The organism is Octadecabacter dasysiphoniae, assembly GCF_021532615.1.
Lineage (GTDB): Bacteria > Pseudomonadota > Alphaproteobacteria > Rhodobacterales > Rhodobacteraceae > Octadecabacter > Octadecabacter dasysiphoniae.
Map to the genome: position 1 here is coordinate 816,128 of NZ_JAKGAQ010000002.1, position 56,864 is coordinate 872,991.

Consider the following 56,864-nt stretch of genomic DNA (forward strand, 5'->3'; position numbering starts at 1 on the left):
GGGCGGAACGAAATCGCGCAAGATGTCTTTCCAAATTGCGGTGGCACGTGTGTTCGCGTCTTCTGATCCACGTTCCTTCCATGTGCCAATGTTGGACCAGTCCATTCCAACGGGGTCATAGAATGCAGTTTGATAGCGTTCCATCGTGTGGGTCGCGCCAAAGAAATGCCCGCTTGGTTCAACTTCGGCCAAGGCCGTCAGGGCTATCGCGTCATCATCCGCGTCCGTTGCTGTGCACAATTCAGCAAATGTCTGCACCATATCCATATCTGTGATGAGTTTTTCGTAGGATATCGTTAGCCCCCCTTCGAGCCACCCAGCCGAATGAATAATGACAGTCGCCCCAGCTAGAAACGCGCCCCAGCCGGAAATCTCAGTCTCGTGGGCTGCCTGTGCGTCGTTGATGTTTGCGGCCGATCCCGCAGCACAACGCCATGGAAGGCCAAGTTTGCGCGCCAATTGCCCGGCACCAAGCGACGCCTTGACCTGTTCGGGCGTGCCGAACGCTGGCGCGCCCGATTTCATGTCTACATTGCTGGTGAATGTTCCGTAGGTCATCGGCGCGCCAGGATTTGTGATCTGGCCGAGCGTTATTGCCGCCATGGCCTCTGCGTGGCTCAGGGTTAGGGCACCTGCAACCGTGACCGGCGCCATTGCACCCATTAGCGTAAATGGGGTGATGATAGACACCTGCCCAGCACGCGCAAAATCGATAATGCCTTGCGCCATCGGCACATCAAGCTGACGTGGCGAATTGGTGTTGATGATGGTGTAGCAGTAAGCATTTTGTGAAAATTCAGTGTCTGTTACACCTCGAAACGCTTTAAGCATCTCAAAACTCTCTTGCACCTGTGGTGTCCCGCGCGAGAATACAAAGGGAACTTTGTCAGACAGGGTAAGCTGCCCGCGCATCATCGCATAGTGCCGAACATTCATCGGCACGTCCTGCGGTTCAACGAGAGGCGGCAGCATGTGCAACGCGTCGAAATGGTGCGTCAACTTGGTTAGCTCAAGATAGTCGTTCAGTGTTCCTGCGCGTCTACCCCTTTCAAGGTCTGTGGCATGGGGACATCCCGCGCCGGGCTGGAAAATGAGCGATCCCAATGTCAATGTGATGTCGCGTTCCGGCACTCCGCCTTTTAACAAGATCGATTTCGGGGCCATTGCAATGCTGTCCTCGACCAACGCCGCCGGAAGATAAACCATTTCGCCGTCGACACGCGCGCCTGCTGTTTCAAACAAGGATCGTGCTTCGGGGAGGAGCACTTTGATGCCCAGCCGCCCCAACACGTCTAGGGACGCTGCGTGAATGGCGTCAATTCTATCCTCGGTGAAAGCGTTTAGCGGTGGGAACGGGTTGCGAAGATTGCGGTAATCAACCTTACGTTGGGTTTCCTGCGCGCCGCGTGCTTTGCGTCCTTGGCGTTTGCTCATCCTCGCATCGCTTTTCCGGTGGGGTCATACGGGGACGGCGGCAGAACCTTGGCCTGTCTTTCGATGCCGACCACGTGGACGGACAGATCGGTGCCTGGGTCCGCGAATGCCTTGTCGACCATGGCCATCGCGATCGATTGTCCAACGGTGTAGCCAAACGCGCCCGATGTCGTAAAGCCGACGCGCTTACCGTTTGCCCACACGGGTTCGTAGCCAGAGCAATCCGCGTTCGGGCTATCAAGGCCCAGTGTAACAAGGACTTGATCCGCCCCGGCGTCGCGGTCTTTCATCGCGGCCGCGCGGCCGTTGAAATCTGGCTTTTGCCAATCAATCCAACGGTCCATTCCTGTCATCGCCGCCGTGCGGTCTTGGGTGAACTCAGCGGACCAAATTCCAAAGGATTTTTCAATGCGCAACGACAGCATCGCATTGAATCCGATTTCCTTAAGGTCGTGATCTGTGCCTGCCTCAAGAAGCATACGGCGCAACGCGATATGTTCATTTGCATGGCAATGAATTTCATACCCCAACTCGCCGGTAACGGACAATCGACCCACTTTGCAGCCTAATAGACCCAGATCGATGGTGCCGCAGCCCATAAACGACAGATCAAGGTCAGGCTGAATTGCCTGCATTATCTTGGTGGAATTTGGCCCCGAAAGGGAGAATCCGCAGATGTCATCAGACATGTCGCGCAACGCTGTGTCCCGTCCCTTATGGTCCGCAAACCAGCGTTTGTGCCATTCGCGCAGGTAGTATGACCCCATGATCCACCAGGTGCCGTCCCCCCAGTTGAACAGCGTCAGATCACCCTTGAGCTTACCTTGAGGCGACAACATAACCGCCAACCGCGCGCGGCCCGGCTTTGGCAGTTTTGTGGCAAACATTTTGTTCAACCAGTCTTCCGCACCGTCCCCAGATACTTCGAAACGCGAAAATCCAGTGATATCGAGCAATCCGGCGGCCTCGCGTACCGCTTTGCACTCTGCTTCAACGAATTCCGAGGCGTTAGATCGATTAAGTGAGGGGGCTTCTTCAAAGTCCTTGGGCGCGAAGTATAGCGGAGTTTCTAACCCCCAACTTGTTCCCCAACGACACCCCGCATCCGTCATTGCATCATGCGCGGGTGCCATACGCAAAGGCCGGCCTGCGGGCAGTTGTTCATTCGGATAGGTCATTACAAAGCGGCGGGAATAGAATTGGCCCGTCGTTTGTTTGATATACTCTTTGTTGGACTGGTGTTCGCCGTAACGGGCAATGTCCATAGACCAAGCATCAGTCTCTGTATCACCGTGAATCATCCATTCTGCGAGGGTTTTGCCAACGCCGCCGCCCTGAAGGAACCCAGCCATTACACCACACGCGAGCCAGTAATTCGGCACAGATTCCACGGGGCCGACCAGCGGATTACCGTCAGGTGAGAAGGTGAAAGCGCCGTTCACCCATGACGAAATCCCGACATCGTTGAGGCAGGGATAGCGTTCAAACGCGAGCATCAGCTCTTTCTCAATCCGATCAGTGTCCTCTTGCAACAATTCAATGCCGTATTCCCACGGCGCGCCGTCCATCATCCAGTGCTGGTGGTCCGTTTCATAGATACCGACAAGAATGCCCTTTTTGTCCTGTCGCATATAGGTGAACCCCTCAAGGTCCACAGTCATGGGCACTTCGAAATCAATTGCTTCGAGTTCGGGGATCGTTTCTGTCAGAAAATAGTGGTGCGACAACGGGGATACAGGCAGGTCCAGCCCGACCATCCGCCCATTTTGTTTCGCCCATAGGCCACCCGCATTTACGACGTGTTCGGCCGTAATAGTGCCATTTTCTGTCACGACTTCCCATGCCGAACCCTTCCAATTCAGCTCCAGAACGCGGTTGTGTTCGATGATGTCGGCGCCACGTTTCTTTGCGGCACGCGCATAGGCGTGCACGGTGCCTGTTGTATCGACATAGCCTTCGCGGTCTGCCCAAAGCCCGCCGATCACACCCGTTGTGTCCATTATTGGGCAGGCTTTTTTGATTTCCTCGGGGGTCATCAGGTGGCAGTCGTCGATGCCAATTGTTTGAAACGTACGCTGTGCCCCTTGTAGCCATTCCCAGCGGTTCGGATCGCAGGCCACTGTGATACCGCCCGTCATGTGAAGGCCGATATCTATCCCTGATTCAGCCTCTACCTCAGACAGGAGGTCGATTGTATAGGCCTGCAATGCCGCCATGTTAGGGTCTGCATTCAGCGCATGGATACCCCCCGCGGCATGCCAAGATGATCCTGCCGTCAGAACATTGCGTTCAATCAACGCAACGTCCGTCCAGCCGAACTTTGCGAGGTGGTAAAGAACGGATGCACCTACAACACCCCCACCAATGACAACGACGCGATACTGATCTTTCATGGGGTGTCCTTTGGCCAAGCTATCACTGTACGAGACCAGCCGCCCCATAACCTGTCTAGTCTTAAAAGCGACATATGTTGTCGCCACAGTTTCACCCCCACTGCGCTGTTTTGTTGTCACGCCAACGGGTTATTGCCGCCAAGAGTTTTGACTTGCGGGAGAGTTTACGATTCTATCCCCAAAAAAGAGCAGTATATTTGTATTGGAGACGGCGATGCGCCTGTCAGTTGCATTCGAGAACACCAAAGACACGTCCGAGGGCCGCGGTCCCGTTCAGGTGGGGTGGTTCCTCAACGAAAAGAAGGGCGGGATCATTTATGACGCGCCTGAACGTGTGCGTTCGGCAGAAATGAATCGCGAACATGCGAAATCTGCATCCCGCTGCCCTGCGGTCATCAACATGGAAAGCCGCTATTTCATGGTGAAGTGCCCGTTCGACATCCACATCGGGTTCGCGCGCGACAAAGACGGCAAACCGTTGCTGCGCAATCTTGCAGGCACACAATCGAGCATCCGGGCGTCCAAGCTTGGGGATAAACTGCATCTGACATCAGAGGTTGAATGGCGCACCAAGGGTATCCCGACAATCCAGCTGTCTTTGCCCTATGTCTTCATCGCGGACGAGCCTGTTTATATGTCTCAGGTCAGTCCGTTCATGCACTATTCCAAAGATCCGTTGCCCGGTACGATTTTTGGTGGGCGTTTCCCGATCAACGTTTGGCCCCGACCCCTGATGTGGGCATTCGAGTGGCACGAGCCTGAAAAGCCGATCAAAATCAAACGCGGTGATTCGTTGTTCTACGCAGGGTTTGAGACTCAATCACCCGAACGCAGCGTGGTTGTCACTGAAACAGAAGTGACGCCTGAGCTGACCGAATACATGGACATGATTTCGGGGGCAGTGAACTATGTGAACCAGACGTTTAGCCTGTTCGAAGCCGCAGAAGAACGCCGCCCCGAAACCTTGGTGAATCCTGTCGCGCGCAAGCGGCCCAAAGGCTGATTCATGGTCGATAAATCATTGATAGACGTGCGCACTGCGGCAGTGGAGGCGCACAAAGCCGGGCGCTTTGACGATGCGCTTACGGGCTATGCCGAGTATCTGACACAACAACCGACGGATGCTGGAATTTGGACCAACCTCGGCGCGCTTTATAGGGCTTTGGGGCAGCACCAGATGGGGCGTACGGCACAGACGCGCGCCTTTACTTTGGCGCCAGACGAAAAGGGTGTGTTGAACAACTACGCCAATATCCTGTCCGATCTTGGGGATTATGCAATGTCGATTGAACTGCGGGAAAAGTCTCTCGCGCTTGATCCGACCCATTTGATGCATCACGCGATGATAGGCCGATGCTATCGCGGGATGGGCGACTATGATGCTGCAATCGCTTATCTGACCCCGAAGGTAGACGAATTTCCGCAAGAGCCTGAAATCCAGCTGCAACTCGCCTTTGCACAGCTTGGTGCGGGGCATTATGGCGCCGCGTTTCGCAGCTATGACGCACGTTGGTTGACTGAGGAAATGGACAATCCGAACGTCCCGTTTCCAAAGTGGACGGACGGAATGCCGATTGATGGAAAATCGATCCTAATTCTGCCTGAACAGGGGTTCGGCGATATGGTTTTGCTGTCGCGGTTCATTCCGTTGATTGCAGAAAAAGGGGCTAAGGTTCGATTGGTCGCAAAGGGCCCCCTGTTGCGTTTGTTGGACGGTGTTGAAGGCATCGACTGGATCGGGAAAAGCGCCACCAAAGAAGATCCTGTTGATATGTGGATCAGCCTAATGGATTTGCCCAAGCTAGTTTATGGACCGACCGAGGCAGGCAATGTACCGCCCCCAACAGTGTTGAATATTCCCGCCGACAGTGCGGCCCGTGCGAAACGATTGACGGCGAAGCATCGCGATATGTTCAAGGTCGGCGTCGTTTGGTCCGGTTCTGCAACGTACAAAGGCAACACATTCCGATCATTTACGCATCGCGAATTCCTACCCATGGCCAATGTTCCCAATGTGCAGTTGTTCAGTTTGTATAAGGGCCCGTTTCTTGAGGCGTTCCAAAAGGATGGAAGTGCGGCTTTGATGGTCGATACCGCCAGCACAGATCGCGATTTTGCAGATTGCGCGGCAACCATGCGCGAAATGGATTTGATCATAACGTCAGACACAGCCACCGCGCATATCGCGGGATCGTTGGGTGTTCCAACGTGGGTCATGCTGCATTGGGATTCGTTTTGGGTCTATCGCCACAGCGGTGAAACAACCCCGTGGTATCCGTCTATGCGATTGTTCCGACAGCCCAAGCCACAAGATTGGCAAGGCGCATTTGATGCAGCACAGGCTGCTTTGGTAAATGAGGTAGAGGCCCATGGCTGAAAATAAAAATGCGGATTATATTCTGGTGCCTACTGCGCCGGGTGAATTGATCGACAAACTGACCATTCTGCGCCTGAAAGAAGAACGGATCGCTGACCCTGCCAAGGTCGCGAACGTTGTGATTGAAAAAACTGCGTTGATGGAAACAGCTGACGCCCAAGTTCCACCCAGCGCAGAGTTAGATGCGCTTTGGGAAGACTTGTACCAGATCAACGCTGACCTTTGGGTTATCGAAGATGACATTCGTGAGTGCGAAAAGGCGAAGGATTTTGGGGAAGAATTCATCCGACTCGCTAGGGCCGTTTACATCACCAATGATCGGCGTGCGGACGTCAAAAAGAAGATCAACCTTTTGCTGGGATCGGCCTTGGTCGAAGAAAAATCCTATGCGGACCATGGAGTCGAAACATGAGCGAGAACGTAAACGAAGCGCGCCGTCTGCTGCGCAAAGAAGCCAAAAAATTGACTACAGCGTTGAAGGAAAACCGATCGCGGTCGCGCGGCCCGATCGTGCGTCAGCTTCATGAAGTGCAGCAGATGTTGTATCCGCTCTATACCTACACATCACAGGCAGGTCAGGACCATGTTGTCGACCGTTTGATGAAGGGAAAGCGTGGCGGTACATTTGTCGATGTCGGTGGATATGACGGTGTAACAGGGTCGAATACCTATCACCTAGAAGCCACGCGCGGCTGGACCGGGGCCTTGGTTGAACCTGTGCGCGCACAAATAGCCAAGGCGGAAACGATGCGAACGTGCCCCTGTCTTGAAGTCGCAATCGCCCCGCAAAAAGGGGAGGCCGATTTCATCGAAATCACCGAAGGCTACACCCAGATGAGCGGACTGACCGCCAGCTATGACGATAATCTTCTAAAAACCGTGCGAAAAGATAAGCGGCACAAAGAGAACGTTATCAAAGTAAAGACGATGACGTTGTCCGACGTGCTTCATCAGGTCGATATTGTGAATCCTGATTTCATTTCGCTTGATATTGAAGGTGGGGAAATTGCCTGTCTCAAAGGGTTCCCCTTTGCCGATCACGACGTGAAAATCTGGTCAATCGAAAACAACACCGGCACGCCCGAGATTAAACAGATCATGGACGAACAAGGTTACGATTTAATCGAATTTTGCGGACCTGATGAAGTGTATTTTAAGCGTTCGCCCTAACCCCAACACATTTCCATCACAGGTCGCGCCCGCCTTAGCCAGTAGTCCAATGTCCAGATGAGTACTGGAGTGGACATGGCTGACCGATCAAATGCACCGATCATAATTAAGCGCAAGAAAGTCGTCAGTGGTGGCGGGCACCATGGCGGCGCATGGAAGGTTGCCTATGCGGACTTTGTGACCGCAATGATGGCCTTCTTTCTGTTGATGTGGCTGCTGAACGCGACAACGGAACAACAGCGCAAAGGTCTGGCCGATTATTTTTCGCCCACAATTGCCGTTGCGCGTGTGTCGGGTGGTGGTGATGGCATGTTTGGCGGATCAAGCATGATGGAAGACGATACCCTCTCCCAGAATGGTGATGGCGAAGCGGGTGGAATTCCATTTGAAGGCACCGCCGAAGGTCAGGCTGAGGCGCAGGCGCGTGCAGCCGAAGTCGCCATTCTACAAGAGATCGAAGCAACGCTTTTGGGCATCGGTGGTGAAAGCTTTGTCCAGCAAGAGGCCCTGCGCCACGTTGTGACCCGACTAACTGACGAAGGTCTCATCATTGAGGTATTCGCCCGTGAAAATGCGCCGCTGTTTGTGAATGACGGAACGGAACCTGCACCTATTCTGATTGAGTTAACGACAATGTTTGCGCGGGTTTTTGACATCGTTACCAATCCGGTTGCTGTCGAAGGCCACACCAGAAGCGCACCCTTGGTTGTCGCCAACAGACCCGTTTGGGACATCTCTACGGGGCGTGCTGAAACAGTGCGCCTATTGCTTGAAGCGGGCAACCTTGACCCAACACGCATCGCGCGCATCACCGGACATGGTGATCGTGATCTTGCGCGAAACGATGCACTGTCCGTACGCAATAACCGGATCGAGATCACACTCTTGCGGGTTCAGGACTAAGTAAACTATCGCGGATTTTATCTATTAGCGGCCCGTTAAGGCCCGAGCCTGTAGGTCAGTGACAAGCACGTTGAATCTTGTGACAGAAAGGCCAAGCCAATGACAATTTCTTCTTCCCTGAACGCCAGTGTGGCGGGACTCGCCTCCAACGCCAGTCGCCTCGCGACAATCTCGGACAATATCGCGAACTCGTCGACCTACGGGTATAAGCGGGCCGTAACGGATTTCCATTCGATGGTGATCGATAGCGGTGCTGGCAAATACACCGCCGGGGGTGTCCGGGTCACGACAGAGCGGATGATTGATGAACGCGGCCCTCTGGTGGCGACATCGAATTCAACCGACCTCGCCGTGCGTGGGCGGGGGATGTTACCCGTGACAAAGGGTTCGTCTGTCGGAATTGGTGAAGCAACAGATTTTCCGATGCAACTGGCCACGACTGGTTCCTTTCGCGCCGATGCGGACGGGTATCTGACCACACCAAGTGGCTTGGTCCTACTTGGTTGGCCTGCAAACCCTGATGGGTCAATTTCATCATTTCCGCGTGACAGCATCGGTGGTCTTGAACCAATCCGCGTGAATTCGAACCAATTCTCGAGCGACCCAACAACGGCCATTGACCTTACCGTCAATCTACCTGCTACAGCGACCGAGGCTGGCGCTGCTGGCGACACAGAATCTTTGTCTATCGAATATTATGACAACTTGGGTATCGCCGAAAATCTATCGATCAACTTTGTACCTGACGTTCCAGCAACAGGATCGTCAAATACGTGGACGATGTTCATCGAAGACAGCTCAAGTGGTGGCACCGTCGTGGGGCAATATACGCTTCAATTTGATGATTCTCCGGGCCTTGGCGGGCGCCTTTTGTCCGTAACGGATTCAGTTGGTGGTCCTTATGTTGCTGCTGATGGAACACTGTCGGTCACCACGGGAAGCGGTGATATTACCATCGATATTGGTGAGCTGGGTGATCCTGGTGGCATGTCGCAATTGTCTGACGCCTTTGCGCCTGTTTCGATTTCCAAAGACGGATCACCGGTCGGAAACATGACATCGGTGGAAGTTGATGCAAACGGCTTCGTACAGGCATTCTTTGATACGGGTATCTCCCGGACAATCTATCAAATTCCACTTGTGGACGTGCCAAATATAAATGGCCTCGAGACTGAAGATCACCAAAGTTACACAGTCACTCCTGAAAGCGGCGAATTCTATCTTTGGGATGCCAGCGATGGTCCCACGGGCGACATCGTCAGCTTTGCCCGTGAAGAGTCTGCGACTGACGTTGCTGGCGAACTGACCCAATTGATCCAGACGCAACGGGCCTACTCATCGAATGCTAAGGTCATCCAGACTGTAGATGAGATGCTTCAGGAAACCACAAACATCAAACGATAACGCAATGAGGTAGCCGGCCATGAGTATTTCCAACTCCTTATCAAACGCCCTGTCTGGAATGACGGCTGCCTCGCGCATGGCAGAGGTCGTTTCATCAAATGTCTCGAACTCTTTGACGGACGGGTATGGCCGGCGCACCTTAAATCTATCTGCGGCCGTCGTTGGCGGCCGCGGTGCGGGAGTAGAAATTGGATCGGTCAACAGACATGTTGATCGTGGTATCATTGCAGATCGTCGTCTGGCTGATGCAAGCTTGAGCGGTTTCGAAACGCTTGTTTCGACAATGGGCCGCGTAGAAGATGTTGTTGGGAGCGCAGGAGAAATCGGCTCAATTTCGTCGCGAATCGTTGATGTTGAAGCCGCACTGATCGACGCCTCGGTCGACCCGTCTTCAGCTACTCGGTTGTCATCCCTAGGTGATCGGCTGAACGATTTAACATCCAGCTTGAACACCGCGACAAAAAGCATCCAAAATCTAAGGGTAGAAGCCGACGCGTCCATCGCATCGCAGGTCGATACTCTCAACACGTCTTTGGCGCAGGTCGAACAGCTCAATAAAGATGTAACTTCGGCACAGTTAAGCGGCATTGACCCCTCGGGTTTGATTGACCAACGACAGATGGTGATCGACAAAATTGCTGAAATAGTGCCCGTTCGCGAGCTTGACAGGGACGGTGGACAAGTGGCTCTAACCACACCAAGCGGTGAAACCCTACTGGACGGAAAAGCGAAGGTCTTTGGGTTTGTTGCGAACCCCGTCATCACGTCGGACATGACCATTGCGAGCACTGGATTAAGCGGAATAACCCTCGATGGCGCACCGCTCTCTGCGGATGGAATCGGAAAGCTTGGTGGCGGTACTCTTGGTGCTTCATTTCAGGTCCGCGATGTTGAACTCGTCACTGCCCAAGATGGATTGGACGCCGTCGCAGCAGATCTTATCTTGAGGTTTCAAGATACTTCCGTTGATCCAAGTTTGAGTGCTGGCGAACCTGGTCTGCTCATGGATGGTGGCCTTGCATATGACGCAATGAATCTAACCGGCCTTGCGGGTCGTATCGGCGTCAACGCGGCTGTTGATCCGGCGCAAGGCGGAGCACTGACAAATCTGCGCGACGGCATAAATGCGACCACGCCGGGACCATCCGGAAATTCCACACTTTTACAGGCGCTGTCGACGGCTCTTTCCGCGCCAATTGCCAGCGGGGCTGACCCAACTCAGAAAAGCGCAGCAGCACGTGCCGCAGACTTTGAAGCCAGCACTGGCGCACAAAGACTTAATTTTGAAGCTGAGTTAAGTTTTTCGAACGCACGTTGGTCTGGCCTCAAAGAGGCCGAAGCAGCAGGCGGCGTAGATACCGATTATGAAATGCAAATGTTGTTGAGGATCGAACAGGCGTACGCCGCTAATGCTCGCGTTCTGCAAACCATCGACACGCTCATGCAACGCTTGATGGAGATTTAAGAAATGCCGATATCCACCATAGGCGATATTCAACAGCACTTTTTGTCCTCTCGAAACACATCTTCGATGAAATCAGAGCTGAATACCCTCGTTCAAGAGCTTACGACCGGGCAGGCTTCCGATTTGACGTCTCATCTCGGCGTGAGCCAGTCCGAACTTTCGAGTCTTGATCGGCAATTGCAAATGCTTGCTCGATTCAACCAATCAAACACTGAAACCGGGCAACTTCTTTCGACCATGCAAATCGCACTTGATAACATTGAACAACACCGGGCGGACGCGGGCGGTACGCTCCTGATCATCTCGGACTCGAGTACGTTATCGCAAATTTCCGATGCGGGTCGGGTTGCTCTTTCTGGTTTTGAAGCGACGGTGCAGTCTTTAAATATGCGGTCCGCAGGTCGCAGTATGTTTGGCGGCGCTGATCTTGATAGTAATCCGTTGGCACCGCCCGGCGATATGATTGATGCGTTGAAAACCACTGTCGCGGGGCTGACAGATGTGGGTGACATCACGACGGCGATCGACACGTGGTTTGACGTGGCCGGTGGTGGCTTTGATACCATCGGCTACCAAGGTGATGCGGCAGGTTTTGTGCAGCGTCCGATTGATGCTAGCCAAAACGTAGAAATCCAAATTCGTGCAGATGATGACACGTTAAAAGACACTCTCAAAGCACTCGCGCTTGGCGCTTTGGCAGGTGACACAGATCTAGCGCTGTCGACACAATCGCGGCAGACTTTGCAGCAACAGGCGGCGGAAGATCTTTTCTCTGTGGCGGCACCATTGGCGAGCGTCCAGGGGCGGCTTGGATATGCCGAAGGTCAGGTAGAAGAAGCGTCTGTGCGAAATTCTGCGCAAGAAGCATCATTCGGTATTGCAAGAAATACACTGGTATCGGCCGATCCGTTCGAAACAGCAACACGTCTAGAAGCGGTGCAGCTACAGCTTGAGACTCACTACACCTTAATCGCGCGTTTATCGCGCTTATCACTAACGGAGTATTTGCGTTGATTAGAATTTTCGCCGCGCTTTTTCTTATCCTGATCCATTCTGCCGCAACAGCATCACCGATTAGAATCAAAGATCTTGTTGAGTTCGACGGTGTTCGGTCCAACGATCTTGTCGGTTATGGGCTTGTCGTAGGGCTGAACGGGACAGGGGATGGGTTGCGAAATTCTCCGTTTACCGAAGACATCATGAGCAATATCCTCGAACGCCTTGGGGTAAATGTTACGGGAGAACAGTTTCGACCGAACAACGTAGCGGCTGTCCTTGTCACAGCAAGCCTACCGCCTTTCGCACGGACGGGCAGCCCTATTGATGTAACTATCTCGGCGATCGGGGATGCAGACAGCCTTCTGGGCGGCACGCTTATCATGACCCCTCTGAACGCTGCAGATGGAGAGATTTATGCTGTTGCCCAAGGAACGATCATTGCCGGAGGCGTTTCGGCCGAGGGCGACGGCGGTGGGATTGTCCAAGGCGTCCCAACTTCTGGGGTTATACCATCAGGTGCGACCGTTGAACGAGAAGTCGCATTCGCGCTTTCAGAATTAGAGGTAATTCGTCTTGCATTAAGGTCACCCGATTTCACAACAGCCGCCCGGATCGAGACTGCAATTAACCAAAATTATGGTAGGGGCGTCGCTGTCATGCTGGATTCCGGAACAGTTCGCCTCGATATCGCAGCAACTCGGGCAATTTCGCCCGCACACGCGTTGGTACAGGTCGAGAATATTCTGGTCGAACCTGAGTTGCGTGCACGAGTGGTCGTTGATCAAAGGTCGGGTACGATTGTTATGGGGGAAGATGTACGCATTTCGCGTGTTGCTGTTAGCCAGGGAAACCTTACGCTTCGAATCCAAGAAGCCCCTTTGGTCGTACAGCCAAATCCGTTTTCAGCTGGTGAGACGATTGTTGTTCCGAACACCAACGCTCAGATCAATGAAGAACCGGGAATAGGCCTTGCCGAAATCCAAGAGGGAACATCGCTGTCCGAAGTCGTCGCCGGACTGAATGCACTGGGCGTATCCCCGCGTGATATGATTGACATCCTCAAAAGCATCAAAGCCGCCGGCGCTCTTCATGCTGAATTTGTGGTACGCTGAATGTCAAAAGTAACTTCGTACCAAGCTGCCTGCAATTAAGCTCCACCCATCCGCTACGACGAAGAACGCCAATTTGAAAGGTAGTGAGACGATCGCGGGTGGCACCATCATCATCCCCATCGACATTAGAACCGCGGCAACGACGAGGTCGATGACCAGGAACGGTAAAAAGACAAGAAAACCTATCTGAAAAGCCCGCTCGATCTCGCTCAGAAGAAAGGACGGGATCAAGACAGAGAGCGGGGAAGTTTCGATGGGTTGATTGCTTTCCATGCCTGGCCGTAAGCTCGCCAATTCTTCAAACGTTTCCGGAACGATTCTACCGGACATAAATAGGCGGAAAGGTTCCATGATTTTTGTGAAGGCCTGTTCAAGTGGCATCGCTTCATTCAAGAGCGGCTGAACGCCGGCGTCCCAGGCTGCGATGAACACAGGTTCCATGACGAAGTAGGTTAGGAACAGCGCGAGACTGACGATCAGCATATTGGGTGGCGACTGCTGTAAGCCGATTCCCTGTCTCAGGATTGACAAGACAGTTACCATAAATGGAAAACACGTGATCATAATCGCAAGCCCTGGAACGATGCTGAGCAGTGTTATGAGAACCAATAGTTGAATGGATCTGGTCGCTAGAGACCCGTCATTATCCAAGGTTATTGAAACGTCTTGTGCCAATGTCGGGCTTACTGTGAGCACAAGAGCGATGGCGGCATAAAGGAAAAGCCGACCATTAGGCATTTGACGAACTCGTTGAAATTACTTCTGTTAGGCGGACAGCGAGCTGTCCTGTTTCATTTCCTGTGACCTGTTCTAATTGCCCACGGGCAATCAAACGACCACCCACAAAAAGATCAACCGGATCATCAATACGTTTATCCAGCGGCAGAACGGCATTTTCTCCGAGTTCAAGAAGGTCTCGAACTAAAGGACGGGCCCTGCCGACGGACACCGTTACTTCAACAGGTAGGTTTCGAAGCGGATGGGCGGGGCTCGTCGAGATTTCATCAGCCATTTGATTGGGTCCTTTCTAAAGGTTCGAGCCCGTTCAGGGCTGTCTGCAACGCAAGCGTCAACGCATGTATGTCGATCAGGATATGTGTCGTGTCGCTTCTCAGGAGGGCCTGCCCATCAGTAAGAGTGGCATCGCCAATGAAGCTAAAATTGTCGGAATGTGCCGTTAGAACGGTTTGGAGATGGTCAACTGCTTCGGGGTGCACTGCAATCTGGACAGGGCTCGCAGCGACCTGTTTGAAATCACGTGCTAGAACGTCAACGAGATGATCCGCAAAACTGTCTTTTGCGATTTGAGGCAATATTGTTTCCGAAATTTGGGCCAGCAACGGGCGAAGTCTTTCCAGAATCTGTAGCCGGGCCTCTGCAAAGCCAAAGGCCATATCCGATAAAGTCGCGTCGATTCCTTCCGTTGCCCGCGTCAGATTTGCCGTTTCCGTCTGCTCTGCGGATTTGATCCCAGCCGCAAATCCCTTTTTGAATTCTATGGATTCCTTAGGGGGAACTGCCGGACTGTCTTCGAAGCTTTCAAGACTTACGCGAGACAACGTCATTTGGATGGCTCCGGCGAGTCTGGTTCATCGATCCAGCTTTGTAAAACCTGAATGGCTTCGTCGCGCCGATCATCGATTAGACCGCGCAATCGTTCCACTGGATCATCTTGCAAGGCCTTGCCGTCGGCCGGCCCTGCTGAAGGCGGCGGTGCAATCGCAGACGCGCTGGCAACCCCATCGATTACAGGCCCACTGGTATCAGACATCGAATTGGCGGCAGCACCGCCGCTATTGTCCAGCAATGGGGGTGACACGCGGTTCGCTGTTAGGATTGGACGAACGACAAACAGACCCAAGATCAAGGCCACCAGTGCAAGAACGCCGGTTTGGACCAACTTCATAATATCAAGAGGCGCGGCGGGTGTTTGCCCGTTTCCTGCTTCTGTTCCCAGCGTTGGTAATGCTTCAAACGCCATCGATCGTATCGTGATCTCGTCCCCACGTTCGGTGTCCAGCCCGACCGCAGACGCAACCAACATTCGTAAATCTTCCAATTCTTCCGCTGGTCGGGGGGTCATGATGGGATCACCGGCTTCATCAACTCCGGGCACGCTGTTGACTAAAACGGCCACGCTAATTCTGCTGATTGCACCAGGAGAACGTAGGATTTCGCGCTGTGTCTCCGAAACTTCGTAGTTCGTAACAGCGCGACTTTCGCTGTTTTCGTTTGATGCTGCCCCAGCGTTTCCCGCACCGTCACCTTCCGGCAGGTTAGAGGCGATGGTTACGTCACCGGACAAACTATCCTGCGATGATGTGGTGCTTTCCTGAATTTCCGTGCTGATTGCAACGCGCGTATCAGGATCGAAAGACCGCTCAATAATGGATTCTGTTTCAGTGACAGTGTCGACGCTCACTTCGACAACCGAATTCCCGGCGCCGACGCGTGCAGCCAGAAGGCGTTCGACGCGATTGCGCAGTTCTGCGACTTTTTCCTGCGCATCCGGGGCTATTGCGTTGTCTTGTGTTCCAGAAATCAAACCGCCAACACCATCAATTACTGCAACATCGTTTGGTGCAAGGCCGGGAACCGCGGACGCCACGAGAAACCGCAACGCATCTGCCTGATCGGAATTCAAAGATCCGTTCACTGATGTGACTGTAACAGCGGCAGTCGGTGCCTGTTCGCGACGGAAAGGCTGTGCTGACGTCGCTGAAATATGAACACGTGCGGCACGAATATGGGGGCTCGCGAGAACCGTGCGGGCAAGCTCTCCTTCTTTGGCACGCCAATAGGCAGCGTCAAACATCTGCGACGTGGTGCCAAAGCCAGACAAGTTGTCGAGCAACTCATACCCTTGGGAACTGTTTGCAGGCAGTCCTTCTGCGGCCAAAGTCATGCGCAGGCGATCACGATCCGCTGTTGGCACAAAAATTGATCCGCCACGTACGTCATATAAAATGCCGCGCTGATCCAGGGCTGTCACGACGTCGCCTGCTGTTGCGTTGTCGAGACCTGCATAAAGCAGCGACAAATCACTGGACGTTGTGGTACGCGCCATCGTCAGGACCGCGGCAAACACCGCGAGCGATGCCCCGATGGCAATGATTCTGCGTCTCGTATCGAGATTAGACCAAGCTGTATTCATGCTTCCCAAGCGGGTTTCTCCCCTTCATGGCGTTCTGCCGTTGTTCCTCAATAGACCCGTCAGGCTTAACAATCGGTTAGTGCCTTTGAATGTATTGATCAGTCAGACAACAAGGACTGCCCAAATGGCTGAAACAGATGAAAACGTTGATAAGACAGGCGAAGACCCCCCCAAAAAGGGATCGAAGCTGCCACTGATTCTTGGTGTGGTGATGGCTGTTCTTGGCGGCGGTGGTGGATTTATGGCCGTTCAGATGGGTCTCATCGGCGGATCTCATGAAGAAGCACATGAGGAAGCCGTCGAAGAGGCAGAAGAACTTCCGGCTTTGGCGTTCGTCCCGATGGAAACACTGGTCATCAACCTCCCGGAAAGTGCGACGGCGAAGCATTTGCTGTTTACCGCCCAGCTGGAAGTGGAACCCGCGTATTCCCAAGAGGTCGCCGATCTTATGCCGCGGGTTGTGGATGTCCTGAACGGATATTTGCGTGCCGTTGATATTGCCGAACTTGAAAATCCTACTGCACTTGTACGGTTGCGTGCTCAAATGCTGCGCCGGGTTCAGGTCGTTGTTGGGGATGGTCGGGTCAAAGACATCCTGATTATGGAATTCGTGCTGAACTAGAAGGGGACAGCTATGGCGTTTATTGCCGATATTTTTCTGACCGCGGGGGCGCTGGCTGCCGGGTTTTACTGTTTTATTCTGTCCCGCAGGTTGCGGCGATTTACAGATTTGGAACATGGTGTAGGCGGGGCAATCGCTGTTCTTTCTGTACAAGTTGACGATTTATCCAAAGCCCTAAAGCAGGCAGAGGCAGCATCCCTGCAGTCGTCAACCAATTTGGCATCGCAGTCCCAATCCGCTGAAGTCGTGGCAAAGCGGCTCGAACTTTTGATTGCCTCTTTGCACGATCTGCCTGAACCGGCTGTGCCTGAACGTGCGATTGATCCTTTTTTTGTGCGCCAGCCTTTAGTGGGCGAGGATATGTCTTAGATGTCGTCCCGGCGTAAACCTCGTTATGTATTAATCGTGATCGCGACACTGTTGCTCGTTTCGGGCGCTGTAAGACTGGCCACGGGAATGGGCCCAGCGATTGCCTATGCTGAAGAACAAATGGTTCAGGATGAGGTCATTCCGGTGTCAGAACCTGCGCCGGCTGATGTCTCTCCGCTGCTAGCTGCCTTGCAAGCGAGAGAAGTGCGCGTGGCGGACCGTGAAACAGCAATTGATGACAGGCTGCGCGCGCTCGCCAACGCCGAAGAAGAACTGACGCGGCGGTTGGTAGACGTGGAAGCCGCAGAAGCGTCCTTGATGGCCGCCTTGGCGCTATCTGAAACAGCCAATGATTCTGACATTGCACGACTTACGACAGTTTATGAAAACATGAAGCCGGCGGATGCCGCTGGTCTGTTCGAACAAATGGCACCTGATTTTGCGTCAGGATTTTTAGTTCGAATGAATCCTCAGGCAGCGGCGGCTATTCTCGCAGGGCTGGAACCTCAAACGGCCTATTCGATCAGCGTGATTATCGCGGGTCGCAACGCTAATGCACCGACCGAATAGCGATAAAGACGAAACCTTAACCACTCACGTGCGAAGACCAGTGGTGTACAACTAGGGGCTAGAATCATGATCGGCTTGGTCGGTATCGTCATAATCTTTGTAATGGTTTTCGGGGGCTACACGCTTGCTGGCGGCAAGATGGGGCTCATCCTGAAGGCCCTTCCATTTGAGATGATCATGATTGGCGGGGCAGCTATTGGCGCTTTCGTTATTTCGAACGATATGGCCGGTATCAAACATACCCTGAAGGACATGGGAAAGGTCTTTAAGGGCACCAAATGGAAAGCCGAAGACTATCGCGATTTGCTGTGCCTGCTGTTCGAATTAATTCGTATTGCCCGTGCGAATCCGGTCGGGTTGGAAACACATATCGAAGAACCTGCTGACAGCCCTGTCTTCGGGAAATACCCCAAGATTCTGGCAGACAAAGAGGCTGTTGCCTTGATCTGTGATACATTGCGATCCGCATCGATGAACTACGATGACCCGCATCAGGTCGAAGAAGTTTTGGAAAAGCGCATTGAAGCGAATTTTCACCACAGTATGCATGGCACCCACGCGCTACAGACCGTCGCGGATGGATTGCCTGCTCTCGGAATTGTTGCAGCTGTTTTGGGTGTCATCAAAACCATGAGCTCGATTGATCAACCACCCGAGGTCTTGGGTAAGATGATTGGTGGCGCGCTTGTCGGTACCTTCCTGGGCGTTTTCTTGGCTTATGGTTTGGTTGGCCCGTTTGCCGGAAAGGTCAAAACCGTCGTCGAAGAAGATGCGCACTTCTACCAACTCATAAGAGAAGTATTAGTTGCAAACCTGTATCAACACGCGCCTAATATTTGCATTGAAGTCGGTCGCCAAAATACCCCCGGCCATTGCCGTCCGAGTTTTTCTGACCTTGAAGAAGCCCTCAAAGCAGCCAAGCAGGATGCAGCATGATCCGTTGGTTGGTCCCTATTTGGTTGTTTTCGGGTGCCGCTTTCGCCGAACCGGTCACTATCCGCAGCGGGGAACACGATAGTTTTTCAAGACTGGTTTTGGCGATTGGTGTGGGCTCTCAATGGGAGGTAACACCAACAGATGGCGGGTATTTCTTGAATCTAGACGGGTCTACCGATGGCTTTGATACAAGCACGGTATTTGACAGAATTCCTAGAAACAGACTGGCCGCTGTCGCACAGCGAGATGGTGATTCACTTTTCTTGGAGGTGAATTGCGCATGTTACATCGACTCTTTTTTGTGGCAGCCGGGTCAACTGGTTGTCGATATTATCGAAGGGGTTGATCCAGAGGTCATCGAGGGCGAGCCGAGCATGAATGCGGAATTCGCGACGCCGCCTGATAAACCAACGCAATTACCAAATCTCTTGAGGATCAGGGAGGAATCGCCGCCACAAACGGTCGTGATTCCATCAGCCTTACAAGGTTCACCGCAATCCAGCGAAACTCAAATGACAGAAACGGCTCTGATTGAAGGGCTAGCAAGGGCCGCATCACAAGGTTTCTTGAATCCTGCGATGCAAAATGTCCCGAACGCGTCGTCCTCACCGCCGGCCGTTATTAATGAAGAGCCGGAGGATTTTTTAGAAGCATCGGTACTGGATGGCCAACCAGGGGTTGGAATTTCAACCGCTATGGATCGTGAATTTGCTCTCTTGGGTGACATGCTCGAATCGTCGGTTGGGCAACAATGTCTTCCCGCTGATCTGTTCGAAGTCAGCACGTGGGGTGATGATAGCGCTTTTCACTCTCAGGTTGCTGACCTTGCAGAAGGCTTGGCCGGCGAATTTGGAGAGGAGCCACGAGAGGCACAGGACGCGCTTGCGCGACTTTACATTCACTTTGGCTTCGGTGCTGAAGCGAGGGCTGTTTTGACTTCAGACACCGCGCTCAGTCAATCACGTCAAATTCTGAATGAACTGGCTGGAATCGTTGATCAATATCCTGGAAACTACGCGCTTATCGCAGCCCAAAAAGGATGCTCTACACCGGCTGCTCTCTGGGCGTTCTACGTCGATCCGTCCGCATTGGAAAACGATGAACGCAATCATATTCTCCAACAGTTTTTCGCCTTACCGCAGCCATTGAGGGGGCAATTTGCCCCGAGGTTGGCCCGTAAATTCATAGCCATAAATGATACTGATGCCGCGGCGAAGTTGTTGCGCGCCGCCGAAGATCATGACGCAGAGGTCACGCATGATGTTCAGGCGACCCACGCACTGATCGCTGAGGAAGTAGACGATCCTGAACGCGCGTTGGAGGTTCTCGCACAGGAAGCGGACGACAACGCACGCATCACTCCCGAGTCCCTAATTCGGTTGATCGAACTGGCATTGGAACAAGGGCAAACACCCCAAAGATCTGATCTGGCTCTCGCAGCTGCCATGCGCCAAGAATTTCGAGGAACTCCGGCCGCAAGTGCGTTGGCTATTGCCGAAGCAAATGGTCTCATCGCGCTCGGTGATTACGCAGAAGCCCTGGCAATACTCGGGGATCGAGATGACGATGGTGCGACGAACGTTGTCAACAATGCCTATTCGCAGCTAACACGGGTTGCGACAGCCGCAGTGTTCCTTGAATTTGGATATGGTCTGATTCCGGATGCAGTCACTGCGGATACAAGAAATGCTATGGCACGTCGTATGATTGATACGGGTTTTCCTGAGCGCGCGCTTTCCTTGCTGGACGGGCCGGCTGAACGGGAAGCCGCCGCAGAGCGTCGCTATTTGAGGGCCGAGGCCGGCATAGAAAGTGAAAATCACGCGATTGCAATTGATGGCTTGATGGGCATGAATGATGCTCGCGCCCGTGCATTGCGCGCCCGTGTATATGCTGGCCTTGGAGAACATCGCGCTGCTTTGGAAGCGGTAGATCCGATGTCGGCGAAACCCGGCCAGGAAACATTGCAATTTCGCGCCGGAGCTTGGGAAAGACTTACACTTGAAGAAGACGAAATTTTATCGGGATTTGCAGAAGCAGTGCTGGCGCCAAGTGTAACCGCTCCTGCTGAGACACTTGAAGACCGACGAGCAATTTTGGCCCAATCACAAGAAAGCCGCCGCGCGGTTGAGGGGCTCTTACAACGGTTTGATGGCGTGTCTTCGCAAGATTGATGAGTCTTGGTTACCAATTCGAAAGAGTCTGACGCTAACCGTTGTTAACCAGCAGCAGAAAGCGCAGGCCTTGAATGATACTCATGCTAACACGAAACCCCACTGCGCCTAGACGCGTAACGGGTGTGAATTCGAACCCAACCAAACGAACATCGGTGCGTTGATGGGATCGTTGTCGTTACGCAGTATTTTCCAACCGACGATTATGTTGGCCCTTGCGCTGATGGCGATCATTGTGATGATGATCTTGCCGATGCCGTCTTGGGTCCTTGACGTCGGCCTCGCGGCGTCGTTTGGGCTCGCGATCTTAATTTTCACTGTAACGTTGTTCATCGAACGGCCACTCGATTTTTCCGCATTTCCAACCATTCTCCTGGCGTCTCTCATGCTACGCCTGTCGCTCAACATATCGTCAACAAAGCTCATTATCGGGCAAGGACATACGGGAACTGGCGCGGCAGGCGATGTAATCGAAGGGTTTGCGAATTTCGTGATGGGGGGCAGCGTTTTCCTCGGCCTTGTCGTATTTGGCGTGCTGTTGATCGTGAACTTCATGGTCATTAATAAAGGTGCGACGCGCATGGCCGAGGTGGGCGCGCGGTTTGCGCTTGATGGAATGCCTGGCAAGCAGCTTGCCATTGACAGTGACATGAGCGCGGGGGCAATTGATCACCAAGAAGCCAAGCGCCGGCGTGAAATCGAACAGGCTGAAACGACCTTTTTTGGATCTCTGGATGGTGCATCCAAGTTCGTCAAAGGCGACGCTGTTGCCGGCCTGTTGATCACGGTTCTGAACCTTGTGATGGGCTTGATTATGGGCGCAGCCGTTCATGGCATGCCGCTTGGAATTGCGTTTGAAACCTACGCGATCCTGACAGTGGGTGATGGCTTGGTGAACCAGATCCCGTCCGTCATTATTTCGATTGCGGCAGCCCTCTTACTTGCGCGCGGTGGTGCAAAAGGAGCGACAGATCTGGCGCTGGCGGCCCAGCTCGGCGGTTATCCAGCAGCTTTGGCCACCGTCGCCGTTCTTATGTTTTTGTTCGCATTGGTGCCCGGATTGCCATTTCTGCCCTTCATTGCGGGCGCAGCTGCTTTGGGTGCTGCGGCTTGGTTCGGAATGAAATCGGCTGAACGCAAGGCCGAGGAAACCGCCAAATCAGAGGCTTTGCCAGACACTGTTCCGGCGCGCGAAAGTCTGGGTGATCTGCTTGATCTTGACGACATCCATGTCGAATTCGCGCCTGATCTGGTGGATATGGTTTTAGACCCCGGGGTCGGCCTTGATGTTCGTATTGGCAACATGCGCAATCACGTTGCGACTGAATTTGGCTTGTTGCTGCCAGAAATTCGGCTGACGGATAACGTTACCCTTCCGGATGGCCATTACCGAGTCTTGGTGCACGGGGTAGAACAAGTGCGGGATCGGTTGCAGCCGGGCCGCGTTCTTGCGCTTCTTTCCGGGCCAGAAACACCTGCTCCGGCTGGTACGGACGTGAAGGAACCCGTTTATGGTGCGCCTGCACGTTGGATTCATCCAGATGATCAGGAAACTGCGTCATTGGACGGACTCACAACGGTCCATCCGACAGAGGTTCTCGCGACGCATCTATTGGAAGTGATCAAAAAGAACTTTGCCCGCCTCATGACGTCCAAAGCACTTCGCCGGTTAATGGACGAAATGTGCAGCCTGACGGACTCTGCCAAATCAGACGCAAATCGAAAAATGCTTGATGAACTGGTGCCCGATAAGGTGCCGATGGATATGTTGTTATCAGTCCTTCGTCTTTTGCTCGAGGAACGGGTGTCCATTCGGAACTTGTCGTTGATTATCGAAGCAACGGCTGAGGGGCGTCAATTGTATCCATCGGTCGAAGGTGTTTCAGAGCATGTGCGCCAAAGACTGGGGTTTCAGTTGGTCGCACAGATGCGTCGGCCTGACGGAACGATCCCGCTCGTACAACTTGCGCCGGAATGGGAAGACACATTTGCGACCTATCAGATCGCGTCTGAACGTGGACTGGGCGATGTGGCCTTACCACCGGGCGAGTTTAATCGTCTGGCTAACGCAATATCTGAAAAAATCGCTGCGGCCGGTGAGGCAGGGGCGTACCCCGCAATCGTGACCTCGATGAAGCGGCGTAGATTTTTACGCACAGTGATGACCGCAAAAGGCCTACCCAACCCCGTTTTGTCCTTTGATGAAATAGGTGTGGATGCAAAACCGTCTTTGGTGGGACTTGTGCCCGCATGATTGAAGATCTCGCAGCTTTGTCATCGATCAGCCAAGAGGTTTTGTGGCAAGCATTTGTCGTCTTTATTCGTGTCGGCGCGATCGTTTCGCTCGTCCCTGCTTTCGGAGAACAAACTGTTCCAACCCGTGTAAAGCTCGGCATCGCGGTCGCGTTTACCTTTATAGTGACCCCAGCCGCGCCCGTTGCCCCGATCCAAGCAACCGCACCCGCTGTGGTCGGTTTGATCCTCGCGGAAACTTTGACCGGGCTATTCATGGGGCTGATGGTGCGGTTGTTTATTCTTGCCCTTCAGGTCGCAGGATCGATTGCGGCGCAATCGACATCTCTTTCGCAGTTGTTTGGTGGCGCAGGTATGGATCCGCTGCCAGCAATGGGACATGTCTTAGTTGTTGGCGGCCTTGCTCTTGCAACGCTGATGGGGCTGCACGTCCAAGTCGCTGAATTCATGATAAACAGCTACACGTTGGTGCCCATGGGTGAAGTCATCCCGTCCGAAGTTCTGACACGTGCAGGAATTGCCGAAATCTCCCGTGCATTCGCGCTCGGTTTTACGTTGGCCGCACCTTTTGTGATTGCGTCGTTGATCTATAATATCACACTTGGCGTTATAAATAAGGCCATGCCGCAGCTTATGGTGGCTTTCGTCGGTGCACCCGCCATCACCGCGGGCGGGCTGGTAATCTTAATGTTGGCGGCCCCGCTTATGCTGTCTTTGTGGGTTGAAGCAATGGGACTGTTCATGATGGACCCATTCCGGGGCCCAAGATGAGTGATGAGTCCAATGACGACGATAAGCAATATGAGGCCTCTCAACACAAACTGGATGAGGCCCGTAAAAAAGGCGATTTTCCACGCTCCATCGACCTGAATACTTCTGCGGCCTATGCCGGAATTCTGATCGCCGGTCTTTCCATTGGCGCAACATCTTTGATCAAAGTAGGTTCTGATCTGGCTGGGCTTCTAAGCAAGTCTGATAGTCTGTCTGATGCGGTTTTCGCATCAAGTGGCGCACCTATGATGGCCGGCGTGATGTGGAACCTTGGTGTTGGCTTGGCCCCCTGGTTCGGTATTCCGGCTGTGTTGGTCATCCTTTCGATCATCGCACAGCGTGGGTTTTTGTTTGCGCCATCAAAGCTCGAACCGAAATTGTCGCGGATTTCGCCGATATCGCAGGCGAAGAACAAATTTGGACGCAACGGGTTGTTCGAATTTGGGAAAAGCTTTGCGAAATTGGTTCTCTACAGCACGGTCCTGTTTTTGTTCCTTGCAGGCCGACTACCAGACATCATGAGCGCTATGGCTCTTTCACCAGGGCAAGTGATTGCTACGCTTTTGCAGTTATGCCTGTCGTTGATGTCGATTGTTTTGGTGATCGCGCTTGCTCTCGGCGTTGTGGATTACACGTGGCAACGCGCAGAACACCTTCGTAAGAATCGAATGTCCCGCAAGGAAATGGTCGACGAAAACAAGAATTCTGAGGGCGACCCTGCAATGAAACAACAGCGACGCCAAAAGGGTGTTGCGATTGCGATGAACCAGATGATGGGAAGTGTTCCGGACGCAGATGTCATCGTCGTTAACCCAACACATTATGCGGTTGCTCTGAAATGGGATCGATTGGGTGGGGCTGCCCCTGAATGTGTTGCAAAGGGCGTTGATCTGGTCGCCGCGCAAATCCGCGAAATTGCGCAGGAAAATGCAGTGCCGATCCATTCTGATCCACCGACAGCACGCGCATTGTTTGCGACGGTCGAAATAGGTGAGCAGATTCCAAAAGATCACTACAAAGCCGTGGCTGCCGCTATCAGGTTCGCTGACAAAATTCGCAAGGCGGCGCGCTAGATGGCTCAGTCTTCGGGGGATATGGAACGATTGCTACCACTGCTCGAGATGGCCTATCAGGCCGATCAGTTGAAGATGGCAAAGATATTGGCACGCATCCGCGATCTTCGTGCGCAGCTGGATGCCCTAGAGCGGCCCCAAACATTGCCATCCGAAGATATCACCGCAGCAACATTGGTTGGCGCCGATTTGCTTTGGGAACGTTGGGTGCATGACCGAAAGGTTCTGATCAACCAAGAGCTGGCCCTCGCGCTACGGGATCGTGAAATGGCTAAGGATGGTTTGACCAAAGCACTGTCCAAACGGGAAGCCGCAAAACAGGTGCAAAAGCGCGTGAGTATTGGCGTAAGACAAACGCAAGAACGCCGATCTAGTTGGTGACGTCCTGACGGACAATATCGATAATGAGAACATCAGTAATATGCCCACGCATTGTACGATTTGCTGCGTCTTTCAGTGCTTCGCGCAGCAACCGCATATTTGATGAACTTGTGAACGCGCCGTTGAAACCACCCATATTTGCGTGATCAAACATAACTTGCAAAAAAGCGTCGCGCAGCCGCGGTTCATGGGTGAAAACGGCCTCTTGTCCGCCCACCTCAACTTCGATGCTGAGAGACATTACAATCAATGCGGCCACCCGCTCGTTCATGACGACAGGTACAACAAACTGGTTGTTCATGCGTGCGTATTCACGTTCGTCTAACGAAACGGGCTGCACGTTTTGATCATCTTTATCCATGGCATCGGCGACGGCATGCCCATCCCCACACGGATTTTCTGCCATAGTTTCTTCTTCGGGTGCCGCCGTTAGCATCAGCCCGGCACCCACGCCACCACCGACACCGATCAAAAGCAGAATGAGAGGCAAGACTATTTTTTTCATGTCTAATTCCTAAAACGGAAGGATAATATCGGCGACTTGCTGGCCGATACGGGGTTGCTGCATGTCGGTGATTTGTCCGCGTCCGCCATAAGAAATTCGCGCTGAGGCCAATTTGTCATACGTGATTTCGTTCTGGCGGCTGATGTCGGCAGGACGAACGAAACCAGAAACCAACAGCTCCCGCATCTCGAAATTCACACGGACTTCTTGCGTGCCTTCGATCGACAAGACCCCGTTTGGCATCACACCCACAACCGTCGCGGCAATCCGCAGTTCGAGTTGTTCGTTGCGTCGCACTGATCCGTCCCCGCCAAAGCTACTGGATGAATTGAGATCAACCGCCGCGCTGAGGGATGCGCCCTCTGGTAAGGATTCATCAACGCGCTGGGGAATACCAAAAAGGTTAGGAACAGACATGTTTTCGGACCCACTGCGGGATCGATCTGTGGAGTTTGAAATAGAAGCGCTGTCATCGATTTCGATCACGACGGTCAAGATATCGCCACGCTGCACAGCGCGGCTGTCGCCCAACAATGATCCACGTTCTCCTGTCCAAAGCGATGGCGTTCCTGAACGTGTTGCGGTTGCGTCAAAATCGCTCGCGATCCCGTATGTCAACATCGCCGCAGCTTCAGGAGACGCTTGAGGTGGCGAAAATTCTGGTGGGGCGCCGACTGCCTTCAGGCGACTACATGCTGTGATGCCAACAAGGGCAGAGAGAAACAGAAATGTCGTAATGCGCATATGGTAGCTCCTATTGGGCGACAAAAGCGGTGCCGTTGGCGTCAACGCGCGCGGTGACAGTCGCGCGTGATGTGAGGTTCATGACGCGGATGAAATCTCCGGGTCCGGCACGATCAAGGGCGCGCCCCTCGGTCGAAATGATGATCCCACCACGGCTATAAACCAGTGCAACAATCTGATTTCGTTCAATCACCGATGGCGGTCCGATATCGCCTTGCCGAACGGGTCGGCCCGCATAAAGCGCGACGCGGGTTTCTTGCCCGATGACCATACTGGGGTCTTCCATAGCACCCATAAAATCAACATCGCGCAGCAAAATATCGTCTGGCCCGATAATCGAGCGAGCCGGAATTGTACGCGCCGCAACCAGCGCATCCGCCATGACTGGCCCCGTAAGAAGGCTCAGAATGATGCCAAGACGGATCATCGGATTTGCACCATTGATCCCAACATCTGGTCAGCGGCCGAAATGACTTTCGAGTTCAATTCATATCCGCGCTGGGCCTTGATCAGGTCGGTTATTTCTTGAACGGGGTCGACTGAACTATCTTCAAGATATCCCTGTCGCAGCACGCCCAACCCGTCCTGGCCTGGTGTTGCAACCGCAGACGGGCCCGACGCCGGTGTTTCCAAAAATAGGTTAGATCCGATGGCCTCAAGGCCCTTGGGGTTGGTGAACCCGGACAAGGTGAACTGGCCCAAAAGTTGGGGTTCCACCTGATCGATGAAGTAGGCGTAAACCTCACCCTCGGCATTGATTGAAATTGAACGCGCGTCGCGTGGAATCGTGATGTCAGGCACAACCGGATAGCCGTCTGATGTGACGATCAATCCATCGCCCGTTCTCTTTAGTCCCCCGTCACGGGTGTATGCAGCACGCCCGTCAGGCAGTGTTACTTCGAGGTACCCGTTGCCCTCAATTCCGAGGTCCAGATCTCCACCGGTTGCAGCCAAAGACCCCTGAGACAACATCATCGATACCGACGTTGGGCGAACGCCAAGCCCGAGCTGTACACCTGTCGGAAGCACAGTACCGTCGGACGCATTGATGGTTCCAGGACGGCTAAGTTGTTGATAATGCAGGTCGGCGAATTCCGCGCGACGGGTATTATACCCCGTTGTGCTCATGTTTGCGAGGTTGTTTGAAATGACCTCAACCCGGGTTTGTTGGGCGGCCATGCCGGCAGCTGCAATTCGTAGGGCGCGCATCGTGTGGGCTCCTTGATTGGATTATTTACCGAGCGCGCGAATGGCGCTGCGAATACGTTCGTCTTCTTTGTCGAGAAAGCTTTGGCCGAGTTCGTAGGACCGCTGGACTTCGATCATGCGTGTCACCTGCAAGACAGGATCAACATTGGATTCTTCGATGAACCCCTGAAGCATCCGCCCTTGAAGGCTGGGTTCAAATCCATCATCAGCACGAAATCTAACACCGTCTTCGCGGATCATCCCTTGCGGATTAATCGGGTTAACAAGCCCGACCTGTCCAACCGGTTGCCCGCCAGCACTCACTGTTCCGTCCGGGGCAATCCCAACTGGTCCCGCACCTTGGGGTATGAAAACCGGCGCGCCGCCTGCGTCCAAAACGCGGTAGCCTTCCGGTGTCACAAGATCCCCGTCTTGATTGGGGGTAAACGCACCAGCACGTGTCAGTCTTTCGCCAGCGGGTGTTTCGACTAGAAAGAAACCATCGCCTTCAATCGCAAGGTCAAATGCCCCGCCTGTCTGGGTCAAAGTTCCCTGCAACAAGACAGTGTCACGGGCCGAAGCTGTCGCCATGGATAAAGACGGATCGTTCGGACCCAGAGCCCGGACATGTTCGGCAAAGATGACCCCTTCTGTCCGAAATCCGGTCGTCGACATATTGGCCAGATTATTGGCCACAACGCGCATTTCTTTCATCAAACCAGATTGTCGCGTGAGCGCCGTGTAGGTTGCGTTTTCCATGGTCTATCCTCCGGCGATAATCGGGATGAGGGTGTTTTGAAAATAAGACACCAGAGTTTCCGTCATGAACCCCATGGTGATCCAGAACACACCGACGATTGCGGCCAGTTTGGGCACAAATGTCAGCGTCATTTCCTGAATGGATGTCAGGGCCTGAAACAGCCCGACAACAAGACCTGCAATCAATGCCACCGACAGGATCGGCATCGACACCAGTGTCGCTACCCAAAGCCCCTGCCGCAGAGTGTCATAGAAAAGCGTGTCATCCATTTTAGACAGGCATCCGAAGGATTTCCTGATAGGCTTCTACGACTTTGTCGCGAACCGTAATCGCCGTTTCCACGGCGAGTTCTGTTTGTGCCAGCGCTTGAACCAAAGCATGGGGATCAGCCCCACCCGACATCGCGGACATCGCCGTTTGTTCACTTTGTTTGAGAGTTTCAATAAAACCCGCTGCGGCCTCGCCAAATAAATTTCCGGCTTCGGCGGTCGGGTTCGGTGCTGTCGCGGGGCGGTTTGCCTCATAGGCCTTTGCGACCAGATTTGATGTAATATTCAATTAGGGTTCTCCTTATCTGCGCAATAAATCCATCAAGGACGTCGACATCTGACGAACTTGATCGAATAATTTTAGGTTGGCCTCATAGCTGCGCTGCGCCTCACGAGAGTCGGCGATTTCTACGAGGAGGTTGACGTTTGATCCGTCATAATTGCCGTTCGCATCTGCCAACGGGTGGGCGGGATCATAGATTTGATCAAGTGGTGTGCGATCAAGTCTGACTCGCCCTGTTTCCACCAAACCCGTCTCTTGCCCCGCTTCCATGACGGAAGAAAACGAAATTGTTTTGCGTTGATATCCAGGCGTGTCCGTGTTCGCGATATTTTCGGCCACGTGGCGTAGCCGCGCAGCTTGCGCGCGCATTCCGCTTGCAGTGATGTTCATTGCATCTGAAAAGTCTGCCATTTTATCTCCGCCCAATACTCATCCGCAGGACGTCCAGCGAATGTTTGTAGATGGCCAATGCGCGTGAATGTTCGCGCTGGATTTCAATGGAATTAACCATCTCTTGCTCTAGTGAAACTGAATTGCCATTGGGCGACGCTTCCGCATCCGAAAAATGGGCTTCAGGAGGTGTGGTTATCCCGCCTGATTCCAAATGCCCGCTGCGTGTTGTGCGTATTTCGGATGTCGCGGCGGTATAGGTGTCACGGAAGGAGTCCATCGCACGGGCGCGGTATCCGGGCGTGTCAGCGTTTGCCATGTTGGCTGCTGTTACGGCCTGTCGCGCACCGGCGTGTCGCGCCATCGCAAAAGAAGTCTGGAAGACTTCGAGATTTTTGAACATCGGGGCTTCTCCCTCGCTGGTTTCATTAAGCCTTAAGGATGATTCCCTAAGAATTAGTTGTCGCCAGATGAGTGAGGCCCCATGACCGACGATATTTTTGATCAGATGAGCAGCGCAATCTCGGGCGTTGCGTTGGCACGCCCTGTTGGGCGGATTACGCAGATCGCCGGTGGGATCGTATCAATCGCAGGTTTGTCCGACGCTGCCTGCGTTGGCGATGAGGTCCGGGTGATTGGCGGTACGGCTGGGGGCGAAATTGTGCGTACTTCTGGTGCATCCATCGAAGCATTGATTGACGGAACGACCGAAGGCCTCGGTCTTGGATCGAACGTAGTACTGCTGCCGCGCACGAAATTTGCGCCCCATGCCAGTTGGATCGGTCGCGTCATTGATCCTCACGGTAAGCCATTGGATGGCCGCCCCCTGTTGCCGGGAACTCGGGCCCAACCCGTGTCGGCCGCGCCACCACCGGCCAGTGAGCGTCGCGAACTTGGCCCGCGCCTATCCACCGGATTCGCGGTTTTTGATACGATCCTACCCATAGTGAGAGGGCAGAGAATCGGCCTTTTTGCCGGGTCTGGCGTTGGCAAATCTACACTTCTCTCGTCGCTTGCAAAAAAGGTTGAAGCGGACGTGATTGTTATCGGCCTAGTGGGGGAACGTGGTCGCGAACTGCGAGAATTCGTTGAAAAGTCTTTGGGGCCAGACGGAATGGCGCGAAGCATAATCGTTGCCGCGACATCAGATCGCCCGGCACAAGTGCGTCGTCGATGCCCGCAAGCAGCAACAGCTGTCGCCGAGTATTTTCGCGATCAAGGCCTGCACGTCTTATTGCTCATCGATAGCGTGACACGGTTTGCGGAAGCGCACCGCGAAGTCGCAGTCGCTGCGGGCGAAACCGCAAATCTGCGTGGGCATCCGGCATCAACTCCGGCAGCCATAGCTGGCCTATGTGAACGTGCCGGTCCTGGTACTGAAAACTCCGGTGACATTACTGCAATTTACACGGTTCTGGTCGCTGGTTCGGACATGGAAGAACCCGTCGCAGATATGCTACGCGGTGTTCTGGATGGGCACGTTGTATTAGATCGCAATATCGCAGAACGCGGACGGTATCCCGCGATTGATGTGACGCGATCTGTGTCGCGATCGTTGCCGGAGGCCGCAAATAAGGCTGAAAATGCATTGATCCAGCATGCGCGGCGGCTCTTGGGAACCTATGCACAGTCCGAATTGATGATCCAAGCAGGGCTGTATTCCACTGGATCAGACTCGAAAATCGATGAGGCGATTGCGGCGCACGATGCGTTAGATGCATTTATTTCAGCGGAGGGCACACATGGCGTCGCAGGCGCGTTTCATTTGCTGCAAAAAGCCCTGCAAACCTAGTAGACGCTGTGTCCTTACGTCAAATTTGTTGAAGTAAGCTCAAGGCGATTGATGCCGAGGAGCTGTTGAGCGCGGCATTCGACTCTGACCTCAGCATATATAACCGAATCATCTTTTCTTGGTTTTCAGGAGTCGAAAGATCTGCCAGTTGATCTGTTCCAAATGTTGCTTGGGCGCGCTGCTGAAACTGTTCTAACTGTTGGTCCAAATCGATCGCGGCGAAGCTGGATGAAAAACCAAGCGCAGTCTGAAACATCTCCCGAAGCGGTGCATTTCCCATCATGGCAAACCATTGGCCGGTGTTGGTGCCATTTCCTGCAATAACGTCATCCAGGGCTGGTTCAAGGTTCAGCGCGAGTCGCATTTCATTGTTTTGCTCACCGACGGCCTGCTGAAATTGTTGGGCCTCGTATCGGTCGATGATCTCATCCGTAAAAAAGGAAAAACCTGTGCGTGTGATTTCTTCAGCGCCAAAACCAAACGCCTCACTTAGGTCGGAATAACGACTGTCCGACAGCCTGTTGGCGAGGGCTTCGGAATCAACAGTTCCCTCTTCAAGAATTTTCCGGATGAAAAACTTGTTATCGATGTCGTCATCTAAACCGAAAGCCCCTAATGCGACCGATAAAAGTTCGCGGTTCGCCACCAGATCCTCTGCGGTTTTGATGTCTCCTATGTTGTCTCGAAAGTTGTCGGTTGCCCGGACAACGGTTGCGCTTTCGCTGAAGGCGGCTTTTTGAGAATCAATTGTTCGATCAAGAAACAGCCAGCCCGCATAACCGGATAGTGGAACGATGGGTTGAAATGTCATGACAAACGCGGCTGGGCCGCCAAAAGACGTTCTTCACGTGGCAATAAACTACGCAATCGTTTCAAGCCACGATAGATTTCGCCCTCAACAAAAGCGTCAGTTGCATCTTCAAGGAGTTGCCGACTGTCGTCATCTGTAAGCACTTGGCTAAGCTGTTCGACCCCCCGCAAGAGCTGCATTTTCCCTTCTTGGAGTTCCGCATCGCCAGATAAGATGAGCTGAGCAATATAGCAAACGCGACGGACTGGTGTATTCACTTCGTCGGGACGAATGGCATCTCTTAGCCGTAGGATGTTGGCGTTTGGTGTTAGGATGGACAATCTGGAACGGCGGTCGCCATTTTCGATGACAGCACCGTTTACAAGAACCCGTTCCTTAGGACCAAGTTTAAGTACGAGACCTGACATTAGATTTCCTCCTTCGGGTTCAATCCACGCATCATCGCTGTGTTGATGTCGATCAGGGGCGTAATATCTGCTTCGCCTTTTAATACCTTTCGGGAATGAAAAGCTGTGAACTCTGCCAAATAAAAGATGCGGGCCCGGAGGTCGTCGGAAAGTGCGTTGTCTCCGTCTGCAACTTGTGTCGCCAGATGCGTCCAAACGGCGCGGTTTGCGTGGACGGCCTCGGCAAACTTCGGAAATGCTGCCGGAAGTCGGCTTGCAGTATTGCGTAATTGTGCGGTGATTTCGCTGAACAACTGATGTTCTGTTGAGCGCTCTGACCGAAGGGCGGATGTCTTCGGCGCGTATGCCTGATGAGCAAGATCTATAATATTCACGTCGGGTCCTTTCGGGACGGAAGCCAATGTCACACGACTTTGCCGTGTGGTGAATAGGTACCTGAGGCGCCATGATATGGCGCCTCAGGTCGTTTGACTTACCGGAACAGTGACAGGATCGACTGTGGTGCCTGGTTCGCGATGGACAGCGACTGGACACCCAGCTGCTGCTGAACCTGTAGCGCTTGAAGGCGTGCAGATGTTTCTTCCATATCCGCGTCGACCATTGAACCAATACCCAATTTCAGGCTGTCAGACAGGTTTGAGATGAACGAGGACTGCGTTTCAAGACGACCTTCGACAGAACCGAATGCGGCAGCGGCATCAATTGCGCCAGACAGCATTCCTTCGATAGACGAAAGCGCACCGGCAGCATCAGTTGTTACATCGATGTTCTCAAGGCCGGCCAAAGTACCAGAACCGCGGGACACACCGTACTCGACTTCAATCCCTGCTTCGCTGGTCAGGTTTTCAATCGACAACGTGCCAGCAGTGGTCAGGTCAAATGCGAAGTCGTCTGTCGACAGACCCGCATTCTGCATAGCGTCCTTGATGCCCGTCGCTACGGAGGTGTTTGTATCGCCTTCACGGACACGGTACGTCCCTTCAACATCGCCGATCTTTAGCTGGATGGCGTCACCGACCACGAAACCGTTGATAACCGTATCGTCGACGCCAGCTGTGCTCCCTTTGAGAGCAGCAGCACCAGCCGCGGCACCGGCGGCATCCAGGAATGTGAAGCCGGTGATGTCGACCTCATCCGCACCGCCGTTTTCGGCCAACACGGTAACGCTGGCGCTACCCGTGCCTGTACCCGCAGTGATATCCAAACCAGCCGTCGTTGACAGGTTCTGAGTATCAATGCCGATGGAACTGGCGGTAACGCCACCGGTGCTGTCACGGTCGAGGGACGACAGAACATCAATACCGGCGTTACCGTTCGTGTTGGTGCCTGCATTGGATCCATCGACAAGGTTTTGACCGTTGAACTGGGCCGCACCTACGACGGATTTGATCTGCTCTGTCAGGGCGGAGATGTCAGTCTGCAGTTTGCTGCGATCGACATTTTCTTCCTGCGCGGCAACGATCTTGCCTTTGATATCTGTCAGAAGGTCGGTGATCGTTTCTGATGCGTTGCGCGCAACCGCAACCGTTGATTGGCCAAGGTTCAAGCTGTCAGAAATTGCATTGAAACCTTTAACGTCGCTTTCCATAGTCTTGGAAATCGCCCAAACAGCGGCGTTATCTTTTGCGGAGGAGACATCCTTACCGGTCGAGATCATCGACTGGGTCTTGGACAGATCACCGTTGATGGATTTAAGGGTCTGGAGCGCAACCATTGCGCTGTTGTTCGTCAGAATGCTGGACATATGTATGGTCCCATATTTGAGGGCGCGTTTTGCGCCAAGTTTTCAAGAACCAACCCGCGGGTTGGAAGGAACGTCATTCTGACGGATGCTTGCCTGTTAAAGCGTCAGCGCCACCGAGTCGGGTGCTTGGCCAACATGTCTCAAGGCACCTAACGAGGACTTAACGGGGACGGGTTATATGCCAGGCAATTGGGTACAATTTATTAGAAACGCCGCTCTGTTCCGCGGGTTGGTTGGCTGATCTTTGTTGCGTTACCATGGCTGTCGTAGCTGGATAGCGTCATGCGTGCGTCACGTTGTTTTTTCAAAGTGGTCATCACAGTTGAAACACCTTCTTTAGCGGCCACCAACAAAGCGCTGTTGCGCAAAAGGGCGGCTGACAACAACCGCAGGTTCGCAGCATTTGTCTCGTCAAAGCTGTTCGCAAGGGCTTCTTTTTCGGGCATCAACGCTTCTACGGCTTCAAAATCGCCCTTCAGCAACGCCTCTCGTTCTGCGTCCAAAAGGCGCGCCAATCGATCTGTGACTGTTTTACTCATGCGATTTTGCAACCATCGAATCAAATAGGGCCTGGGCGAGCCCGATGCCGCCTGCTTGCGTCATTTGTTTTGCATGTTCATCACGCAAGAAAGAGGAAAACTGATCCTCACCAGAACCGCCGCCAAATGCCTCCGGTGTTTGGCCGATGCCCGCGGATTTCAACATTTCCGATAAGAATTGCGCCTCAACGGATTGTGCGACGTCCATCAACCTCTCGGCGCGCGCCGGGCTTGGTGGGATCGCAGGGGATGTTGGATTCAAGTCCATATCGTCGACTCCTTTAAAGACAATTGTCGTCACCTTTAGGGGGCAGCGGTAAAGATTGGGTAAGCATCTAGAAGATAAACATCGCCCAACCGAACTGAGTCGGAGAAGCCGATGATTCCTTTTGAAACGCCCCAAGCCGCCCCATTGGGCGCGCAGTCCTTGCTGCCAAAAATCGCGCCGGAAACCTCCGAAGGGTTTGCACAGGCCTGGCAAGAGCACGGCCATAATACAGTGATAGAAGTCATTGTTGAGCCAGCGCCAGAAACGGATCCAGCCACACTGGTTCCTCAGGCGACCGATATGTCGGGGTCTTGGTCAAAAATATCGGGTGAAACCAATAGTATTGTGTCGGAAACGCCCCACGAAAAAGGCGGGATTCTTATCCAACCAAGCCGTCCTGAACCTACGCTCGAACAGACAGAATTGAACTCAAATTCGTCAGTTGCACGGGCACAGTATCATAGTGCTGGCGCGGAATTGTCCCAAGTCTCCCCACACCCGCAGGATGGACGTCCGCCGATGATGCATCAATTGGAGCAGTCGGCAGATATGCGGTTCTTCAGTGGTGATACAGCGAACCCTGCACAAACTGTTAGCCCTACACCAACACATTCGGTGCACCAATCTGCCAACCCTACCGCCACGGAACTACCTTTGGCCGAGGTCAAAAAGTCGCCTGACGCGGTACCGATCCAGCCAGATAATCGGCTATCCGCCACCCCTGCAGAAGGGTCCCGTCATACATCGCAACTCCATGCTTTTCAGCACGCCACGTTAATCGATGCCCACCCAAAGCCGGATTCGGCATTGGTGGTCAATACGGTGGCGCAAGTTGATCCAAAGCAGGTTGAAACAGCGGCAAAGATCGCAGAGCCCGCTGCAAAGACGCTGGTTGCACACCCTCCTAGCGGCCCGACTGACGGGGAATGGGTACGGCCACCGGTATCGCAAAATCGCGTCACTGCCGCCGACGCCACCATGACGAAGCCAGAAGCACCTCTTCCAATTTCGGACGCGGTGCGGCCACATGTCCTCCCGGGAATATCAGATCAAACAGTTCACCCGACGCGTGATAGGCAACCATCTATGCCATACGTGATGCAAGGCCGCACCGCGCCGCCAGACACGCCGCAGCTGGCGCCCGACTTGCGCCAAACGTCGTTATTTACGTTAGATCCTCTCGTGAAGGATGGCTCTACAGATGATCCGGAATTGATGGTGCACAGCACATTGAATGCAGCGTCCGTTGGGCGCGGTGCCGTGGCGCATTCCATGCAATCCCATATGCCCCAAATTGCGCAACAGGTTGCAACGGCCACCATTCAGGCAAAGGCAGGCGTGACCGAAATTGCCCTCAACCCGGAGGAGCTGGGCCGCGTCCGCATGGCGCTCACGACAACCGAAGGCGGGGTGTCCGTGTCTATCACCACAGAGCGACCCGAAACGGCCGAACTGATGCGGCGCAACATAGAAATGTTGGCGCGGGAATTCCGGGATCTCGGATATGAATCCGTATCATTCACGTTTGATGATCCGTCCGAAAAATCGGGGGATCAGCCTCAGGAATCCGCGCAACACACAGCAACCGTGGACGATCCGTCACCTGACGCGCCGTCTCCTGCATCCCTCACAACCGTTGCACTTCGCAACGGCCTTGACCTCAAACTCTGACGGAGCCCTCCTAAATGGATATCGCAGCAACATCCTTGACCAATTCGACGGTCACACCCCAAACCGAAACGTCCGAAGCAGTCATTTCATCTGATTTTGACACCTTTCTTAAAATGTTGACGGTGCAGATGGAAAACCAAGACCCGCTTAACCCAACGGATTCGTCGGAATATGCACAGCAACTGGCGACCTTTTCGGGGGTTGAACAGCAGGTTCTCACCAATGATTTGTTGAACGCGTTAATGGTTCAAATGAACACGACTGGCATGGCGCAGATGGCGGACTGGGTCGGTAAAGAAGCCCGCGCAACGGCCCCCGCATATTTTGACGGCAGCCCTGTGACCCTAGCACCCAACCCTGCGTCCGTCGCCGATAAGGTCGAATTGGTGGTGTTCAATGCGGCAGGCGATGAAGTGCAGCGCATGGAAATTCCGAAATCATCCGACCCGATCGAATGGGCCGGAACGGACATAAACGGAACACCGTTTCCGTCTGGAATCTATCAATTCCAGGTAGAGAGCTCCTCTAACGGAGAGGTGGTCTTGTCCGAAATGTCTGACGTCTACGCAAAAGTCCAAGAAGTGCGCAGCGAAAATGGCGAATCCATTCTGATCCTCGAAGGCGGAATCGCAGTCGTAGCCTCATCCGTCAGCGCACTCCGAGAAGCGTGATTCACCCAAACAAAGCGACTGCGATCGCAACAGCAGAAGCACCAAGTGCACCCAACGACATCCACCCCAGCGCTGGCAGATAACTGCGGCGCGGTGGCGGAGTTTGATCTTCGCCCAACTTAATCAACGCCGCCTCGGCCAGTGCAGGCAAACGTGGCCCGAACCTCGCCAAGACACGCGCAGTTTTGGCAAGGTCTTGCAACGCCGCTTTCGGGCCGATGCTCTCTTTGATGTAATCTTCGACGACGGGCTTGGCCGCATCCCAAATGTTCATGCGGTGATCAAACGTGCGCGCAACGCCTTCGACGACAACCATCGTGCGTTGCAACAAGATCAGTTCGGTGCGTGTTTCCATCCCGAACCTCTCGGTCACTTCGAACAGATAGGACAACAGCCGCGCCATTGAAATCTGTTCGGCGTTCATCCCGAAAATCGGCTCACCGACGGCGCGCAGCGCACGGGCAAATTCATCAACATCGCGGTTGGCCGGCACGTACCCGGCCTCAAAATGGACCTCGGCGACACGTTTGTAGTCACGCCGGATAAACCCAAACAGGATTTCAGCGTAAACGCGCCGCGTGTATTCATCGATGTGGCCCATTATGCCAAAATCATAGGCAATGATGTCACCGTTCGGCGCAATCTTTAGGTTGCCGTGGTGCATGTCTGCATGAAAATATCCGTCGCGCAGTGCGTGGTTCAGGAAAAGCTGCAAGACCCGCCGCGACAGATCGGTCAAATCATGGCCCGCCGCAGCAATTGCTTCGACGTCCGCGGCATTGATACCCTCGGCCCAGTCCAGCGTCATGACGCGGCGCGCAGACAGGCCCCAACGCACTTTGGGCAACGCAAATCCTGCATCATCGACGGTGTTATCTGCAAATTCGGACGCTGATGCGCTTTCAAGGCGTAAATCCAGTTCGCTCAGTACCACGCCTTCAAAATGTTCGATCACATCCATCGGGCGCAATCGCCGCGCAGAGGGGGAGAACGTGTTGAAAATTGACGCCGCCAGATAGAATGCGTCAATGTCCTTTTGGAACGCTTTTTCAATCCCCGGTCGCAGGACTTTGATGGCAACAAATTCACCATCCGACACAAGCCGCGCTTTGTGAACCTGCGCGATTGATGCCGCCGCGACGGGTTCGGAAAAATCAGCAAAGACGGTGTCGATGTCCACGCCCAATTCTTTCTCGACTTCGGCTTTGGCGACTTCGATCGGGAACGGGGGCAATTTATCTTGAAGCACGCGTAACTGCACCGCCAATTCGGTTCCCACGACGTCCGGACGGGTCGATAAAACTTGGCCGAATTTGATATAGGCTGGGCCAAGGGCTTGCAAAGCCCGCGTCACGGGCGGCAATTTAACGTCGCCCTTTAGCCCAAGCCATTGAAACGGCCAAACCAGCCCTCGCACTGCGCCGCGCATCAGGGCTGGCGCTTCGACGGCATCAAGAATGATCTTCATCGCGCCTGTGCGTTCCAGCGTCGCGCCGGTTCGGATTAACCGCCATATGTTGTGTGGGCCGCGCAAGTTACAGTTTCCAACCCGAATGCAGGCAGGCAATGCCAAGACTTAGATTGCGGTATTTCGCATTGTCGAACCCGGCCTTCTTCACCATCTCAAGAAAGGTGTCCTGGTCTGGAAATTTCCGGATCGATTCCACCAAATATTGATAGCTGTCACGATCCCCTGTGATCACTTTACCCATGACAGGAATCGCGTTGAACGAATAAATGTCATACAGTTTTTGAAGCATATCGTTAGGGATATGGCTGAATTCCAACACCATCAAACGCCCGCCAGGTTTTAAAACGCGGTAGGCTTCGTTCAGAGCCTCTTGCGGGCGGGTGACGTTTCGAATGCCAAAGCTGATCGTGTAAACATCGAACGTGTTGTCCTCAAACGGCAGTGCCATCGCATCCCCGACAATCCAGTCCAGCGCATTTTCCAAACGCGCCGCTTCCGCCCGTTTGCGCCCTTCGATCAGCATCGGTTCGGTCAAATCAAGAACCGTTGCATGCCCTGATCCGGCCCGTTTCAAGAAACGGAACGAAACATCGCCGGTCCCGCCAGCCACATCCAAAAGACGTTGGCCCGGGCGCGGAGCGAGCCAATCCATCATCGCGTCTTTCCAGATACGGTGGATTCCAAGGCTCATCGCGTCGTTCATGACGTCATATTTGCTGGCAACGCTGGAAAACACACCGCGCACAAGGCCCGCTTTGTCACCCTCCGGCACCGTTTCAAATCCGAAATGAGTCGTTTGATTGTCAGTCATGTCCAGCACCTTGCACAGTCTAATTCGCAGATATAGCGTCCCACCTTCAGATACAAACGGCCAAATCAGCGCGGGGGTACATGTCGTAGCAATGGGTGATTTTTTCTCCGACAAATGGGACGGGTTGATGGGTTTTTTTGCAATCGTCGCAGACAACCCCGCCTTTTTCGCAATCATGTTCATCATTGGCCTGCCACTGATCTGGTGGAAATGGCGCACGATTGGCAAGTCCACGCAGCATGCCATTGAAAGCCAAACCCACGGATTGCGCACCAGCGCAGACAGCAAACAGGTGGTCCATGAAACGGGCATCGGCACGCGTGATGTGCTTGTTATGCGCCCGCCTCCAACGCCAAAGGGGCTTTACTTTGCGTTGCTTTTCTTCGGGGGCGGTGCGGTGTTTTACTGGCTCGTGGTGTTGCAAACGGATGTTGTCACCTCCGAAGACTGGTGGGTCTTTGCGGGCATGACGGTCTTCACCTTGTGTTCAATTGCCGTGATCGCAGCGAACATGACGCGCATTATCGTCAGTGATCAAACTATCGAAAAACGGCGGCTGCTGCGCAAACGGCAGATGGTGACCGTGGCCGATATTGTCGCCATTGATCCGCTGGCAAAAGAAATCAGTCGCGGTGCAAAGCTGCGAACAACGAACGGTCAAGTCATGAAAATCGGCGCAAATTTCAGCGGCTACAAAGACCTCATCCTGCGGCTGAAAGGTGTGAAACGTGCCTGAACTTCCCGAGGTTGAAACCGTCCGCGCAGGCCTGATCCCGTCGATGCAAGGGCAGGTGATTGAACGCGCTGACGTGAACCGCCCTGATCTGCGCTGGCCATTCCCTGACAACATGTCGGACCGTTTGACAGGGGCGACGGTCACGGCGTTGCGCCGTCGTTCGAAATACATCCTCGCGGATCTTTCCACGGGTGAAACGCTGATCATTCATCTGGGGATGTCGGGCCGCATGACGGTGTCGGGTGACCCGCTCGGCCAGTTTCATCATGACCACCCTGCACCCGCCAAACATGATCACGTTGTGTTTCACATGGCGAATGGGTCGCGGGTCACATTCAATGACGCACGGCGGTTTGGTGCGATGGATTTGGCCAAGACCGATGCGATCGAAGATCACTGGCTGATCAAACCCATCGGCCCCGAACCCTTGGGAAATGCGTTTAACGAAGAATACCTGATCGCTGCACTTTCGGGGAAAAACACACCGATCAAGACCGCGCTGTTGGATCAGCGCATCATCGCGGGCCTTGGCAATATTTACGTCTGCGAAGTCCTGCACCGCGCCCATATTAACCCCAAACGCAAGGCGGGGCAGTTGTCCAAACCGCGCGTGGCCACCATGGTGCCGATCATCCGCGATGTCCTCTCCGAAGCGATTGCAGCGGGTGGATCATCGCTCAAGGATTACCGACAAGCAGATGGTGAGCTCGGGTATTTCCAACACGGTTTTCAGGCTTACGACCAAGAAAACCAACCTTGCAAGACCCCGGATTGCGGCGGGGCAATCGCGCGGATCGTTCAATCTGGCCGTTCCACATTCTATTGCCCCAAATGCCAAAGATAGCTTGCCCTTCAGCGAGGCTTTGGTAACCCTGACCCCTCACAGCAGCTGCGGGAGCATCCCAAATGGCCTATGAAACGATCAATCTGGAAATTTCTGACGGGGTGGCGCTTATCACGCTGAACCGCCCTGATGCGCTTAACGCATTGAATTCTCAGTTGTTGGGGGAACTGGCTACGGCCGTCGAAGACGCGGACGCATCTGAAAAAGTGCGCTGCATCGTGATCACCGGGTCCGACAAAGCCTTTGCTGCGGGCGCGGACATCAAGGAAATGGCCGACAAATCCTTCGTCGATATGTACCGCAATAACTTTTTTTGGGCCGAAACGGACCGCTTTCTGAAAACGCGTAAGCCGATTATCGCCGCTGTTGCGGGCTATGCATTGGGCGGCGGGTGCGAACTGGCGATGATGTGCGACTTTATCATTGCCGCAGACAGCGCAAAATTTGGCCAGCCTGAAATCAACCTTGGCGTCATTGCCGGTATCGGCGGCACCCAGCGCCTGACGCGGTTTGTTGGAAAGTCCAAATCGATGGAAATGCATCTGACGGGCCGCTTCATGGACGCACAAGAGGCCGAACGCTCTGGCCTCGTCAGCCGCGTCGTGCCCGCCAAAAAACTCAAAGACGAGGCGATGTCAGCGGCACACAAGATTGCTGAAAAATCCCTGTTGGCGACAATGGCTGTCAAAGACACCGTCAATCGTGCCTACGAAACCACGATGGCCGAAGGCATCAATTACGAACGCCGCATGTTCCAATCGCTGTTCGCGACCGAAGATCAGACCGAAGGCATGGAATCCTATATCGAAAAACGCGAACCGCAGTTCCGCGACAAATAATTTACGTCACATAATGCAACGTCTGAAACGTCTCGCGCCACGCGCGGGTGCGCGGTGCCATGGCGGACGGATCATTGCTCGATAAGGCTTCGGCGATCAGATCACACAAGCGGTCAGCGTCGTTCACGTCCAGCCCCCATCGCACCAGTTCCGGAGTGCCGATCCGCAGTCCATTCATATCGCCCGCTACGTCCTTAATCGGGAGGCCGATTCCGCAGGCCAAAAATCCGGCTTTGCGCAGATGTTTGGATGCGGCCTGCCCGCCACCATACCCCGCCGCACGGATCGCAAATTGATGGGATGACGTCATGCCCTGCGCAGTTTCAAACACAGGAACGCCACGGGCTTTCAACCCCGCAGCCAATGCTTGCGCGACTTCGACCATCTTGGCGCCGTAAGCCCGCCCATGGTCGCGCCAATCCAGCATTGTAACGGCCAGCGCCGCGGATTTTGCAGCATCAAAGTTCGCCGTCATGCCGGGAAATGCGATGACGTCAAAGGCTTCGGCCATTTCGGCATCGTTCGTCACAATCAAACCACCCGCCGGACCGCCAAGGGACTTATAGGTCGACATCGTCATAAAATGCGCCCCTTCGGCCAGCGGATCGCGCCACGCCTTTCCGGCAATAATTCCGCATTGATGGGCCGCATCAAACATCACCTTCGCGCCCACGGCATCCGCCACGGCACGAATTTCCGCCACGGGGTGTTCGTAAAGGTTCAGGCTTGCGCCAACCGTGATCAGCTTGGGTTTTTCCGCTTTTGCCAGTGTCAGAAGGGCATCAGCATCAATTGTGTACCCATCCGCCAACACCGGCGCGGCGATGATCCGCAGCCCGTACAACCCCGCACAGCCCGCCATATGATGCGTGACATGTCCGCCAACAGACGCAGGCGGCGCGATGATCGTATCGCCAGGTTTGCAGGTCGCCATGAACCCGTAAAGGTTGGCGATAGCGCCGGACGGCACCCGGATTTCTGCAAAATCTGCGTCAAACACTTCGGCACATAAGGCGGCACAGATAACCTCGATTTCTTCAATCGCTTCCAGCCCCATTTCGTATTTGTCGCCCGGATACCCCAGCGACGGACGTGACCCGATACCAGATGCCAACATCGCCTCGGCGCGCGGATTCATCACATTGGTTGCCGGATTAAGATTAAAACACGCGCTTTCATGGATATCGCGATTTTCCACCACAAGCGCATCAAGACGCGCGCGTACATTGCCAGACGATCCGACGTGCGATGCGATGCTGTGCACCCGCGCTTCGCAGTTTTCCGGCACCCAGCCGCGTGTCTTCAATGTCATCGCTTGTCCTCCGTTTGGGCCACCCTGCCGTGCGATGTGGGGCAATGCAAAAGGATGTTTGCAATATGGGGCACCTGCGCCTATACGCAGCGCTGAAATGCGCGTGATGCCCGCTTAGGCTCGAATCGAATCCGGTCCAGTGAACCCGGTGGGAACGTGCGTTAATGAATTTGAACAAACGAACCCGAAAGAGACTGACACATGGCCAATTCACCACAAGCTAAAAAACGCGCCCGCCAGAACGAAGCCCGTTTTCAGGTAAACAAAGCGCGTCGTTCGCGCATCCGCACATTCCTGCGTAAAGCCGAAGAAGCAATCGCATCCGGCGACAAAGACGCAGCCAAGGCAGCTGTTCAGGCATTGCAGCCAGAATTGATGCGCGGCGTAACAAAGGGCGTTTTCCACAAGAACACAGCGGCACGCAAAATGTCCCGCTTGGTGTCTCGCGTCAAAGCGATCGCTTAAATTTTCGGCACCCGCCGATTCTTTTGAAATGTTAACAGAAGGCGATCCATCGGGGTCGCCTTTTGCTTTTACGGTCTCATTTTTGCCACCGCCCCTGACGACTTTCCCTTGAGATTCAAAGGCGCGCGAGATTCGTTTTGAATCCATCCCTGTCAAGGCCATCAACGCTGTTGAAATCGACTCCCACCAAGGTCTAGTTTTGCCAAGCGATTCATTTCGTTCCTGGGGGAACGTGGTACATCAAAGCGGCGCAAACGGTAAGTTTTCCTAGGGAAACTGACACGAGGATTTGCCAAACCGCTGCTTTGACCAATGACATACACGCATGGTGTGGGAGCCATTCGTGATGACAAACGGACCACGCAAACTGCGGTGCCAAATGCTCCATAAGGTGGGACACCTATGGAACAGAGGGTTCAACGCAACAGATCAAAACGGTCCTGCCGCGCAGCATTTGCGGCATGGGAAAGGTTTTGACTGTCAGGACGAGGCGGAGCGCACTTTAAGGGTGGGGCAGCCACCTAGGGCATTGAACGGGATGGACAAGACGCATGGCGAACGTGGAATGGGAACAAGTGAAGGCTGACATGCGCGCTGCGATAGGTGCAGGTAATTTCAAAAGCTGGATCGAACCCCTGTCACTTGTGAACACCACCGAGGGCGTCGCCCGTCTTGCAGCCCCCAATCCGTTTGTCGGCGATTACGTGGGCAAAACCTACGGCGATCAAATCATCTATCACCTTAACCGTCAGGGCATGTCCGTTCAGCGCCTCGCGTTTGAAATTGATGGTGCGGCCAATACAGCCGCCGCAAAACCAGCCGCCAAGAAACCGAAATCCCTGACGGCTGATGCCCAGCCTGACCAGCGGTTCACCTTTGACAGCTTCGTTGTTGGTAAGCCGAACGAACTGGCCCACGCCGCTGCCAAACGTGTGGCCGAAGGCGGCCCAACCACATTCAATCCGCTGTTTCTGTATGGCGGTGTTGGCCTTGGTAAGACCCACCTCATGCACGCCATCGCCCACGAACTTGGTGAAAAGCGCCCTGATCTGAACGTGCTCTATATTTCTGCTGATCAGTTTATCTATCGCTTTATCTCTGCCCTGCGCGATCGCAAGATGATGGACTTCAAACAGCATTTCCGCTCTGTCGATGTGCTGATTGTCGATGACATCCAATTCCTTGAGGGCAAGGAATCCACACAAGAAGAATTCTTTCACACGTTTAACGCGCTGGTCGATCAAAACAAACAGCTGATCATTTCGGCCGATCGCGCCCCCGGTGAAATTCGCGACCTGAGCGAACGTATCAAATCCCGCCTGCAATGCGGTCTTGTCGTTGACCTCCACCCGACGGACTATGAATTGCGCCTCGGCATTCTGCACGCCAAGCAGGAAACCTATGTGAACGTTTATCCAGGCGTCGAAATCGCCACGGGCGTTCTCGAATTCCTCGCGCATCGCATTTCCAGCAACGTGCGTGTTCTCGAAGGCGCGCTGAACCGTCTTTACGCGCTCGCGTCCCTCGTGGGTCGCACGGTTACGGTTGAAATGGCGCAGGATTGCCTGTCCGACATTTTGCGCGCGTCTGATCGCAAACTGACCATCGAAGAAATCCAGCGCAAAGTGTCGGAACACTACGACATTCGCTTGTCTGATATGCTCGGGCCCAAACGCACCCGCAGCCTTGCGCGCCCGCGTCAGGTGGCCATGTGGCTGTGCAAGCAACTGACCAGCCGTTCGTTGCCAGAAATCGGCCGTAAGTTCGGCAAACGTGACCACACCACCATCATGCACGGCGTGCGCAAAATTGATGAATTGCGCCAGTCTGACAGCCAGATTGCTGATGATCTGGAACTGTTGCGCCGCGCACTCGAAGACTGATCACAAAAGCCTTGTGACTGCTCTGAAAACCGCTAGTTTTAGCGTCCCGAACACTTGCGGGCACAACTAGCGGAGACACGGCCATGAAACTCAGCATCGAACGCGCAACACTGCTTAAGGCCGTGGCGCAAGCCCAGTCCGTGGTTGAACGCCGCAACACCATCCCGATCCTCGCCAACGTACTGATTGAGGCGGAAGGATCAGAGGCGACGTTCCGCGCCACAGACCTCGACATCGAAGTCGTCGACAAAGCAGCCGCGATGGTTGAACGGGCAGGGGCCACGACAGTTTCCGCCGTGACGCTTAATGAAATTGTGCGCAAATTGCCTGACGGTGCTTTGGTCACCCTGACAGAGGACGGCGCATCTGGTCGTTTGACGATCGAAGCGGGCCGATCAAACTTCTCATTGGCGACACTGCCCAAAGAAGATTTCCCCGTCATGGCGACGTCTGATTATGCCGCGAACTTCAGCTGCCCTGCGCCTGTGCTGCGCCGCCTGTTCGACAAATCCAAGTTCGCGATTTCCACGGAAGAAACCCGGTACTACCTCAACGGTGTTTACATGCACGTGTCTGAATCCGACGGCGGCAAAGTCCTGCGCTGCGTCGCCACAGACGGCCACCGCCTGGCCCGCATCGACGCCGAATTGCCCGAAGGCGCAGATGGCATGGCTGGCGTGATCGTGCCGCGTAAAACCGTGGGTGAGTTGCGCAAGCTCCTCGATGATGACGATATGAAAATCGCCGTCTCCGTGTCGGAAACCAAAATCCGCTTTGCGACGCCTGACATCACCCTGACATCCAAAGTCATCGACGGTACGTTCCCCGATTACACCCGCGTCATTCCGCAGGGAAACACCCGCAAAATGGAAGTCGATGCATCTGAATTCGCCAAGGCCGTGGATCGCGTGGCAACCGTGTCTTCTGAGCGTTCCCGCGCTGTGAAACTGCAACTCGACGAAGACCGGCTGATCCTGTCCGTCAACGCACCTGACAGCGGTGCCGCGGAAGAAGAACTCGCCGTGGCCTACGGTGACGAACGCCTCGAAATCGGGTTCAACGCGAAATACCTTCTCGAAATCGCATCCCAAGTGGATCGCGAAAACGCGGTGTTCATGTTCAATTCCTCTGGCGACCCGACCCTGATGCGTGAAGGCAACGACACGTCCGCCATCTACGTCGTCATGCCAATGCGCGTGTGAATTGTCTGAAATTGACCAAATGATGAAGGAGGGCCGCAGCTGATGTCGGCCCTTTTTCTGTCTCAACTGACCCTGTCGCATTTCCGGTCCCACAAACGCGCCAAGCTGGATCTGGATGGCCGCCCCGTCGCGATCTTTGGTCCCAACGGTGCGGGCAAAACAAACATCCTTGAGGCCGTGTCGATCCTGTCGCCCGGCCGTGGCCTGCGCCGCGCCTCCTCCGAAGACATGACCCGCCGCCCCGAAGCATTGGGTTGGAAAGTCACGGCGGATCTCACCTCTCTCAATCAACACCACGAGATTGAAGCATGGTCGGAAAATGGCGCGTCCCGTCAAACCAAGATTGACGGCAAAGCGGCGGCGCAGGTCGCGCTGGGCCGTATCGGGCGGGTCCTATGGTTAATCCCCGCAATGGACCGCCTCTGGATCGAGGGCGCAGAAGGGCGCCGCCGTTTCCTCGACCGCGCCACCTTGTCGTTCGAACCCCTGCACGCCGAAGCAGTTTTGACCTACGAAAAGGCCATGCGCGAACGCAACCGCTTGCTCAAAGACATGGTTCGCGATGCCCATTGGTACGCAGCCCTTGAACGTCAGATGGCCGACGCAGGCGCGCAAATTCATCGCAACCGTTCCGATGCTTTGTTGATGCTTGCCAATGCACAGGCCGCAACCCAATCGGGTTTCCCTGCGGCGCTGCTTGATTTGACCCACGCAGATCCCGCCTGCGATGCCCCTGATGACCCAGACGCGCTGCTCGCCGCGTTCTCTGCCAATCGGCACCGCGATATGGCCGCAGGGCGCACGTTGATCGGCCCGCACCGCGCAGATCTTGGCGCGATCTACGAAGCAAAAGATGTCTCAGCCAAGGATTGCTCCACGGGCGAACAAAAGGCGCTGCTGATTTCCCTCATCCTTGCCAATGCCCGCGCGCTCGCGCAGGATTTTGGCGCACCACCCATCCTGCTACTGGACGAGGTCGCGGCCCACCTTGATGCCGCCCGCCGCGCTGCCCTTTACGATGAAATCACAGCATTGGGCGCACAAGCGTTCATGACAGGCACGGAACGCAACCTGTTCGAAGACCTCGGCGCGCGGGCGCAATACGTCGAAGTCAACGATCACGACAGCCAATCAAACGCCAACCTTGTGGAGTAGCCATGCAAGTTGAACGCATCCCTGAATGGGCCCTGACGCAAGCAGACGACACCAACATTGCCACGCTTCTGGAACGCGGATTTCAAGAAGACTTCGGCAACCGCAGCTTTCACCAGCAGCGCCACCATGTTCGTTTTGTCGTGCGCGACAACGGGTCAATCATTGGCCACATGGCACTGTGTTACCGCGCTGTCAGATTGGGCGACACATTGACGACCATCTGCGGTCTGGCAGAGGTCGTCACAGCACCAGAAGCGCGCGGCAAAGGGGTTGCATCAGCCCTTCTGACCGATGCGATCTCCTTCGCCAAATCCACCCCCGCGACTTACTTTTTACTGTTCGGGGATCGTCCGATGTATGCTGGTTTCGGGTTTGAAAACCACCCCAACACCAAGACTTACGTTGTGCTTGATGATGCACGAACAGCCAGCGTTGAAGCGCGTGGAAATCGTGGTGTGATGGTCCTGCCGTTGACCGAAACGCCATGGGACCCAGAGGCCCATCTGGACCTTTTGGGGCACAAATTCTAAGCCCGCGTCGCCCCGCCTGATACAACCACAAAATATGCCCCAATCGCGTGACACCAGCGCGTAAAACCGCTATATTTTGCGGGACATATAATAAAGGGTCCACAATGACCGACGAGCAGCAGAAACCAGAAGAATACGGCGCCGATTCCATCAAAGTTCTCAAAGGCTTGGAGGCTGTTCGCAAGCGCCCCGGCATGTATATCGGGGACACGGATGATGGCTCTGGTTTGCACCATATGGTGTACGAGGTTGTCGACAACGGTATCGATGAGGCTTTGGCCGGTCACGCGGACGCCGTGAACGTCAAAATCCACAGCGACGGGTCTGTTTCTGTCAGCGACAACGGGCGCGGAATTCCGGTTGGTATTCACGAAGAAGAAGGCGTTTCCGCAGCCGAGGTCATCATGACCCAACTGCACGCTGGCGGTAAATTCGACAGCAATTCCTACAAAGTCTCCGGCGGTCTGCACGGCGTCGGCGTGTCCGTTGTGAACGCACTGTCTGATTGGCTGGAATTGCGCATCTGGCGCGACGGCAAAGAACACGTGGCACGGTTTGAGGGCGGCTTTACTACCAAATCGCTTGAGGTGGTCGGTGACTGCGGTGATCGCACCGGCACCGAAGTCCGTTTCATGGCGTCGCTCGAAACATTCTCCAGCCGTGAATATTCGTTCGAAACGCTGGAAAAACGTCTGCGCGAACTTGCTTTCTTGAACTCCGGCGCGCGCATCATTGTCGAAGATGAACGGCCAGCCGAACCCCTGCGCACCGAATTGTTCTATGAGGGCGGCGTGAAGGAATTCGTCAAATACATCGACCGGTCCAAAACCTCGATCCTGCCCGAACCGATCTACGTGATCGGCGAAAAGGACGACATCGGTGTCGAAGTCGCCATGTGGTGGAACGACAGCTACAACGAAATGGTCCTGCCGTTCACCAACAACATTCCCCAACGGGACGGTGGCACGCACATGGCGGGTTTCCGTGGCGCGCTGACCCGCACGATCAACAATTACGCAGCCTCCAGCGGCATCGCGAAAAAGGAAAAGATCAGCTTTACCGGCGATGACGCCCGCGAAGGTCTGACCTGCGTGCTGTCCGTCAAAGTGCCCGATCCGAAATTCTCCAGCCAGACGAAAGACAAACTTGTCAGCTCCGAGGTCCGCCCGGCGGTTGAATCCCTCGTCGGTGAAAAGCTGGCCGAATGGTTCGAAGAAAACCCGCAGATCGCCAAGATCGTTGTCAGTAAAATCCTAGAAGCGGCCCACGCCCGCGAAGCAGCGCGAAAGGCCCGCGATCTGACGCGCCGCAAAACCGCGATGGATGTGAACTTCCTCGCTGGAAAGCTCAAAGACTGCTCTGAAAAAGATCCATCCAAAACCGAAGTCTTCTTGGTGGAGGGTGACTCCGCTGGTGGCTCTGCCCAGACGGGCCGTGACCGCCAAACGCAGGCGATCCTGCCGCTGAAGGGTAAAATCCTGAACGTTGAACGCGCACGGTTTGACAGGATGCTCGGAAGCCAGGAAATCGGCAACCTTGTGATGGCGCTGGGCACGGGCATCGGGCGCGACGAATTCAACATCGAAAAACTGCGCTACCACAAGATCGTCATCATGACGGACGCGGACGTCGATGGCGCGCACATCCGCACGCTGCTTTTGACGTTCTTCTTCCGCCAGATGCCGGAACTGATCGAACGTGGGCACCTCTATATTGCGCAACCGCCGCTCTACAAAGTCAGCCGTGGCAAGTCCGAGGTCTACCTCAAAGATCAAGCCGCGATGGACAATTACCTGACCGAACAAGGCGTCGATGGCGCGGTTTTGCGTCAGGGCAACGGCGAAGAAATCACAGGCGCAGACCTGCGCCGCGTTGTCGATGAGGCAGGACGCCTGAAGCGCGTTCTGGATGCCTTCCCGACCCACTATCCCCGCCATATCCTCGAACAGGCGGCGATTGCTGGCGCGTTTGTGTCCGGCGTCGTTGAAAATGATCTGCAAGGCGTCGCCGACCGCGTGGCAGCGCGCCTCGATCTGATCGCGCTGGAGTGGGAACGTGGCTGGCAAGGCCGCATCACCCAAGACAAAGGCGTGCGCCTGACCCGTATTCTGCGCGGCGTTGAAGAAGTCCGCACTTTGGACGGCCCCATGCTGCGTTCCGGCGAAGCGCGCAAATCCGGCACGTTCACGCAGCACCTGCAAGACGTCTACAACATGCCCGCGACGTTGATCCGCAAAGATCGCGTGCAAAATATCTACGGGCCCCTCGATCTGTTGGCCGCAATCCTCGAAGAAGGCGAACGCGGGCTATCCTTGCAGCGCTACAAGGGCCTCGGAGAGATGAACCCGGACCAATTGTGGGAAACCACGCTTGATCCGGACGCACGCACCTTGCTGCAAGTGAAAGTGGACGACGTGGCAGAAGCCGACGATCTGTTCACCAAACTGATGGGTGACGTCGTTGAACCGCGCCGTGAATTCATCCAGCAAAACGCGCTCAGCGTCGAAAACCTCGATTTCTGATCCAAGTTAGACAAACGTGGTGGCGGGTTTATAAAATCTCCGCCATCACACTCAGGAACCGCGCGACCTCTGCCGGTGAATTGTAGTGGCACATCGACACCCGCACCGCCGCCGTTTGGCCCAGCGGAGTCAGGATATTGCCGCTGTAGTGATCCGCTTTGCGAACATGGGTCCGCACGCCTTCTTTGTTGAGAGCGCTCACGATATCCGCCGCTTGATGGGTATCTGCCCAAAAACAAACCAGCCCTTCACGCGCCGGGTTATCCACACCGCCGACAATATGAACCCCGTCCATTTCGGCCAGCCCTTTCAGGTTGCCTGTGCCGTGCAACATGGCGTCCGTCAGGGTCTTTTCGTGGGCCTTGATCGTGCGGCCTGCGTCCTCGATCCGTCCGCGCCGTGTGTCTGCATCACCGACCTGCGCGCCAAGCCAGTCGAAATAATCAACCACATCATGGAACGTGGCATAGGCGCCCGTGTCACGCGTGCCAAATTCCCAATGTGCCTGCGGACCACCATCCAGCTGTTCGGGCCCCAGATCGGTCAATCGGTCCGACACCCACGCAACGCCGTACCCATGGCGCGAAAACACTTTGTAGGGCGACACAACATACCCGTCCACGTTCGCCGCCTGTAAATCAACCAGCCCGTGCGATGCGTGTTGAATGCCATCCACGATGATAAAACAATCCGGCGCCACCGCCCGAATGGCCGCCGAAATCGCGGCCAAATCCATGCCCATTCCCGTTACGGGTGACGTGTGCAGGATGGTCGCGACCTTGGTGTCTGGCGTCACCACACGGGCGTATGCCTCGGGCGTCACCAAACCCAACGCATCGTCATGGGGCACCAATCGATAGTCGCGGCCCAGTTTGTCAGCCCAATGGGCCATGGCGGACCGCGACGCAGGATGTTCCACCGTAGACCCGAGCAGTATCCCACCCGACGTTCCGGCCACCGCCGTGCGGATCAGACGAAACAACAGCTCCGTTCCGCTTTCACCCACAAAGACCTGCCCGTTGTCCGCGTTAAACCATTCCATCGCGGCCGCCTTGGCGTCCTTGATTATATCCATCAACGCATGCGCCGCTGGATTGTCCCGCCCCTGATTGTCTGGAATGGCCGCAAACCGTGCCGAAGTTTCCACAGTCGAATTCAGCGTCAGCGCCCCGCCCGCATTTTCAAAAAACACACGCGGCCCTTGGAACGGGCAGGCCTCGACGTGGGCAAATTTCCCTCGGATCGTGTGCAGCAATTCGGGCGTAATCATCGGCAAGTCTCCTTTGGTCCGACTTGACCGCAATCGCGCACGAAACACTATCCCAAACTGTCGTGATCTTCTAACGCCGGGCTTATTTCTCGGCGGGTCCGATATGCATTTCCCCACGCGCCTTCGACAGCGCGATTTGCTTTTGGCGTTCGCGGAACCTGTCCTTGTCCGCGTCACTGGTTTCGCCCGCACACTGGTGGCACGACACGCCCATTTCATATTCTGCACGGTCCTGATCCGTGGGCAGCAACGGGCGGCGGCAGGCATAACACAACACGTGCGGCCCTTCTTTCAGCCCGTGCCCAACGGACACACGCGCATCAAAGACGAAACATTCACCGTCCCACGTGCTTTGATCTTCCGGCACGTCTTCTAGGTATTTCAGAATCCCACCCTTGAGGTGATACACGTCTTCAACACCTTGCCCGATCAGGAAATTTGTTGATTTTTCACACCGGATCCCGCCAGTGCAAAACATCGCGATCCGCTTGTTATGAAACCGCTCTTTGTTGGCCTCCCACCATGCGGGGAATTCGCCGAAACTTTTGGTTTCAGGGTCTATTGCACCATCAAACGTGCCAATCGCGACCTCATAGTCATTACGCGTGTCGATCACGGCCACGTCCGGCGATGCGATCAATTCGTTCCAATCCTGCGCCGTTACATAGCGGCCAACGGACGCTGTCGGGTCCACATCGGGCTGTCCCATCGTTACGATTTCACGCTTGATACGAACCTTCATACGGTTGAACGGCGGCACGCTCGCGCGGCTTTCTTTCCATTCGAAATCAGCACAGCCGGGCAGGGCGCGGATATGCGCCAGCACCGCGTCAATTCCTGCGCGCGGCCCAGCAATCGTTCCGTTGATCCCTTCGCGCGCCAACAACAATGTCCCCATGACATCCGCCTTCGCGCAGGCCGCGGCCAATGGCCCCTTCAGCGCGGTAGGGTCGTCGAACGACGTAAAGTGATAGAGAGCAGCAACAGTATACATGCCCGCCCAATACGCCTTTGCGTCGCCCCGCTCAACCCGTAGGATGGCGCAAACCCAACCTGCCGGAGCCGCGCAAATGTCCCACGCCCTTCTTGTCATCGACGTTCAAAACGATTTTTGCCCAGAAGGTGCGCTTGCCGTTGCGGGAGGGGATGAAATTGTCGCTGGAATCAACGCCATCATGCCGGATTTTGATGCCGTGATCCTGACACAAGATTGGCACCCCGCGGGGCATTCATCTTTCGCAACATCCCATGGGGCTGATCCTATGACAGTCACGCAAATGTCCTACGGCCCGCAGGTTTTGTGGCCGGATCATTGCATCATCGGATCAAACGGCGCGAAATTTCATAGCGATCTTAACGTCGATGCGGCCGATATGATCATCCGCAAGGGTTATAACCCCGCCATCGACAGCTATTCAGCCTTCTTTGAAAACGATCATCAAACCCCCACCGGGTTAGAGGGATATTTGCGCACACGCGGGATCGAAACCCTCACGCTTGTCGGTCTTGCCACGGACTTTTGCGTCAATTATTCGGCGGTGGATGCGGCCAAACTGGGGTTCAACGTGACGGTGAAAACCGATCTGTGCCGCGCTATTGATTTTGATGGATCGCTAAAGGCGGCGGTTGATGGAATGAAAACCGCAGGCGTCATAATCGCCGCCTAATTCTGCCACATGATCCTGTTAACCATAGGGCAACAGCACCTAACAGGATCCCGTGATGGCCCGTACCAACCTCAACATCTTTGCGTTCGCAGGCCTGTTCATCATCGGCGGGACCCTTTGGTTTTGGGGCCAGCCCCTGATTTGCAGCTGCGGGGAAATCAAACTTTGGGTGCCTTCTATTTTCGACGGAGGCAATTCCCAGCACATCGCGGATTGGTACACCCTCAGCCATATTCTGCACGGTGTCCTTATCGCGCTTATGGGTCGTTTGCTGTTTCCCAAACTCGGGCTTGAACCCCTGTTTCTAACGGCCATCGTCACCGGAATCGGCTGGGAAGTCATCGAACACACCAACTGGGTTCTCGCGGCCTTTCGCGCAACAACCATCAATGTCGGCTACCTTGGCGATTCCGTTTTGAACGCCGTCAGTGATTATATCTTTATGATGGGCGGATTCTTTGCCGCCTACACTTTGCGCATTCCTGTCGTCATCGCGGGTGTTGTTGCGCTTGAATTAACGGCCGGTCTTTTGGGGCGCGACAACCTGACATTGTCGACGATCCAACTGATTGCCCCGATGGACGCGATCAATGACTGGCAACAGGAACTGAACCCTGTGCCCTTCAACGGCATCACGAACTAGCCCCAAATATCCCCAACCGTATATCCCTGCGGAAACGGGTCAGTCGGGTCGACCATCCATTGGCTGACCCCGTGTATCCATCCGCGCCCCGACAGGCTGGGCACGATGGCATCATAGGGGCCAACCTTGGTCACGCGTTCAACCCGGCCCGTGAAAGTGGTGCCCAATGGTCCGGCGTTCACATAATCTTCTCCGACGCCCAGCAACCCTTTGGCATGCAACACAGCCAGTTTGGCGCAGGTGCCCGTGCCACAGGGCGATCGATCCAACGCGCCGGTCAAAGCCTCGGGGCGGGCAGGGTCAAACGCGCCTGATGATACCGAAATCGCGCCCCGTCCGTGTGTCGCGGGGTCGGTCGGGGGGGCGGTCAGGGCGCCAATTGTCGGTCCTGTCAGATCGGGATTATCAGGATGAACGACAGGATATTGCTGTGCGGCGGCATCGCGCATGGCTTCAATCGCGCGCACCACCGCGCCGCCGTTTTCCGCCGTCGGATCAAGACCAAATTGCGCGGCATCAGCCATCACAAACCACATCCCGCCCCATGCAATATCGACACTAACATGCCCGAAACCGGCCACATCCAGCGGAACACCGATATGTGCGGCAAACGCGGGCACATTCATAAATTCGACGCGTTCTACCTTGCCGTCCTTGCAGGTTGCCTTCACTTCAATCACGCCCGCCGGCGCCTCAAGCCGCAGGGTCGTGACGGGTTCAACCATCGGAACAATCCCGGTTTCCAGCAACACAGTCGTCACGCATATCGCGTTGCTGCCCGACATTGGCGCGTATTCCGTCTGTTCCATAATAATGAACCCCGCATCCGCGGTCGGATCACAGGGCGGCACGATCACATTACAACACAACGCCGGATTGCCGCGCGGTTCACGCAACATCAACAGGCGGATATCGTCGTGATGCCGCTGCATATACTGCATCTTTTCGAACACGGAATTGCCCTTCAGATGCGGCATGCCCCCCGTGATCACACGCCCGCCTTCGCCTTCTGCATGGGCTTCAACAGCCGTAATCATCCGCGCCATTTTCATGATGTATAGGTTTCCATTGCCGCCAATGTATCGCCCAAGGATCGGATGGCACCTGTCTGCAAATATTCCATCGCGCGCAACGATGCGTGGTGCGCATCAATGCCGGATCCGCCGACGCAATCCTCAATCACACGGCAGAAATAATCCGACTGGTGCCCATCAACAAAAGTATAATGCACGCACACGTCTGTCAGCCCGCCAACCATGATCAACGTATCAACGCCAAGCCCCTTCAACAGGATTTCCAGATCGGTCCCAAAGAAGGCAGAATAGCGCCGCTTGCGTACGTGGTAATCATCCGCCCGAACGCCCATTTCGGTCACGGCCAGCGCGGTCTTCGGATTGTCCTCAAGGCAATGCACATCTTCATCGCCGTCCAGTTCGCGGCCAAAATCCACCATAGACGGGTGATGCACCTCTTGAATGAAAATCACCGGAATATCAGCCGCCCGCGCGCCATCAATCGCGTCGCGCGCCAGCAGCATGCGTTCTTTATGTCCTGGCATATTGTCGATGGATCGCACCACACTGTCATCGATAAATGTGCTGGCCTGAATGTCGATTACGATCAGGGCTGGTTTACCTTCTATCAATGCACGGGTCTGTTTTGCTAGATTCGCCATGTCGCTCTCCACTTTACGCCGCCCACGCGCTTTGCTCTAACGGGCGCAACATAATTGGAGCCTACTATGGTCGATATCGCAACCCGCGTCTGGAACCACAAATGGAAGATCGATCCGATCGTCCGCTCCCTTATTGATACCGATTTCTATAAACTGCTGATGTGCCAGTCGGTGTTTCGCAACAAACCGGACACCCAAGTCACATTTTCCCTGATCAACCGCACCAAATCGGTGAAA

At 54.6% G+C, this 56,864-nt stretch carries 61 protein-coding genes (2 of these 61 running past the window's edge); 33 read left to right on the plus strand and 28 right to left on the minus strand.

From position 1 onward, the window contains the following. Both L0664_RS10945 and L0664_RS10950 read right to left on the minus strand, forming a co-directional pair. On the minus strand, positions 1-1,434 hold the 5' portion of the coding sequence (locus tag L0664_RS10945; RefSeq protein WP_235225867.1) for a trimethylamine methyltransferase family protein. It extends 84 nt beyond the left edge of the window; 1,434 of the gene's 1,518 nt are visible here — the first part of the coding sequence; the start codon lies at positions 1,432-1,434; its stop codon lies off the left edge, out of view. Beyond that, positions 1,431-3,827, minus strand: a complete 2,397-nt coding sequence (locus tag L0664_RS10950; RefSeq protein ID WP_235225868.1) for a GcvT family protein — start codon at positions 3,825-3,827, stop codon at positions 1,431-1,433. Before L0664_RS10950 ends, L0664_RS10945 begins: the two co-directional genes overlap by 4 nt. Positions 3,828-4,041: 214 nt before the next feature. Here L0664_RS10950 and L0664_RS10955 point away from each other — a divergent pair, with 214 nt between their 5' ends. From L0664_RS10955 to L0664_RS10995, 9 genes are all read left to right on the plus strand, one after another. Continuing rightward, entirely contained in the window at positions 4,042-4,830 is a 789-nt protein-coding gene (locus tag L0664_RS10955; protein ID WP_235225869.1) for a hypothetical protein, read from the plus strand. A gap of 3 nt (positions 4,831-4,833) precedes the next feature. Beyond that, the gene (locus L0664_RS10960) at positions 4,834-6,204 is read left to right on the plus strand and encodes a tetratricopeptide repeat protein (RefSeq protein WP_235225870.1); all 1,371 of its coding nucleotides are present in this window, start codon (positions 4,834-4,836) and stop codon (positions 6,202-6,204) included. Further along, on the plus strand, positions 6,197-6,616 hold the full coding sequence (locus L0664_RS10965; RefSeq protein WP_235225871.1) for a hypothetical protein: 420 nt from the start codon (positions 6,197-6,199) through the stop codon (positions 6,614-6,616). Before L0664_RS10960 ends, L0664_RS10965 begins: the two co-directional genes overlap by 8 nt. Beyond that, positions 6,613-7,374 (plus strand): FkbM family methyltransferase, encoded by a 762-nt coding sequence (locus L0664_RS10970; RefSeq protein ID WP_235225872.1) that lies wholly within the window; start codon positions 6,613-6,615, stop codon positions 7,372-7,374. The genes L0664_RS10965 and L0664_RS10970 overlap by 4 nt, the downstream gene beginning before the upstream one ends. Before the next feature lie 75 nt (positions 7,375-7,449). Next, positions 7,450-8,277, plus strand: a complete 828-nt coding sequence (locus tag L0664_RS10975) for a flagellar motor protein MotB (RefSeq protein ID WP_235225873.1) — start codon at positions 7,450-7,452, stop codon at positions 8,275-8,277. 99 nt (positions 8,278-8,376) lie between these two features. Beyond that, positions 8,377-9,681 (plus strand): flagellar hook protein FlgE, encoded by a 1,305-nt coding sequence (locus tag L0664_RS10980; RefSeq protein ID WP_235225874.1) that lies wholly within the window; start codon positions 8,377-8,379, stop codon positions 9,679-9,681. Between the two features lie 19 nt (positions 9,682-9,700). Continuing rightward, a complete protein-coding gene (gene flgK, locus L0664_RS10985) occupies positions 9,701-11,146 on the plus strand; it encodes a flagellar hook-associated protein FlgK (protein WP_235225875.1) in 1,446 nt (481 codons plus the stop codon). Between the two features lie 3 nt (positions 11,147-11,149). Beyond that, positions 11,150-12,160, plus strand: coding sequence for a flagellin (locus L0664_RS10990; protein ID WP_235225876.1), 1,011 nt, complete (start codon positions 11,150-11,152; stop codon positions 12,158-12,160). Further along, positions 12,157-13,257 (plus strand): flagellar basal body P-ring protein FlgI, encoded by a 1,101-nt coding sequence (locus L0664_RS10995; protein ID WP_235225878.1) that lies wholly within the window; start codon positions 12,157-12,159, stop codon positions 13,255-13,257. Before L0664_RS10990 ends, L0664_RS10995 begins: the two co-directional genes overlap by 4 nt. Before the next feature lie 3 nt (positions 13,258-13,260). On the opposite strand, the gene fliP is transcribed toward L0664_RS10995, so the two are convergent. Genes fliP through fliF form a run of 4 tightly spaced genes read right to left on the minus strand, consistent with a single transcriptional unit; the run spans position 13,261 to position 16,411 of the window. After that, on the minus strand, positions 13,261-13,995 hold the full coding sequence (gene fliP / locus L0664_RS11000; RefSeq protein WP_235225879.1) for a flagellar type III secretion system pore protein FliP: 735 nt from the start codon (positions 13,993-13,995) through the stop codon (positions 13,261-13,263). Next, positions 13,988-14,269, minus strand: a complete 282-nt coding sequence (locus L0664_RS11005; protein ID WP_235225881.1) for a FliM/FliN family flagellar motor switch protein — start codon at positions 14,267-14,269, stop codon at positions 13,988-13,990. Before L0664_RS11005 ends, fliP begins: the two co-directional genes overlap by 8 nt. Next, complete coding sequence (locus L0664_RS11010; protein WP_235225883.1) at positions 14,262-14,822, minus strand: FliH/SctL family protein; 561 nt, start codon at positions 14,820-14,822, stop codon at positions 14,262-14,264. The genes L0664_RS11005 and L0664_RS11010 overlap by 8 nt, the downstream gene beginning before the upstream one ends. Further along, the gene (gene fliF / locus L0664_RS11015) at positions 14,819-16,411 is read right to left on the minus strand and encodes a flagellar basal-body MS-ring/collar protein FliF (RefSeq protein ID WP_235225884.1); all 1,593 of its coding nucleotides are present in this window, start codon (positions 16,409-16,411) and stop codon (positions 14,819-14,821) included. The genes L0664_RS11010 and fliF overlap by 4 nt, the downstream gene beginning before the upstream one ends. 124 nt (positions 16,412-16,535) lie before the next feature. Between fliF and L0664_RS11020 the strand changes: the two genes are divergently transcribed. The 9 genes from L0664_RS11020 to L0664_RS11060 all read left to right on the plus strand — a co-directional run bounded on the left by L0664_RS11020 (position 16,536) and on the right by L0664_RS11060 (position 25,560). After that, entirely contained in the window at positions 16,536-17,033 is a 498-nt protein-coding gene (locus L0664_RS11020; protein ID WP_235225887.1) for a flagellar basal body-associated FliL family protein, read from the plus strand. 12 nt (positions 17,034-17,045) lie between these two features. Further along, complete coding sequence (locus tag L0664_RS11025; RefSeq protein WP_235225889.1) at positions 17,046-17,402, plus strand: hypothetical protein; 357 nt, start codon at positions 17,046-17,048, stop codon at positions 17,400-17,402. 36 nt (positions 17,403-17,438) lie between these two features. Continuing rightward, entirely contained in the window at positions 17,439-17,972 is a 534-nt protein-coding gene (locus L0664_RS11030) for a MotE family protein (protein ID WP_235225891.1), read from the plus strand. A gap of 66 nt (positions 17,973-18,038) precedes the next feature. After that, entirely contained in the window at positions 18,039-18,908 is an 870-nt protein-coding gene (motA, locus tag L0664_RS11035) for a flagellar motor stator protein MotA (protein ID WP_235225893.1), read from the plus strand. Further along, complete coding sequence (locus L0664_RS11040; RefSeq protein ID WP_235225894.1) at positions 18,905-21,082, plus strand: tetratricopeptide repeat protein; 2,178 nt, start codon at positions 18,905-18,907, stop codon at positions 21,080-21,082. The genes motA and L0664_RS11040 overlap by 4 nt, the downstream gene beginning before the upstream one ends. A 223-nt stretch (positions 21,083-21,305) precedes the next feature. Further along, positions 21,306-23,336 (plus strand): flagellar biosynthesis protein FlhA, encoded by a 2,031-nt coding sequence (gene flhA, locus L0664_RS11045; protein ID WP_418888029.1) that lies wholly within the window; start codon positions 21,306-21,308, stop codon positions 23,334-23,336. After that, positions 23,333-24,106, plus strand: coding sequence for a flagellar biosynthetic protein FliR (locus L0664_RS11050; protein ID WP_235225898.1), 774 nt, complete (start codon positions 23,333-23,335; stop codon positions 24,104-24,106). Before flhA ends, L0664_RS11050 begins: the two co-directional genes overlap by 4 nt. Further along, complete coding sequence (locus L0664_RS11055) at positions 24,103-25,179, plus strand: EscU/YscU/HrcU family type III secretion system export apparatus switch protein (protein WP_235225900.1); 1,077 nt, start codon at positions 24,103-24,105, stop codon at positions 25,177-25,179. Before L0664_RS11050 ends, L0664_RS11055 begins: the two co-directional genes overlap by 4 nt. Further along, the gene (locus L0664_RS11060) at positions 25,180-25,560 is read left to right on the plus strand and encodes a hypothetical protein (protein WP_235225902.1); all 381 of its coding nucleotides are present in this window, start codon (positions 25,180-25,182) and stop codon (positions 25,558-25,560) included. Here the strand turns inward: L0664_RS11060 and L0664_RS11065 are convergent. Genes L0664_RS11065 through L0664_RS11105 form a run of 9 tightly spaced genes read right to left on the minus strand, consistent with a single transcriptional unit; the run spans position 25,550 to position 30,102 of the window. After that, positions 25,550-26,065 (minus strand): flagellar basal body-associated FliL family protein, encoded by a 516-nt coding sequence (locus L0664_RS11065; RefSeq protein WP_235225904.1) that lies wholly within the window; start codon positions 26,063-26,065, stop codon positions 25,550-25,552. The two genes, L0664_RS11060 and L0664_RS11065, sit on opposite strands and share 11 nt — an antisense overlap. A 9-nt stretch (positions 26,066-26,074) precedes the next feature. Next, positions 26,075-26,809: a flagellar basal body L-ring protein FlgH gene (gene flgH / locus L0664_RS11070; RefSeq protein ID WP_235225906.1), complete on the minus strand. Its 735-nt coding sequence runs from the start codon at positions 26,807-26,809 to the stop codon at positions 26,075-26,077. A 10-nt stretch (positions 26,810-26,819) separates the two neighbouring features. Further along, a complete protein-coding gene (flgA, locus tag L0664_RS11075) occupies positions 26,820-27,236 on the minus strand; it encodes a flagellar basal body P-ring formation chaperone FlgA (protein WP_235225907.1) in 417 nt (138 codons plus the stop codon). After that, positions 27,233-28,018 (minus strand): flagellar basal-body rod protein FlgG, encoded by a 786-nt coding sequence (gene flgG / locus L0664_RS11080; protein WP_235225909.1) that lies wholly within the window; start codon positions 28,016-28,018, stop codon positions 27,233-27,235. Before flgG ends, flgA begins: the two co-directional genes overlap by 4 nt. A gap of 21 nt (positions 28,019-28,039) precedes the next feature. Beyond that, positions 28,040-28,756, minus strand: a complete 717-nt coding sequence (locus L0664_RS11085; RefSeq protein ID WP_235225910.1) for a flagellar hook-basal body complex protein — start codon at positions 28,754-28,756, stop codon at positions 28,040-28,042. Positions 28,757-28,759: 3 nt separating this feature from the next. After that, positions 28,760-29,026, minus strand: coding sequence for a flagellar biosynthetic protein FliQ (locus tag L0664_RS11090; protein WP_235225911.1), 267 nt, complete (start codon positions 29,024-29,026; stop codon positions 28,760-28,762). Position 29,027: 1 nt separating this feature from the next. Continuing rightward, positions 29,028-29,315, minus strand: coding sequence for a flagellar hook-basal body complex protein FliE (gene fliE / locus L0664_RS11095; protein ID WP_235225912.1), 288 nt, complete (start codon positions 29,313-29,315; stop codon positions 29,028-29,030). Between the two features lie 12 nt (positions 29,316-29,327). Continuing rightward, the gene (gene flgC / locus L0664_RS11100) at positions 29,328-29,720 is read right to left on the minus strand and encodes a flagellar basal body rod protein FlgC (RefSeq protein ID WP_235225914.1); all 393 of its coding nucleotides are present in this window, start codon (positions 29,718-29,720) and stop codon (positions 29,328-29,330) included. 1 nt (position 29,721) lies between these two features. Beyond that, entirely contained in the window at positions 29,722-30,102 is a 381-nt protein-coding gene (locus tag L0664_RS11105; RefSeq protein ID WP_235225916.1) for a FlgB family protein, read from the minus strand. A gap of 81 nt (positions 30,103-30,183) precedes the next feature. On the opposite strand from L0664_RS11105, the gene L0664_RS11110 reads away from it, so the two are divergent. Beyond that, the gene (locus L0664_RS11110) at positions 30,184-31,491 is read left to right on the plus strand and encodes a FliI/YscN family ATPase (RefSeq protein WP_235225917.1); all 1,308 of its coding nucleotides are present in this window, start codon (positions 30,184-30,186) and stop codon (positions 31,489-31,491) included. A 19-nt stretch (positions 31,492-31,510) separates the two neighbouring features. Here L0664_RS11110 and L0664_RS11115 read toward each other — a convergent pair whose 3' ends face one another. From L0664_RS11115 to L0664_RS11140, 6 genes are all read right to left on the minus strand, one after another. Further along, positions 31,511-32,302 (minus strand): DUF1217 domain-containing protein, encoded by a 792-nt coding sequence (locus L0664_RS11115; protein ID WP_235225918.1) that lies wholly within the window; start codon positions 32,300-32,302, stop codon positions 31,511-31,513. Beyond that, entirely contained in the window at positions 32,299-32,709 is a 411-nt protein-coding gene (gene flbT / locus L0664_RS11120; RefSeq protein WP_235225919.1) for a flagellar biosynthesis repressor FlbT, read from the minus strand. Before flbT ends, L0664_RS11115 begins: the two co-directional genes overlap by 4 nt. Further along, the gene (gene flaF / locus L0664_RS11125; protein WP_235225920.1) at positions 32,709-33,083 is read right to left on the minus strand and encodes a flagellar biosynthesis regulator FlaF; all 375 of its coding nucleotides are present in this window, start codon (positions 33,081-33,083) and stop codon (positions 32,709-32,711) included. Before flaF ends, flbT begins: the two co-directional genes overlap by 1 nt. 98 nt (positions 33,084-33,181) lie before the next feature. Beyond that, positions 33,182-34,453, minus strand: a complete 1,272-nt coding sequence (locus tag L0664_RS11130) for a flagellin N-terminal helical domain-containing protein (RefSeq protein WP_235225921.1) — start codon at positions 34,451-34,453, stop codon at positions 33,182-33,184. A 203-nt stretch (positions 34,454-34,656) separates the two neighbouring features. Further along, the gene (locus L0664_RS11135) at positions 34,657-34,992 is read right to left on the minus strand and encodes a flagellar protein FlgN (protein ID WP_235225922.1); all 336 of its coding nucleotides are present in this window, start codon (positions 34,990-34,992) and stop codon (positions 34,657-34,659) included. Next, a complete protein-coding gene (locus tag L0664_RS11140) occupies positions 34,985-35,260 on the minus strand; it encodes a rod-binding protein (protein ID WP_235226187.1) in 276 nt (91 codons plus the stop codon). Before L0664_RS11140 ends, L0664_RS11135 begins: the two co-directional genes overlap by 8 nt. A gap of 1,086 nt (positions 35,261-36,346) precedes the next feature. On the opposite strand from L0664_RS11140, the gene fliK reads away from it, so the two are divergent. Further along, on the plus strand, positions 36,347-36,931 hold the full coding sequence (fliK, locus tag L0664_RS11145) for a flagellar hook-length control protein FliK (protein WP_235225923.1): 585 nt from the start codon (positions 36,347-36,349) through the stop codon (positions 36,929-36,931). Positions 36,932-36,945: 14 nt separating this feature from the next. Continuing rightward, positions 36,946-37,602, plus strand: a complete 657-nt coding sequence (locus tag L0664_RS11150) for a flagellar hook capping FlgD N-terminal domain-containing protein (RefSeq protein WP_235225924.1) — start codon at positions 36,946-36,948, stop codon at positions 37,600-37,602. A gap of 1 nt (position 37,603) precedes the next feature. Here L0664_RS11150 and ubiB read toward each other — a convergent pair whose 3' ends face one another. Further along, complete coding sequence (gene ubiB, locus L0664_RS11155; protein ID WP_235225925.1) at positions 37,604-39,136, minus strand: 2-polyprenylphenol 6-hydroxylase; 1,533 nt, start codon at positions 39,134-39,136, stop codon at positions 37,604-37,606. 1 nt (position 39,137) lies between these two features. Beyond that, positions 39,138-39,884 carry a bifunctional demethylmenaquinone methyltransferase/2-methoxy-6-polyprenyl-1,4-benzoquinol methylase UbiE gene (gene ubiE / locus L0664_RS11160; RefSeq protein WP_235225926.1) on the minus strand — a complete coding sequence of 249 codons (747 nt, stop codon included), beginning with the start codon at positions 39,882-39,884 and terminating at the stop codon, positions 39,138-39,140. 91 nt (positions 39,885-39,975) lie between these two features. On the opposite strand from ubiE, the gene L0664_RS11165 reads away from it, so the two are divergent. The 3 genes from L0664_RS11165 (at position 39,976) to L0664_RS11175 (ending at position 42,303) form a co-directional block, all read left to right on the plus strand. After that, positions 39,976-40,620 carry a hypothetical protein gene (locus tag L0664_RS11165; protein WP_235225927.1) on the plus strand — a complete coding sequence of 215 codons (645 nt, stop codon included), beginning with the start codon at positions 39,976-39,978 and terminating at the stop codon, positions 40,618-40,620. Further along, the gene (gene mutM, locus L0664_RS11170; protein ID WP_235225928.1) at positions 40,613-41,464 is read left to right on the plus strand and encodes a bifunctional DNA-formamidopyrimidine glycosylase/DNA-(apurinic or apyrimidinic site) lyase; all 852 of its coding nucleotides are present in this window, start codon (positions 40,613-40,615) and stop codon (positions 41,462-41,464) included. The genes L0664_RS11165 and mutM overlap by 8 nt, the downstream gene beginning before the upstream one ends. A gap of 62 nt (positions 41,465-41,526) precedes the next feature. Next, positions 41,527-42,303: an enoyl-CoA hydratase gene (locus L0664_RS11175; protein WP_235225929.1), complete on the plus strand. Its 777-nt coding sequence runs from the start codon at positions 41,527-41,529 to the stop codon at positions 42,301-42,303. Between the two features lies 1 nt (position 42,304). Here L0664_RS11175 and L0664_RS11180 read toward each other — a convergent pair whose 3' ends face one another. Then, a complete protein-coding gene (locus L0664_RS11180) occupies positions 42,305-43,615 on the minus strand; it encodes a serine hydroxymethyltransferase (protein WP_235225930.1) in 1,311 nt (436 codons plus the stop codon). A gap of 201 nt (positions 43,616-43,816) precedes the next feature. Here L0664_RS11180 and rpsT point away from each other — a divergent pair, with 201 nt between their 5' ends. The 6 genes from rpsT to gyrB all read left to right on the plus strand — a co-directional run bounded on the left by rpsT (position 43,817) and on the right by gyrB (position 51,372). Beyond that, positions 43,817-44,080, plus strand: a complete 264-nt coding sequence (rpsT, locus tag L0664_RS11185) for a 30S ribosomal protein S20 (protein WP_235225931.1) — start codon at positions 43,817-43,819, stop codon at positions 44,078-44,080. A 551-nt stretch (positions 44,081-44,631) separates the two neighbouring features. Continuing rightward, positions 44,632-45,963 (plus strand): chromosomal replication initiator protein DnaA, encoded by a 1,332-nt coding sequence (gene dnaA / locus L0664_RS11190; RefSeq protein ID WP_235225932.1) that lies wholly within the window; start codon positions 44,632-44,634, stop codon positions 45,961-45,963. Positions 45,964-46,046: 83 nt separating this feature from the next. After that, a complete protein-coding gene (gene dnaN, locus L0664_RS11195; RefSeq protein ID WP_235225933.1) occupies positions 46,047-47,165 on the plus strand; it encodes a DNA polymerase III subunit beta in 1,119 nt (372 codons plus the stop codon). A gap of 42 nt (positions 47,166-47,207) precedes the next feature. Next, positions 47,208-48,320 (plus strand): DNA replication/repair protein RecF, encoded by a 1,113-nt coding sequence (recF, locus tag L0664_RS11200; RefSeq protein WP_235225934.1) that lies wholly within the window; start codon positions 47,208-47,210, stop codon positions 48,318-48,320. A gap of 2 nt (positions 48,321-48,322) precedes the next feature. Further along, complete coding sequence (locus tag L0664_RS11205) at positions 48,323-48,850, plus strand: GNAT family N-acetyltransferase (protein WP_235225935.1); 528 nt, start codon at positions 48,323-48,325, stop codon at positions 48,848-48,850. Positions 48,851-48,954: 104 nt separating this feature from the next. Next, positions 48,955-51,372, plus strand: a complete 2,418-nt coding sequence (gene gyrB / locus L0664_RS11210; RefSeq protein WP_235225936.1) for a DNA topoisomerase (ATP-hydrolyzing) subunit B — start codon at positions 48,955-48,957, stop codon at positions 51,370-51,372. A 28-nt stretch (positions 51,373-51,400) separates the two neighbouring features. Here gyrB and L0664_RS11215 read toward each other — a convergent pair whose 3' ends face one another. Further along, positions 51,401-52,642 (minus strand): aminotransferase class V-fold PLP-dependent enzyme, encoded by a 1,242-nt coding sequence (locus L0664_RS11215; RefSeq protein WP_235225937.1) that lies wholly within the window; start codon positions 52,640-52,642, stop codon positions 51,401-51,403. 82 nt (positions 52,643-52,724) lie between these two features. Further along, entirely contained in the window at positions 52,725-53,636 is a 912-nt protein-coding gene (gene trhO, locus L0664_RS11220) for an oxygen-dependent tRNA uridine(34) hydroxylase TrhO (protein ID WP_235225938.1), read from the minus strand. A gap of 76 nt (positions 53,637-53,712) precedes the next feature. On the opposite strand from trhO, the gene pncA reads away from it, so the two are divergent. Both pncA and L0664_RS11230 read left to right on the plus strand, forming a co-directional pair. Then, a complete protein-coding gene (gene pncA, locus L0664_RS11225) occupies positions 53,713-54,309 on the plus strand; it encodes a bifunctional nicotinamidase/pyrazinamidase (RefSeq protein WP_235225939.1) in 597 nt (198 codons plus the stop codon). 55 nt (positions 54,310-54,364) lie between these two features. After that, positions 54,365-54,952, plus strand: a complete 588-nt coding sequence (locus L0664_RS11230) for a DUF2585 family protein (RefSeq protein WP_235225940.1) — start codon at positions 54,365-54,367, stop codon at positions 54,950-54,952. Here L0664_RS11230 and L0664_RS11235 read toward each other — a convergent pair. Together L0664_RS11235 and L0664_RS11240 are read right to left on the minus strand one after the other, a co-directional pair. Then, positions 54,949-56,004 carry a proline racemase family protein gene (locus L0664_RS11235; RefSeq protein ID WP_235225941.1) on the minus strand — a complete coding sequence of 352 codons (1,056 nt, stop codon included), beginning with the start codon at positions 56,002-56,004 and terminating at the stop codon, positions 54,949-54,951. The two genes, L0664_RS11230 and L0664_RS11235, sit on opposite strands and share 4 nt — an antisense overlap. Then, a complete protein-coding gene (locus L0664_RS11240) occupies positions 56,001-56,627 on the minus strand; it encodes a cysteine hydrolase family protein (protein ID WP_235225942.1) in 627 nt (208 codons plus the stop codon). Before L0664_RS11240 ends, L0664_RS11235 begins: the two co-directional genes overlap by 4 nt. Positions 56,628-56,693: 66 nt before the next feature. Between L0664_RS11240 and pncB the strand changes: the two genes are divergently transcribed. Next, positions 56,694-56,864 carry the start of a nicotinate phosphoribosyltransferase gene (gene pncB / locus L0664_RS11245; protein ID WP_235225943.1) on the plus strand. The gene runs 1,122 nt beyond the window's last position, so the window shows 171 of its 1,293 coding nt (coding positions 1-171); the start codon lies at positions 56,694-56,696; the stop codon falls past the right edge of the window.

Coding starts and splice junctions, on each gene's coding strand:
- L0664_RS10950 (WP_235225868.1), bottom strand. CDS start 3,827: ATGAAAGATCAGTATCGCGTCGTTGTCATTGGTGGGGGTGTTGTAGGT.
- L0664_RS10955 (WP_235225869.1), top strand. CDS start 4,042: ATGCGCCTGTCAGTTGCATTCGAGAACACCAAAGACACGTCCGAGGGC.
- L0664_RS10960 (WP_235225870.1), top strand. CDS start 4,834: ATGGTCGATAAATCATTGATAGACGTGCGCACTGCGGCAGTGGAGGCG.
- L0664_RS10965 (WP_235225871.1), top strand. CDS start 6,197: ATGGCTGAAAATAAAAATGCGGATTATATTCTGGTGCCTACTGCGCCG.
- L0664_RS10970 (WP_235225872.1), top strand. CDS start 6,613: ATGAGCGAGAACGTAAACGAAGCGCGCCGTCTGCTGCGCAAAGAAGCC.
- L0664_RS10975 (WP_235225873.1), top strand. CDS start 7,450: ATGGCTGACCGATCAAATGCACCGATCATAATTAAGCGCAAGAAAGTC.
- L0664_RS10980 (WP_235225874.1), top strand. CDS start 8,377: ATGACAATTTCTTCTTCCCTGAACGCCAGTGTGGCGGGACTCGCCTCC.
- flgK (WP_235225875.1), top strand. CDS start 9,701: ATGAGTATTTCCAACTCCTTATCAAACGCCCTGTCTGGAATGACGGCT.
- L0664_RS10990 (WP_235225876.1), top strand. CDS start 11,150: ATGCCGATATCCACCATAGGCGATATTCAACAGCACTTTTTGTCCTCT.
- fliP (WP_235225879.1), bottom strand. CDS start 13,995: ATGCCTAATGGTCGGCTTTTCCTTTATGCCGCCATCGCTCTTGTGCTC.
- L0664_RS11005 (WP_235225881.1), bottom strand. CDS start 14,269: ATGGCTGATGAAATCTCGACGAGCCCCGCCCATCCGCTTCGAAACCTA.
- L0664_RS11010 (WP_235225883.1), bottom strand. CDS start 14,822: ATGACGTTGTCTCGCGTAAGTCTTGAAAGCTTCGAAGACAGTCCGGCA.
- fliF (WP_235225884.1), bottom strand. CDS start 16,411: ATGAATACAGCTTGGTCTAATCTCGATACGAGACGCAGAATCATTGCC.
- L0664_RS11020 (WP_235225887.1), top strand. CDS start 16,536: ATGGCTGAAACAGATGAAAACGTTGATAAGACAGGCGAAGACCCCCCC.
- L0664_RS11025 (WP_235225889.1), top strand. CDS start 17,046: ATGGCGTTTATTGCCGATATTTTTCTGACCGCGGGGGCGCTGGCTGCC.
- motA (WP_235225893.1), top strand. CDS start 18,039: ATGATCGGCTTGGTCGGTATCGTCATAATCTTTGTAATGGTTTTCGGG.
- L0664_RS11040 (WP_235225894.1), top strand. CDS start 18,905: ATGATCCGTTGGTTGGTCCCTATTTGGTTGTTTTCGGGTGCCGCTTTC.
- flhA (WP_418888029.1), top strand. CDS start 21,306: ATGGCGATCATTGTGATGATGATCTTGCCGATGCCGTCTTGGGTCCTT.
- L0664_RS11050 (WP_235225898.1), top strand. CDS start 23,333: ATGATTGAAGATCTCGCAGCTTTGTCATCGATCAGCCAAGAGGTTTTG.
- L0664_RS11055 (WP_235225900.1), top strand. CDS start 24,103: ATGAGTGATGAGTCCAATGACGACGATAAGCAATATGAGGCCTCTCAA.
- L0664_RS11060 (WP_235225902.1), top strand. CDS start 25,180: ATGGCTCAGTCTTCGGGGGATATGGAACGATTGCTACCACTGCTCGAG.
- L0664_RS11065 (WP_235225904.1), bottom strand. CDS start 26,065: ATGAAAAAAATAGTCTTGCCTCTCATTCTGCTTTTGATCGGTGTCGGT.
- flgH (WP_235225906.1), bottom strand. CDS start 26,809: ATGCGCATTACGACATTTCTGTTTCTCTCTGCCCTTGTTGGCATCACA.
- flgA (WP_235225907.1), bottom strand. CDS start 27,236: ATGATCCGTCTTGGCATCATTCTGAGCCTTCTTACGGGGCCAGTCATG.
- flgG (WP_235225909.1), bottom strand. CDS start 28,018: ATGCGCGCCCTACGAATTGCAGCTGCCGGCATGGCCGCCCAACAAACC.
- L0664_RS11085 (WP_235225910.1), bottom strand. CDS start 28,756: ATGGAAAACGCAACCTACACGGCGCTCACGCGACAATCTGGTTTGATG.
- L0664_RS11090 (WP_235225911.1), bottom strand. CDS start 29,026: ATGGATGACACGCTTTTCTATGACACTCTGCGGCAGGGGCTTTGGGTA.
- flgC (WP_235225914.1), bottom strand. CDS start 29,720: ATGGCAGACTTTTCAGATGCAATGAACATCACTGCAAGCGGAATGCGC.
- L0664_RS11105 (WP_235225916.1), bottom strand. CDS start 30,102: ATGTTCAAAAATCTCGAAGTCTTCCAGACTTCTTTTGCGATGGCGCGA.
- L0664_RS11110 (WP_235225917.1), top strand. CDS start 30,184: ATGACCGACGATATTTTTGATCAGATGAGCAGCGCAATCTCGGGCGTT.
- L0664_RS11115 (WP_235225918.1), bottom strand. CDS start 32,302: ATGACATTTCAACCCATCGTTCCACTATCCGGTTATGCGGGCTGGCTG.
- flbT (WP_235225919.1), bottom strand. CDS start 32,709: ATGTCAGGTCTCGTACTTAAACTTGGTCCTAAGGAACGGGTTCTTGTA.
- L0664_RS11130 (WP_235225921.1), bottom strand. CDS start 34,453: ATGTCCAGCATTCTGACGAACAACAGCGCAATGGTTGCGCTCCAGACC.
- L0664_RS11135 (WP_235225922.1), bottom strand. CDS start 34,992: ATGAGTAAAACAGTCACAGATCGATTGGCGCGCCTTTTGGACGCAGAA.
- L0664_RS11140 (WP_235226187.1), bottom strand. CDS start 35,260: ATGGACTTGAATCCAACATCCCCTGCGATCCCACCAAGCCCGGCGCGC.
- fliK (WP_235225923.1), top strand. CDS start 36,347: ATGCCATACGTGATGCAAGGCCGCACCGCGCCGCCAGACACGCCGCAG.
- L0664_RS11150 (WP_235225924.1), top strand. CDS start 36,946: ATGGATATCGCAGCAACATCCTTGACCAATTCGACGGTCACACCCCAA.
- ubiE (WP_235225926.1), bottom strand. CDS start 39,884: ATGACTGACAATCAAACGACTCATTTCGGATTTGAAACGGTGCCGGAG.
- L0664_RS11165 (WP_235225927.1), top strand. CDS start 39,976: ATGGGTGATTTTTTCTCCGACAAATGGGACGGGTTGATGGGTTTTTTT.
- L0664_RS11175 (WP_235225929.1), top strand. CDS start 41,527: ATGGCCTATGAAACGATCAATCTGGAAATTTCTGACGGGGTGGCGCTT.
- L0664_RS11180 (WP_235225930.1), bottom strand. CDS start 43,615: ATGACATTGAAGACACGCGGCTGGGTGCCGGAAAACTGCGAAGCGCGG.
- rpsT (WP_235225931.1), top strand. CDS start 43,817: ATGGCCAATTCACCACAAGCTAAAAAACGCGCCCGCCAGAACGAAGCC.
- dnaA (WP_235225932.1), top strand. CDS start 44,632: ATGGCGAACGTGGAATGGGAACAAGTGAAGGCTGACATGCGCGCTGCG.
- dnaN (WP_235225933.1), top strand. CDS start 46,047: ATGAAACTCAGCATCGAACGCGCAACACTGCTTAAGGCCGTGGCGCAA.
- recF (WP_235225934.1), top strand. CDS start 47,208: ATGTCGGCCCTTTTTCTGTCTCAACTGACCCTGTCGCATTTCCGGTCC.
- L0664_RS11205 (WP_235225935.1), top strand. CDS start 48,323: ATGCAAGTTGAACGCATCCCTGAATGGGCCCTGACGCAAGCAGACGAC.
- gyrB (WP_235225936.1), top strand. CDS start 48,955: ATGACCGACGAGCAGCAGAAACCAGAAGAATACGGCGCCGATTCCATC.
- L0664_RS11215 (WP_235225937.1), bottom strand. CDS start 52,642: ATGATTACGCCCGAATTGCTGCACACGATCCGAGGGAAATTTGCCCAC.
- trhO (WP_235225938.1), bottom strand. CDS start 53,636: ATGTATACTGTTGCTGCTCTCTATCACTTTACGTCGTTCGACGACCCT.
- pncA (WP_235225939.1), top strand. CDS start 53,713: ATGTCCCACGCCCTTCTTGTCATCGACGTTCAAAACGATTTTTGCCCA.
- L0664_RS11230 (WP_235225940.1), top strand. CDS start 54,365: ATGGCCCGTACCAACCTCAACATCTTTGCGTTCGCAGGCCTGTTCATC.
- L0664_RS11235 (WP_235225941.1), bottom strand. CDS start 56,004: ATGAAAATGGCGCGGATGATTACGGCTGTTGAAGCCCATGCAGAAGGC.
- L0664_RS11240 (WP_235225942.1), bottom strand. CDS start 56,627: ATGGCGAATCTAGCAAAACAGACCCGTGCATTGATAGAAGGTAAACCA.